Origin of the sequence: Sinorhizobium sp. B11, from assembly GCA_039725955.1 — a bacterium.
In the GTDB taxonomy this organism is placed as follows: Bacteria; Pseudomonadota; Alphaproteobacteria; order Rhizobiales; family Rhizobiaceae; genus Rhizobium.
The window spans coordinates 286,105-341,321 of the sequence record CP091035.1; the positions used below are offsets into that span (position 1 = coordinate 286,105).

Consider the following 55,217-nt stretch of genomic DNA (forward strand, 5'->3'; position numbering starts at 1 on the left):
CGTACTGCGGTATGGAGCGATTTCATCTTCCTCCTATTTTTCCGGAGGAAAGCACGATCCCGGAAAATCGTCTAACAGTCGAATCCGGGGGGCCGAAAGCCCTGAAAGCTGCGCTGACCAGCGCGCTTCACAATGGTCTTATGACGGTCATCAATCTTGGGAACATTGGTGATGTAGCTAGGTTCAACGTCGCATGGGAGCCGACGTTACAGAATTGGTTGAGAAACTTCGTGACGCCCGGAGGGTTTATCCCTTACCGGGGGACGACAGGGCTGCCGAAAAAGCCGCAGCGCTCCTAGAAGCTGCTGTTGCTGGTAACGCGCCGGTGAGCACGGTAGACATCCTTAAAAGCACAGCCGCTGAATTGCTCGACAGGTCTTAGCTCAACTGAGAAGCTCTCGGTATTTCGAAATCTTGTCGAGCGATCCTGTGAACGAGATGAAACAGTGCCTTATCGATATCGGAGCCATCGAGTAGGGATGGATCCTCGGAAACCATCTGAAGCGCACGCTCGGCAAGTCGGGCTGCATCAGCTTCTGACTTGACGTAGCGGCGCGCAAGACTGTTCAGGGTGGAAATGGTTGTCGAGTGGGATTGCGCTAGCATAGTGCACCCGTTCCTGTTCGGTCAGCGGGTGCACGTCAAAACACTGAGCCACCAGCGCCAACGGTTCAAACAACTGATGATGGCCTATGCTACGACCCATCCCCAAAAAAGTCCACCGCAGAGGTGACTGCGAAATCCGCGGACCGGGCAGCTCGACGCGAAAAGATGCCCGCCGAGGCGGGCGAGTTTCCGGGATCAACAAGAGTGGATCACAACGCCTGCTGGGCAATAGAGTCTGGGTTGATAGACTTGCCGGGCGATCCGACCGTTCAACTGTGAAGCAATACAAATATTCCAAGGCGCCGATAGCGCGGCTTTTCATGATCCGCATGTCGGCGTTGTCCGGTCGAAATGGAATTGAAAGGGCAGGGGCGGGGCTTAATGGCATCGAACGACGACATCCTTCACGCGCTGGGCCACGTCAAAGAGGGCGTGAAGCGGATTAGAGAAGATTTCCAGGAGGAGAAGCAAAACGCCCGCGAAAGCAGGGCAGTCATCCAAGCAAGGCTTGACCGCCAAGCCAAGCAGATCAGTCATCTCGATACAACGGTGGCGATGAGCGGCGAGGTTGATGCTCAGATCCGCGAGGAAATCAAACACTAAAGGAAACCGTCGAAAGGAACCATGCCGCGGTCCAGCCAGCCCTTGAAAAGTGGAAGCGGATGAAAACCCTCGGCGTCGGGATCTCCGGTCCCATAGCGTTCGCCGGGCTGACGATCGGAGCTATCGTGCCAATATCGGAGATGGAACGGTGTCTGCCATCCGCCATTGGCTGAAGATAAATTAATCAGTCACTCAACATGCAGGTTGGTGGACCGCGCAAACGAACCCAGGCTTAGGGGCGGTAGCTGCCTCCGGCATTGGCTGAAGTTCAATTAGCATGCCGATTCCCGTGCGGTGGCAAGCCCCGATAATTCAGGGGTTGATGCTCGCGACGATACCAGAGGGTGATCGCCTTGCTCTCCTCGAAGCCGTAGCAGCCCCATTCGGGGCAGCGGGTCCCATCCGGCTCCTAGTGGTTGCAATAATGCTCGACGATCACATTCGCCCCAGGCGCCGATGAACGGCCCGCGTTACTCACGCTGCGTCAAATCGAGTGTAGCTCGAGGCTGATCTGGTGTATGTCGGATCGGTCGGAACCGGCATCAAAGACAGCGAGGCATGGAAGCTTCGCGGCATGATGGAAAGGCAGTGAGATTTAACAAAAGATCAGCGTTTTTCCAGCGTCCTAGGCAGAAAACTCTCGTGGAAGTTGACGCAACGCGTGGTTTTCCGCTTTGGTGATCCATCGCTTCGTTATCGTGACACGTGGCCGGGTGCCGAGATCGGGCTCTGATCATTGGTAGGCTTGCTGCTGATCCTCATGCTGCATCTGCGCTGACGGGGCGTTGCCCACTCTGTCGGATGCCTTCAGCTTGGCCCTCAAAAGCAACAGCAAAATCCCTGCAGCAATAAAAACCTGCAAGGAGAGGTAAACGTACAAGATCCACCACAACATGGCTCTTCCATCCTCACTCGAACAAGTCCGAAACGGGTTCACCAAATAGGTCGGTGCTATCTAGCGACAAGGGGGAGGAGCCGGGAAACGACCCTAGGAAAGGTCGAGAAGAGCTGGCGCCGATTGTGCGTTTGTAGAAAAACGGAGAAGGGTCTCTGAGTTAGGAATAAAGAGCCCTTCTCCCGCCAATAGTGCAGCATCAGCACACGCAAAAATTTTTGTGTCAGATCGCGATTTTTTACTCAGGGCTTGTAAAAATTTTGTGACGGTGAAGCTTTCGGCCAGCGCTAATTGCCGCCTTGAAAGGAGTAGGAGGGCGAGGGGTGACACCCTCCTGCAGTCGGGTATCAACCAATCACGCAGGCGACTACGGGCCATGCATTGCCTGCCTCTTCCGAACTTGCACTTGGGGAAGTGCGCAAATTCACTCGATGTCAAAGGTGTATCATAAATATTATGCAATTTAAAGGAGTTTACTCAGCTTCGTCACCTTTTCCCAATGAAAGAAAACAAGCCCCTTGCTTAAAGAGCGGCCGAAAGTGGTACGCGTCATGTCTGACGGAAAAAGCGGAACACTTAACCACCCGTCTGGTTCTGTTAAGAGAGGCCGAGGGGCCGCTCGCACAAGCGCGGGGATGTTTGCCGTAGCCGGACTGTGGACGGAACTGTCGTGTTCGGGCTTTCGCAATGGAGAGACTCATGAACGTCGATATCAGGGCCGAATCAGCTGGCTCGACAGAGGAGTTAAAGCCCGTCTCAGATGTCCGGGTCAGATCTCTCGATCTACCTTCTGATCCAATCGTGGTGCTTCTGACAGTATTGGTGGCGTTCGCCACGCTGTGCCTCGCCTATCTGGCAGCGGAAATAGTTCTCCCAATCGTATTAGCGCTGGTGCTCAAACTTCTATTCCAGCCAGGCATGCGGGTGCTGGAGAAGCTCCGCGTTCCGCGGAGTCTTGCGGCCCTCGTTCTCATCCTCCTGGTCTTCGGCGCCATCGTCGGCATCGGAGCTGCGATTTCCGGCCCGGCGACCGAGTGGGCTGCTAAATTGCCCGAGGGAATTCCCAGATTGCAGGAGCGACTAAAGTTCCTGAACGAACCCATCGAGGCGTTGCAGACATTTCTGCACAAAATCGACGGCTTTATACAGGACGGTGCGGAAGCGAACGCGGGCTCCGGTTCCACGATTGCTGCGACGCTTTTTGCTGGCACGACCCACTTTGCCGCCAGCTTTTTCGAGACGATCCTGATCCTGTTCTTTCTGCTCGTTTCCGGAAGTACATTTCTGAAACGCGCCGTCGAAATTCTCCCGAACTTCAAGGAAAAAAGGCAGGTCGTTGAGTTGTCCCAGGATGTAGAGAGGAACATATCGGCCTATCTCGTAACTATCACCCTTATGAACGCCGCCGTCGGTTTCGCCACGGGCATAGCCATGTGGCTGACCGGACTTGGTGATCCAATTCTGTGGGGTGTCGCAGCGTTCCTTCTTAATTACGTTCCGATCATGGGCCCGCTCCTCGGTGTGGGGATTTTTCTGCTGGCCGGCCTTTTGGTGACCGATACGCTGTGGCTCGCCCTTCTGCCGGCGGCGCTCTATTTCGGGATCCATGTCGTCGAAGGCGAAATCATCACACCCATGCTGCTTGCCCGGCGCTTCACCCTCAATCCGGTCTTGGTGATCATAGCCCTGATCTTCTGGTTCTGGATGTGGGGGGTGCCAGGGGCCTTCCTCTCAGTACCGATGCTGGCCATAACCAAAATCGTCTGCGATGGAATACGACCGCTTGCTGCCATCGGACACTTTCTCAGCGGTGACGAATAACGGCGCCACAGACCTAGGCCAAGCAGTGGAACAAAGGGTCCCGATGCAATGCGCTCGCCGATCCGGCTGACGTTACTTGCAGCTACATTTCCCTGTGAAGCGTAGCGGGGCTCAGAGAAGAACTGCTCCATCTCACATGCAACGTCTGGTCCGCGGGGTCTTTGTACTGTCTCTGAAACTGCCGGGCGGGCATGGCCGGCGTCCTCAGCAAGCTGGTTCCAACACAAGAAACCCTTGCGCATTGGCAATAAAAGGATGGGAAATCTCTGTCACCTCGATTTGCATCATCTCAAACACGTCCAGTTATTTTTTTATTATATCAGAAGCTTGGAACAAGCCCTCATGGATCGTGTTAGCGAGTATGGATAAAGACCTATTCGACAAGATCGCCGAACCGATCGCACTCGTCGTGGATGACGAACCATTGATACGGATGGATACCGCCGACTTCATTTCAGAAGCTGGATATTACGTCGTAGAGGCGGTTACGGCCGACGAGGCTTTCGCTTTTCTCGAAAAATACAACTCCCTCCAGCTGCTGTTTACCGACGTGCAGACCGGTGGAGATCTTGATGGTTTCGAATTGGCCAGGAAGGTCGCCGAGCGGTGGCCAGATATAGAGGTGATCGTCGCATCGGGAGCAAGGATGCCCAAAGAGGGTGATCTCCCGAGCAATGCAAGTTTTGTTCAAAAGCCGTTTTCTGCCGAGACCCTTCTCGAAGCACTGCAAGAGCACTTTCCACATGGAGCAAGCAAGACCCGAGATAAGAGCTGACACTTGGTGCAGGGCGCGTTAGCCGTTTGAGAGACGTCCACTGGCTGACTGTAAAGGCATCGTGAATATGAACCGGGTCTCTGAGTCGTCCGACGTAACGGAAAGCTTCCCGCCATGTACCCTGGCGATCTCGCTTGCTATGTACAATCCGAGCCCGAGACCCTGTTGGCTGCCTCTGACTTCACCGCGGAAGAACGGCCTAAACAGCGTTGTCTTCACCTGGTCTGAAATTGGTTCGCCAGCGTTGGCGACCCAGAGCTCTAGGCGACCTCCAGTTGTCGTCGCACCGATTTGAATTGGCTTTGCGCTGTCGCCATGCGTAACCGCATTCCCGATCAGGTTCGAAAGAAGTTGGGATATACGGGGATGATCGCAACGGACGTCGCGATCTAGTTCGAAATTGCTCCGAATATCCAGATGCGGATGGACCGATCGGATCTCCTCGACAACATTTTCCAGAACGGGACGTAGCGGCGCCTCCGAAACGACGTCTAACTTCAGTCCGTCGCCGAGGCGCGCTCTGGCGAAATCAAGCACATTGTCGACGAGATCGCGCATACGGATGGCACTCGACTGCATAAGACCAAGAACGTTGCGGTCCTCCAACCTCATCTCTTCCGTGCGACCTAAGCGCCTGATTCCCGCCATCATCGAAGCAATTGGATTTCGCAGATCGTGTCCAAGCACGGCGACGAACTGCTCTCGAACGACAGAGAGCTCGCGCTCCTCGGCAAGCTCGACCTGAGCCTGGACAAGATCGGCATTGTTATCCAGATTACCCGCAATCAGCTTGGCAAAGAGCCGGAACATGCCGATCGTCTCGGGATTGTCGACCTTGTGAGGCGCCGGATCGATGGCACAGAGCGTTCCGAAAAAACTTCCGTCACGACGGATGATCGGAACGGAAATGTAGCTTTTCAGGCCGTAGATCGCAGGCGTGTGATGGTTGCGGTATTGCGGGCTTTCATCGACATCGTCGATGACTACAAGATCATGACTTTGGCGGATCTCGTGGCAAATCGTCGATTCGACCTTGAGTTCGCCGCCAGCCTTCAGCCCGAAATCGACATTGTCGAGTACCGCGCAGGCAAGCCAGCGGCTGTCGGTGACGCGAGCGACGGCCGCAAAGCCCATGTGGGTTGTCTTGCAGATGACTTCGAGGATCGTAGGTACCTCGACCATCTGGCCGATGGCCTGCAGGTCTACCTGGAGATCATCCATGGCATCGCTCCTTCTATGAGCTTTCCTCTTAGAGCTTCGGCGGCGGGAAGTCATTGCAATAAGACATAGGCCGCGTGGAGGATGAGGTGACGATCAAGAAGGACAAAGTGACGTCCGTCGATCCTCCGAATTTGGCGTGAGTGCAACGCCATCTTTTTTCCTCGATCACACCCATCGCGGTGGCGCTGCCAGGCAGCTCTGCCGGCATGCTCTTGTGATGGTCCGACCGATGCTGCATCGGCACAGCCGCATGCCGGTATCCGCCAATGGTGCTAAAGAAGCTTTTGAAGGCCTCAAGGCCGCCGGCTGATCCTGACGGTGAGAAGATGTTCCTATCCGCCAGCGCCGGGAACTTATTTCATCAGGCCTGCACTGCGCAGGGCATTTTCGATTGTCGTTCGGACAAAGTCGCTTGTACCAACGTCATGCGGGGCTATCTGCGCCGGCGCCGAAAGGTTCTTCTTTTGCCGCCGCTCAAATGATGGGGTCAAACCCCAATCACGAGCAATCGTCTGCGTCTATGAAATGCCGATGTCGAGCATGAAAGCCCTGCTCTCGCCGTAGCCGCTCGAAACGTCGAGAGGCGTGCCATGACCCATGCCGGAAATCCTGTACAACTCGATCGCGTCACGCCCCGAACTGTCCTTCCAAATGAGATGTTCATGCCCGGCAGCGACATCAGAAACGGGTTCTGTGACGCCATGCACGCCTTTCCACTGATCAACAATCGCACGTCCGTTCGCGTCGTCGACCGTACGGTCCGATGTGCCATGCCAGACGGACACAGTCGGCCATGGCCCGTTGTGCGTTGAGGCGGACCGGAGGATGCCCTGAAGAGCTAAAGCCGACGGAAGGGCATGTCCGCCCATTCGATCGAAGGCTTGCGGGACTGTCGACGCCGTGCCGTACGGAAGCCCGGCGATGATCGCCCCCGCTGCAAACACTTCCGGATAAGCGGCAAGCAGCGCGTTCGCCATCGCGCCACCGGCCGACAGACCCGTGACGTAGACCCGCTTGGGATCGACGCCGTGATCGGAAACCATGCTTTCGATCATCTCCCGGATCGAGCGCACTTCACCTTGGTCGCGCGCTATATCGGCTTCGACAAACCAGTTGAAGCAGAGGTTTGCGTTGTTCTCCCGTGATTGCTCAGGGAAGAGAACCGCAAATCCAAAGTCATCGGCTAGCTTTGACCAGCCCGAACCCTGATCATACCCTGATGCAGTTTGTGTGCATCCATGTAACACGACGACCAGCGCAGGAGCAGGTTGTCCATCGTCTGGCACCTGGTACCAAGCCGAAAGATTGCCCGGATTTTTCGCGTGAGATTTCAGTTTCTTCAAGGCGCTGCTTGGAGAATCAGGCTGTGGCATCGCGCGGTAGCGCGCCAGGCGTTCGATCGTGTCGGAAATGCTGCGCATAAAGAGATGCTCCGGTTGGCCCGGAATGTCTGATGACGCCCCGTCAGTGTAATGTAATGCTGCACTGCACAATTACAAGCGAGCGCCACAGGGTTCGGAGCTTTCGTTCCGTCGGGGCGCAGGTCTAGCGGTTTCAGCTGCCATCCACACGTACCCAAACGCTCAGGCTGCCGCCATTTGTCGGGAAAGTCGCCTGACCTGCGTCGTCGATGGTGATTGTTCCCCGTGATGGCCAAGAAAATCCATGAAAGTGACGCCGCGGTGCTCGATACCGACGCTCACCACTTTCTCGGCTGGTCCGCCGTTCGACATGATGACGACGCAGCCGGGCGCTTCCGCGCTGCCATGCCGTACGAAACCGACGCACGAGGCATCATCGAACAGATCGGTCTGAGGCCCGTTGGCAAAGCGTGCACGCGCCTCGATCAGTTTTGAGAGGCTGTCGATGACCGGCATGTGGATGTCGGTCTTGCTGTCGTCGTCCTGTTCAACTGTGTATTGGGCGCCGTAGAGATCCGGATAGAAAATGCATGGCACGCCTTGTTCGCGCAAAAGGATCAGCGCGTAGGCGAGGGGTTTGAACCAGGGTTCCACCGCCGCCTCGAGTGCTTGCCCAAGCTGCGTGTCGTGGTTGTCGACAATGGTGACCGCATGTTCGGGCATTGTGGAGACGAGCGATCCGTCAAAAATCGTGCGCATATCGAAGGCCTCACCGGCAAGCGATGCCTCGTGAAAGCGATGATGAAGTGCCACGTCGAAGAGCATCAATTGCTTGTCCACGAGATCGAGATAGTTCTTCAGGACGTCCATATCCGGATGCCAGTATTCGGCGACCACGAACAGGTCCGGGTTGATCTGATCGCGCATGTGGCCGACCCAATCCTTGAAAAACCAGGCGGGGATGTGCTTGACCGCGTCGAGTCGAAAGCCGTCGACAGGCACCTGGTCAGGAAGCCATCGGCCCCAGTGTTTGAGTTCCTCGCTGACTGCTGCGTTTCGGAACTCGACATTCGCACCCATCAGAAAATCGAAGTTGCCAAGTTCGTCATCAACCTCGTCGTTCCACTCGCCGTCGCCATACTCGTTAACGAGGCGGAAAATGCCCTTTTCGTTGGGTTGCTCGATGACATCGACGCCACTGAAACACGTCATGTCCCAGATAAAGTTCGAATACTTGTCCCGGCGCCCAGGGAAGCTAAAGCGAGTGTAGGCGAGCGCATCGAACTCTTCGTCCTCGATCTGAAGCCGGTCCTCTTCGTTCACGCGACGAACATTGACACGCTCTTTCTCGTCGGCGCCCATCTTATGATTGAGGACGACATCATGGATGACACGCATACCGTTGTTCTTGAGGCTATGGCAGGCCCTTTGCAGCGCGGCGCGATCCCCGTACTTCGTGGCGACCGACCCTTTCTGGTCGAACTCACCGATATCGAACAGGTCATAGGTGTCATACCCGACCGAATAGCCGCCCGACGCGCCTTTGTAGGCCGGCGGCAGCCAAACGTCGGTGACGCCCATGGCGGCAAGGCTTTCGGCCTTGTCTTCCACTTCTTTCCAGAGACAGCCGCCATCGGGATAGTACCAGTGGAAGAATTGAAGGAGGGTTCGCGGTGTCATGGATTTGGCTTTCGGGAAGGACATTGAGATGCAAATCATCGATTGGATCGGCGCAGGTGGCCGGCGGCGACGACTGAGGTCTGAGGTGAGGCCGACGACCAAGAATTCTCTCGGTTGAGCGCAGCTGTCCCTAGTCGTATTTCAGGGTAGCCTTCAAATCCTTGAGATCGGCATCCTGTCGAGCTGTCGCCTGTTCGACACCATCTCGATAGGAAGAACTGGTCTCGGCGACAATCTTGTTCAACTCCGTGATCTGGCCCTGCAGCTCATAGGGCATGCAGGCCGATGTTATCATATCCCCGGTAGCTGTCGCCGCCCACGGACGCGCGCTCTTTCCATCTTTCGTTGAAGTGCATTGACGATCCTAATAACCTGAAATTCGGTCATTGGAGCGGTCCTTCCTTTAGCTGTCCGAATTGCCTTGGCCGGTCACCGCAACGCCGGGCAGTGACCGGCCGTAACGCGGCTGCGTCAGATTCAGGCAGCCTTCTCGGCATTCTGATTGACGACCTTCGTCGCAATGGACGTCAGAGCAAGGTCGGTCGCTTGCTCTTCGTCGAGCGTCGTCTGAAGGAGCTTGGCGGCATCCTTCATGCCCAACTCGAGCGCCCAAGTACGCAACGTCCCATAGCGTGACATCTCGTAGTGTTCGACTGCCTGGGCTGCCGCAAGGAGGCCGGCATCGAGGGCTGGTGCGCCGGCATACTCCTCCATGATCTCCGCGCCTTCCTTGACGATGCCCATCATCGCGTCGCAGGTCTTCTGCTCCGGCTTCTTGCCAATGAGCTTGAAGACATCTTCGAGACGGGTAACATGCACCTTGGTTTCGGCGAGATGCTTCGTGAAAGCGTCCTTGAGCTGCTTGCTCTTGGCGGCCTCATGCATCTTCGGAAGGGTCGCAACGATCTTGTGTTCGGCGAAATAGACGTCCTTCAAGGTATCGTGAAACAGGACGTCGAGTGTTTTGGTTTGCTTGGCCATGATTGGCTCCTTGGGTTTGGAATAACTTCTGTGGGATCAGATTTCCGACCGCATTCACGGCTGCCCGGAGACAGCCGTGAATTGTGATCAAGCGGCCGGAGGGCGACGGTAGCGGCTACGTTCCTGTTCGATCTGCTCTGGCCCGTATGGATCGAGCGTGTCGTCGAAACGTGTCCAGCCCTGTGCCTTGTAGGCAGCCCGGCGTTCTGCTGGATCGACCCAGTTCGAACGTTTCAGGATTGCTTCGGCTTCAGGCGCAAGAGCATCATCCACCTTGGCCGTGACCAGGGTACCACCGCGACGCACCCCTTCCGCGTAGAGGTTGGCGTCGTCCTCAGATACGCCCGAGCCTGTTAACGCCCCGATCAGTCCGCCGGCTGCGCCGCCTGCTACTGCACCTGCAACGGCACCAACTGCCGTTGCCGCGAGCCAGCCGGCGGCGACCACGGGACCAACGCCTGGAATGGCCATGATGCCGAGCCCGGTTAAAAGACCGCCGGCGCCACCGACAACGGCACCGAGGCCTGCACCGGATTCTGCGCCGGTCGCGGCACCCGACCCCCTGTCGGAATGGCGATCGTCCGCGTTGTTGGACACGATGCTGATATCGTTCGAGGGAACGCCGGTTGCTTCAAGCGCGCTGACGGCGGAGCTTGCATCGGTATAGTCGTCGAAAAGACCAGTAATGGTTTTCATAAAAGTATCCTTGGAGTTCTTGGAGTTGCGTTACTTCGCGACAACGTTGCCTTGATAGTCGAGGGCGACCATGACGGCCTTGCCGTCCTTCATGCCGGCCGCCATCCAGATCCCGCTGTCGTCCTTCTTGATGTCCTTGAGCTCCGAATAACCGGCCTTCTCGATCCGGTCCTTGGCTTGAGCCTCGGTGAAGCTGCTGGCGCCTGCGACGGGTGCGGCCGGGTTCTTCGTGTCCGGCGTCGCGACCGCCGGGGTTCCGGCATCGGTTGAGGGGGCGGGGGTCGTTTGTGCAATAGCCGTCAGCGCCGAGGCTCCGACGAGCGCCGCGGCCAGGATGATATTTTTCATTGAGGTTCTTCTCTTTCTCTGACCGGGTTCACACGGCCGTGAACAGACAACCGGTTCGGCCGGTTTAAGTTCCGTGGTGGAACTGGGTATCGGTCGGAAAGCGGGAAACAGATAAAGCGCTTGCTAATGCTGTCAAAAGGGTAGCTTGTGAATATTAGCGAGGAGATTGACATGATCGAATTCAAACAGGTCAACGGCAGCGACGAGCGATTAACGGAAATCGCTAAGCAGCTCAAAACACTGGACGCTCAAATGGCATCGCCCAACATTAAGGAAACGAAGCACGCCGAACTCAATGCGCTTCATCGCAAATTGAGCGCCGAACGTGAGACTTTGGCCCCACGATAGTCACGGAAAGTGCGGGTATTCTCGGCGCTGAAACGGGACCCCGTCACGCCGGGGTGATGGCAGCTGCGCGGCTGAAAGCTGTCGCTCCATTGAACGTGCCGAACTTGGGTTTTGGATGGCTACAATTATATGGAGAGTAGCCCCCATCCGTGATCGAGGGGTATAAGAAGTGACCACCGTGAAAATCTTCCAAGACAGCTCAACGCGGTCGTCACGAAATTGAGGAGAAGCCCGCCTGCTGAAACGCGGCCCTGTTCAGCTTTGACACCTTATTATAGTTGCGTCCTGTTTGAGGCGCAACGATGTCTGGTCGTCGTTTGGCCAGATGGCTTGGTGTCAGAGACTTAAGGACCGCCGTTACTCCGAATTCCGATCATCAGGCTGAACTCCCGGACGCACTTTTATCGGGCCTGCGGTCAGCTGTCACGCTTGGAGGTCATCATGCCCATGGACACGTCACTCGTACGCACGACAAATACCATCGTCCATTTCTCCGCGCCATTCGCGCTGCCGGATTTCATTGATAAGATGCAACCGGCTGGCGATTACAAGATTACGCAGGATGAAGAGCCGGTCGAGGGTCTTTCATGGGTTGCCTACCGACGGGTCGCAACCTTCATCCACCTGCCGTCCATCTCGCAGGGCAGCCGATTGCGCAGAATTGTCCGGATCGAACCGGCAGTGCTCGCCGGTTTGCTGGAAACGGCGAATGCGAGGCAGGAGCTACCCTCGTGAATACAATAGAAACCGCCAAAAAGCGCTGGACCATATCTATTTCCTGGATTCGGGATTGCCTTCGGGATGCGATCGCGCCGCGACCGGTTTCTGGCACGATGGGTCTGCGACAGGACAGGTATCGACGAGCTCGAGGCCCTATGTCGGCGAGATGATCGATATCAGGATGGCCGGCGCCGAGATCCTTGCGGACGTGCACTCAGCCGGCAAGGATCTGGATGAGAGAGTGTTCAGGGAGCAAATGGAAATGCTTGGCCAGCTCTATGCGGGATTTCGCCAGGCCCCCGTGATGGTCAAACTCACGCTCACCGGACTCCCCGCATCATAGGCAAGGGCGCTGCGTCAAGACCGACGATCGAAAGGGGCGCAGGAAGTTTGAATTTCTCGGGGACCTATGACTGCTGGAGTGGCTCCTTGATGTCAACAACTGATGTACTCACGAGAACACTACGCGTGTGAAGATTGTACCGGCATTGCTGTTCGTTATCGGCATGGCCACATCGGCCGTCGCCCAGCCCAACCCAGCCTTGACCGTAACAATTCCTTCGACAGGAGCGATCGTTATCACGTGTCAACCCATGACGATTTTACAATATCGACAATATCGCGGGCCTTCTTAAACCAGCGGCCATTGGGACCCGAACACAAGGCTTTAGACATGCTGCTCGCCGATCGAAGAGCCGCAGAGAACGAAGAGGCAGCAGTCAAACCGGGGTGATGGCTGATGCGCTAGAGTACTGGGGACTCGTCAAGGAGCTCCATAGCGCAACAGCCCGCCAGTTCGTCAGCGCGTATTACTGCTTCTTGTCGATGTGGGCAGTCGGTACGTGACATTATGCCACCTTGCCTCAGCTGCGGTTTGTTAAGCCACGTCACGAGCGGTTCGTGACCTGCAGCTTGCAATTTGCGTGTCCAGTTTCAAAAAGAAAACGGAGCGCTCACAGAGTGACATCTTGGCGCCTTCTGCCTCCACGCGTTCGAAAAGTACATTGCACTTGGTTATATGTTGCCACCAAATAACCCGCTGTGCGAGTGACGCCGGAGCGGCAAGGAAGCAATGCGGTTTCAATGCCGGGAGGACGACTACGGTCCACAGGTTCGGAATTTGCGGCAAACGAACTATTCCTCGCACCGTGATGAGTTCAGATAATGAGCCCGCTAAGGGGTGACGAAGCGGACTCCGAAAAAGCTCAGATGCTGGAACAGGTACCAAATGGACCAAACGAGCTAGTACCTTCACATCCGACGTACATTAGCGAATTAAGTCACCTGATCCTTCCCAGTGCTTGCAGGTCCGAATCCAGGAAAAAGCGGCGGGATGAACCGTCACCGAGCGTTCACATTCGATGGTTGCTCGGCAGCAAAAATAGGGCGGGTGAGCACCGCCCTAAACGAAGTCTGGGCCTGGGCGTGCCGACAAGCAACGAACCAAGCTCCTCATGGCATTCCGTACGTTCGAATCATCAATTCGATCGAGTTCCGTAATTTGACGGACATGACCGTCGGCTTGCACGCCTTTACCGTGGCCGAAGGCAATGTCGACGCCCACGAAGAGATCTTCGATTCCAATGTTGAGCACCTTTGCGAGCCGGTAGAGTGTACTCGCGCTTATGCGATTGACACCTGTCTCGTATTTTTGAATCTGCGGAAAACTAATGCCAACGGCTGCGCCCAGAACGGGTTGACTGAAACCTTTGGCTTTGCGGATCCGCAAGAGGTTTTGACCGACAAGTGCATCGATTGAATGCCCGTACGTGTGGCTCAAACTCATGTCTCCTTTATGGGTTTCCTTTTGAAGAAAGTACCGTCCGCCGATACAGCGGGCTGCGGCAGGGCCAAGGAATTGTGCCGAGACGATGTTTCCCGAAAGTCGTGACCGCCCTTTGAGTTTGACGGAGACCCCATGCAAGAACTGGAACCGAGTGTGTTTTGCGATGGGGGCGCGAGCTTTCGGTAATGTGGCAAACTTGGGATAAACGGTGATGCAAACGGAAGTGGGATCGCTGGCACTGGAATTTTTCCCACCTGACCAGGGACTGTTTACCAGCAATAGTTAAGCTTCAGCGCCTCTAAATGTTTCATTGGCGCAAGTTACTTTTGACAGGTCCGATAGGCCGGTAGAAGCACCGGAATGTCAATGAAACCTCTGTAATTTTTCGTTGTGACTTGTAATCGACCCATCGGCGCGCCATATAGTTGTTTGACTGCGGCATTGAAGCGGGCGCTGCTATCGAGGGTTTATCCCTGGCCCCAACAAAGGAGGACGAAATGTCTTCCGAGATCAAGCATTCAAGAAATTGGTATTACGACGAACGGTTGGCGAGAATTTGCGCTGGCCTTAGCTTCTGTGTTGTTGCGTACATCCTTGGCGCAGGATGGATCTGGTCATGATCTTTCGTGGAAGGCCACCGTCGGCTCACGACGTGCTTCGAAGCGTCCTCCAGAAGGGGCGCTATGCGACATCGGACCTTAGAGCGGAAGCCGGATCGGATCATTTACATGAATCAGCCCTGATCCGACGGATAAAGGAAAGCATGATTTCATCGAAAGATTATCCGCTTTCGCCCAGAGCTCAACGACACCGTGATCGAAGCGAGATCGCCTCCTGGGAAAATGAGGGTGGGTCGACTGATGCCAACATGCGGGATTAGCTGTTACTTTTGGACTCGTAGGTAGCCGTTGTGTGTTCCGTAATGACCAAACTACTGGTCCATTACGGAACATACCGGCTGCATTCGCCAAAGACTGACGTCATGCTAGGCGACACTTGGTGAAGTGTAATCGGCAAGCGGAAAACTGTTCCGATCTCGGATCCTCCTGATCTTAGCGGCTAAGGAATCAGGAGCATGCATGGCATTCGAACGAGCTGCCGTCAGAACGAGCTATAAACCATGGGGAAGCCGCGATCTACGGCCGTGGAATTCCGCTTCAAGTAAACAAGCGGCAATTGGCGAACTCCTCTTCGATCGGGCCAAGAGTCAAAGACAGCCGCCGTCACCCGATCCTTCCCTGCTCCTCAAGCTACTTTTCACGAAAGAGGACCTGTCAATCCAGGTTCACCCCAACGACGTCATGGCGCAATGGATGGGCATGCCCAACGGTAAAACGGAGGCGTGGTACGTGCTCGCGGCCGAAGCAGGCGCACATGTCGCGGTCGTCTTGAGCGATCGAGGACAAGGACGCCATTACTGATGGATCGATCGTCGATCGGGTCAAATGGCAAGCGGCCGCATTCGGTGACGACTTTTTCGTTCAGGCCGGAACCATCCACGCAATTGGTGCAGGGCTGACCATCGCCGAAATACAGCAGAGAAGCGACACAACCTTCCGTCTTTTTGACCAAGGACGAACCCAGCAACTTCATGTGAACCAGGCCTTGTCGGCAGCGAACCTCGAACCGGCGAAAGCGCACCCGGTCCCCAGTGTCAAAAACTGCGGCATCCCGATTCATGTGCCGCGACGTCCTATTGTTTCCCGCCTGGTTCCATAATACATATTATGCGATCTACAACTTATAGTTGCGTGTTCCAACATTTCTCGCTCGTACGGCGGATTTTATTTAGTTTAGCAGAAGCGTTTGCCGACCCTGAAGCTTAAGCAGATCAGTCGCTTTTCGGTCGAATGACACGAAGGTCTCCCCGCCAAGCCACGCTCCTTCATGAGCGATGAGGCCATCGGCGAAATCGCCGCCGGCTTCAAGGACAGCCAGACCCGCCTCGACGGCAGGCCTGTCCATCGACACCTTCGCCGTGACCAGAAGATCGCGAATTGTCTGAGCGATATCGTCTTTGGACAGCTTCGCGCCGCGCCGCAAGATCCAGACCAGCTCGCATAGACTTGGCAATGAAACAGCGATTAGTGTGGCTTCCTCAAGAAGCTTTGCAGCTGCCTTGCCCTGCTGCGGGTCGTCCTGCAGAACCGCCCGCGCCAGGACATTTGTATCGGCCGCGATTTTCACGCGTCGTCGCTCCAGCCCTCAGCAGCTATCTCGTTCATTTCCTCGATGGTCAGCGCCTTTGTGGACTTGCCGGCGTGCCGTCCGATAAAACTGCCGATCGTGCCGGTCGCCCGGACAGCGCGGATTCGTAACTCGCCCCCAGGCAGCTTTTCGAATTCGAGCCGCTCTCCGGGTTTCACACCAAGATGGGCAAGGAGGTCGCGCTTAAGGGTAACCTGGCCTTTCATGGAGAGAGCAACTGAAGGCATGAAAGTTCTCCGCACTACACTGGCGACAAAGTAATGTAAATTTTTCTTACTTTCAAGCGATGAATGGAAAGCTCCGCTCCGGTAAAGCTGAGGATGGCGACACATGCCGGCTTCAACCAGGGAGCGGCCGCCTTCGTCGCTCCGGATGGGTTCCTCTCGAATGGCGAGTCAAGCTTGGTGCCTGCCGAGTGAATTTATCTGCAGCGAGATACTGGAAGGCGGAAGGCGGCGGAGCCGCGTTTTTGCGCGGTGTTGGTGGAAAAGTATCTTCACCGATCCGAGTTCAGCACAGATCGTTTGAGCTAGCCTGCCGATCAGAAATCCGCAGAGCTTCACGAACGTAGCCCGTCACTTCGGGAAGTGTTCGACATGGGTCTCTGCTGTGCGCCCGAAATAAACGACGCGGCGGCCCAGGAACGAGACGAGGTATCCCGCGCAGCCGGCGTCCTTCACTTTTTCGCTGAAGGCGACGTAGCTGTAGTCTGCGGGGTTCGCCTGCGCCCACCGCACCAGGCGCTCGATTTCGGTGGGGTCGAAGGCTTCGGTGACGCTCCCTGCGGAGGGCTGCATATCCATCGTCACGTTGTCGCCGTCCGGCAGGTAGTAGGTCTGAATGTTCCGACGATAGTCGACCATGTAGCCAGCGTATCGACGAGACGCGAAACATGGCGTGCTACTACACCTTGTCGATCCAGCCAACGCTGTTCGGCGAGATCGCGGTCATGCGCAGTTGGGGCCGGATCGGCAAGGCCGGCGGTGAGAAGAGTGAACTCTTTTCCAGCGAAGAGCAGGCGATATCACATTTCCTCGATATTGCCCGCAGGAAGCGCAGGAGGGGATATGTTCCCGTCGGGGCGCTTCGGGAGCGTAACTGAGACCGTAAGGGCATCAGGGATAAGCCAGCTTTGGCCGAAAAGTTCCCCCGTAGAACCTTGTCAGCCGCGTGTGCTTCTGAAACGGAAACGGGCGCATTTTCCTGACCCTGCTAGAGAACTGGATGGCACCAGTTCGACTGTTCGCGAGCGGCCCTCTTGGATGGCCTCGCACCACCTCCTGGCGCTCGCAGGAGCGTCCGGCCGGACCGTTTGCGGGTCATGGTGCGGTGAGTTTCAGGAGCCATTGCCATTGCCGTTTACACTTGCTCTTCGCTGCCGATCTTTACTGCGCGCAAGCAGGGGTCGCTCCATGAAGCATCGCCATCCTGTTTAATTCACCATCCTGAACACGCGCCGCGATTGCCATCCGTTTGGGGCGACAGCATCAGACTTTGGTCCCTGTTTTCCTCGATATCCGCTGTCCTATGTCACATGCGCCGAGTTTGAAAATGGGTGAAACATGTTCTGGTGGATCTTCTGTGCGTACTTGTCCCTACAGGGTTTCATTGCATCCGGGATATTGCTATTGTTGCTGAGAGAAAAACTGAAAGCATCCAGGACACCCGCACCGGATACAAGTCAGTTCAGGCCGCAAAATAGCATGCAGCCCCAGGATCAGCGGCAAGCTTAGGAATGATCGCGCGCAAAGCTGCTCGTCTCCGATGCCTCGTTATCACGAGGAGACCGGCGACACTTCGATTGTCGAGCGGATATAGGCTATCGTCACAAGTGCTGACCAAAATAGGCGAGACGCCGAATGACGCGAGGCAGCGACCATTCATAGCGTCAGCCATCCATATTCCAGGCGAATCCTTTGTCGAGGTCCTTAACACTCGCCAGGATGTCAACAATAATGAAATTGATCTCGACCCGGTGCTTGTCTACCAGATCCCTCGAAAAATATCGGCCCATATATTCTTCAATACTTCGGCGCGTTATCGGAATACCTGCAGCCATCAAAGCTGAGGCAGCTCGCAGAACCAACAGATTCGCCTCGATGCCATACATGGTGTCTTCGAAATTTGTTGTTGCAACACCCATGCCGTCCCCCTTTTTTTTGCTTATATCGTGCCAACGCAAACTTGGACCGCTGCACCCGCACGGGAGATGGGGGTTCGTTCAGGGCTCTAAGTGGCGTCCCCGTTCGCCCATCTTGACAGGATGCCAGTTATTTGGAGCTGTTCCTGAGCAAGCTCGTGAACCACCACAGACATTGCCTTGTCAACGTCACGCCCATCGAGGAGCGAAGGATCATCAGAGAGGACCTGGAGCGCGTTCGGCAAGCCGCTCCGTGCCCTGGTCTGTTGCCACATAACGGCGGGCCAATTCTTGAAGTATTGCTTGTGCAGGACGATTTCGAAAGTGAAGCACGATACACCCGTTCATTTTCGGGTCGAGGGTGCACCTACAAACACTTAGCCTTCAGCGCCAACGAGCTCCGTATGCTGATGATGACGACATTTCTACGCGATAGGGCAACTTTTAGGAAGGTCGGACGCATTTGAGTACGCTGGCGCACCGAGCACTTGATTGCTCAATCAGGAGCGATGACCAGCTGCGATGAAGAACACGGCTTATCTCAGCGTAGGTACGCACTCGGAAGAATCAGCTAGTCGTCTCGAAACCGAGCCATCAGATCCATGGGGGCTACGTCGGAGCAGAAACATTCTGAACAGATGCCGAAACCATCCTCGTCGAAGTCGCACGTGCTCTTTCTTTGACGGCAGCAATCGCAGAGGACCGTTCCGCGGTGCGAGAGTCTCGCCGGGGGCATGATCTCGGCAAGAGGACTTTCTTCCAGACGATCGATAGGTTCTGGCATGATGACGTCCCTTAGTTCCTATGGAGCATGAGATAGGAGCGACCGTTGACGCTTTCCAGATCGCGGGCGTGGACACCGGTTTCTTGATCGGCGAGGTCGACGGCTCAACTGAGGAGGGGCCGGTTATAAATCTCGATCAGATGAAATTATACTTGGTCAAGTATTCGCGATTTATGCCGAGACGTTTCCACCTAACGGTTGAGTATCAGCAGGAGCGACGAGCGTCTCTCCTGGTCAGAAGTCAGATCCCCAGCAATGGCTGTATGAGCCGCAACAATCTGCTCTTGAATCGGAGCGGGGCATCGGTGACGGCGAGACAAATGCAGTCTCTCCCAGGGTTGGCTCTCGGCTGATGCGTTAGATTGCCGTCAGCGATCTCTATGTCCCCTCTTCCAAAAGTCGAGATTTCGTCGCTAAAGCTCCCATCGAGGACAAGCGTGAGTTCCAGCCCGCCGTGCGAATGCTCCGGGACCGGCTGACCGGCGGGGATCTTAAGCAATCTAACTGACGTCGTTTTGTCCCCGATCGGAATTATCATTTGCGCGGCACCCCGGCCCAGTGAGCGCCACCTTAAGCCACCTGCAGCGTCGATATAGGTTCTGAGCGGTTCCGGATAGGTAAGATCGGACGAGGAACGCTTTTTCATTCGAACGGCTTTTTCCATGTGTCCTGCCTCGATCTTGTCCTTAACACGACGCCAGCTTTCAGTGACATCGTCTATTTCCGCATTTTCGCGTTCAAGAAAGTACCCCCCCACACTTTCGAGCGTCCGCATTTCTGATCGGCATGCGGGGCATAAGGCGAGATGGGTAGCGACGGCCACACTCCATCCCTCGGCAAGGGTGCCCGCGCAGTATTGCATCAGCATGTCACCATCCAGATGATGTGCGATCATTTGGCTTGTTCCTGAAGCGCTAGGCGTAGTTTCTCGCATGCAAGTCGGATCCTCGATTTCACCGTTCCAATGGGGAGGCTTAGTCTGTCAGCTATCATCGAATGCGTGAGACCGTCGAAGAACGACATCCGCAAAACCTCCATGTGCTTACCGCTCAGGGCAATCATTGCGCGGTTCAATGCTGCCGCGTCCTGCTCTCGCTCGACCTTTGCGTCTGCCGTTTCAAGCTCATCCGGCACGAGAGCTGGATCGCTCGCGTCGAATGCCGGTCGCGCCCCTCTACGAACAGAGTCTATCATCTGGTTTCTTGCGATCGTGTAGATCCACGTCGACGCCTGCGCCTTGGAGGCATCGAAGAGCGCGGCCTTGTGCCAAACGCGCATCATAGTTTCCTGAGCCAATTCCTCGGCCAGAATGCGATCACCCTTCGTCATCCGCATCATGTAAGAACGCACTCGCGGATAAAAATGCCCGTACAGGATTTCGAATGCGCCAACATCACGCGAGTTCGCTATCGCCGACATCAGACCGATCATCTGGTCCGCGCCGAGAGCAAGCCTCTCATCCTCCAAAGTCCTGGCCTTTCGCTCCCTGCCCAGCTTAGGCCGCACGATTGTCTTGGCGCAGTCGGCTCGACGGGATCCAATCCGCAGATTTGTGTTCATGAGAATGTTACGCAGCAAAGGCAAACCAGATCACAAAAAAGCGGCGAACTTTGCCATGGTCGCCGACACATTCGGTTTCCGGCGGTGATTTAGTGTCGCCGACTTCCGCCACAGGGCTGATCTCCTCGGCCCATTCGGTCGAAGCATGAGTCTCTGTTACGGCACGCTGATTGCCGGGGCAAACAACTCGTGCTGAAGGGCGCCGTTACGCTGCGCAAGCCGGATGAAGAGGAAGCAACAGACAAGAAACTCGCGCCGCTCGTCGAGAGGCCGCGGACGCCAGTAGCAACGCTAAAAGCGCCTGATACCAAGGGGCTTTCAGGCGATGGCCGGCCTGTTCACGCACAACTAAAGTAGTGGTCAGTCATATGATCGGCCGGTAGTGCCGACAACTGCCACAGAACATGGATTGCAAATCAATCTGAAGTTTGAAAAACCTCCCGGATGAGGGGATAGCAATGCCTGTCAAACGTTCGCGAGCCCCGAAGCCTTCGAGACCAGCTTGTTGCAAACGCCTCTGCCCTTCCACACGAAGCTTCGAAACTTGGTCGGCACCAGTATCAGGCGCGGCCGCGCCATAAAGTCCACCCTCAATCACCTTGAACCAACCCACGCCCTTTTTTTCTAACCGTAGCAACTCATGGGCTTCGCGATCCGCTTCAAGACCGCTGCGTCAGGCGCTTAGAAAATGCCGGATGTGTGACACAGCGGCGACAGTGACGAGGACCCGCGCGGGCACCAGGTACGTCTATCAGGTCCAATATGTGCAACAGCAGATCACGCGCCTGGAACAAGCTCGGCCGACGGCGATTTCTCTAGTCGAGCAAGCAAAAAAGGAAGACCGTTATGCGCAGGTTCATCGCAGCTATCTCGATCATTCTCACCGCCTCCGGGGCCGTTCCCGCGTTCGCCCAGACGTTCGGCGACATGGACTCCAGTGGCCGCTTCGGTGGCATGCCGCCAGGCACCGACCGGTACCGGCAGGATTATGATCAGGGTGGGATCTCAATCCCGATCGACCCAGTCGAAACAGGTAGCGTCACTGTCGTGCAACCCCCAAAGGCAGAATGCCCGCAGCAGGGAACGCGAGAGTGGCGTGGACGGAGTGCCAATGGCACGTTGAGGGAGGAATGCCGATAAGCAAGTTTCAGCGTTCTCTGGTCAGCAAAGCGCAAGGCTAGACTTCGATCAAACCTCAGGCGGTACGCCCCCGCGCGCGGCAGGCCCGGCTTATGGTCGGTTTAAGAACACCGAAGGCTCGTTGTTCTGCCGACCGGGAAGACGCTCCGTCGGTGATTGTGGCCTTCTCTTGCAGCTTCTTCCTGACCGCGCAAACCTGGGATTCTCCGTGCGACCGATCACGCCGCGGGGGCGGAACAATCAAGAAGCTGTTCCATTACGCCCCCCATAAACTGTGGAGCTTTGTATGACCGTGGCGACGACATCCGAGCGCAAGCGCCCTCTGCGCGGCCAGCCCTATTCCCTGGAAGAATTCGAGCAAAAATATGATCTCGACCGAGAGAGCGCCAAAGCCATATTTGAGCGGTTCGGCCCCTCGTCGATCGAACTCGACCTTTTGATGGCGGCGAAGAAACGCACGCCTTCCATTCATGCGATAACGGAAGACCTCCGCTCCTGACTTACGGCGTTGACGGACGGTGGGTCTTATCTGAACATACAGTTCACCGGCGTAGGTCCTGACCCCCAAATGGATAAGGATTAGGGTGATTCAACCTGATCGAAAGTCGGCTAACCTCCCCTCCGTGGAACCTCAAGGGCAAGGCGCTATGCTGATCGAGATTTTCAGGCAGGGGGCAGATGCGCCCGAAATCTTCGACGTGCTGGTCAGTGAAGAAGGGCAGATGTCCTATGTAACGGACCGGCCGAGGAAAGCACATCTTCGCATCGTCGTGCACACGCCGCAAAAGCACATCAATACCAATGCGGCAAGCGGCCTCTTTCGCATCATTCATTCCTATGGAGAATGCACAGTGCGCTTCATCGGTTTCGAATAATCTCCGTCGTCCGGCTGCCAACAATATGGCAGCGCCGTGGCCGAGGAGACTGTTGGAGGAGCCGCCGGTCGGCGACCGATCAAGGCGCACCGCCACGGCCGATGGATGAGTTCGTCACCCCTCCTCAAGGTTCGACCTGTCTTGGCGGCCGCCTATCTCGAGGGCGAAGATCGACGCTTAAGAAGGGCGGCCCTGATAAGCTCGTTCTTGGTGGGTTTTGGGGGCGCAGAGTCTGGCGTTTTCTCGACTGCAAGCCCGTTCTGTTTCATCTCGAGAAAGCGGCGTTGCGCTTCTAGGCGATCAGCCTCGGACACTGCTTCAACGACGGCGCCTTCCAGATCGTGTCGCATCGCGTCGGGCTGGGCGCTTGCAAAATAGTAGCGCTTAAGCCGGACATAGACTGCGGTTGCCCGTCTCAGCTTCGTCACCCCAACCTCTGGCCTTAGTAGAGGCCGGATGTCCTCGAAGATACCCCGCGCAAAGGGTCGAATGGGATCACCAGCCTTCTGCGGCAAAACGTTGATCGGTCGAACGAGAAGCGCGTTGATCGCCGCCGCTTTATCGACATCACGCTGCGTAGCGGCAATCGGGCTACAGCTTTCGGTCCAGCGCCGTGTCATTGGTTCCCCCGTCATTTAGGTCCTCGCTCGCTTGTCACAGGAATTTAACGAACCGATGAAAATTGGCACGCTCGTATTCTGGAGACAGCTTTTTTTCTTCATGGAGCGCCCACCGTACGCCAGCGGACAAATGCTGGCTCGCGACCCGAATCGTGGTCTCCTCTCGACAGAGGTCGAACCATCATCTCGGCCTCTCTCACACCCTGGATCGCTTTTGGCCGATCAATAAATGAGGACCGATAAAATGATTGGGTTGGAACCCGGCGCCTATTACTGGGCTGTCGCCAGACAACCGGAGGCGCGACCAGTTGTCGTTCAGGTTTCGACCGTCTTTGGCGAGGATCGCGAATATTGGACGCTGGCATTGGTCGGATCAGACCAACACAAGATGCCCGAGGAATTTTCGATCCTTGCGCGCATAGAGGAATGTCAGGCCACAAGGTCCCGGTCCACTGCGAAAGCGGCCGCGCCTTGAAGAGGATCGAACGCGGTAAGCCTGCTCGACAGGTGGATCGGCCTCGTCCCAGCAATAGATCTCGGAGCGAAGATATGCAGCTGCTCTTCGAGCCTCGCTTCTGCAAGATCGACCACCAGGCCTTCGGCTTCTGTCATTGCCACCGGCTAAACGGTAGCCGCGTGCCTTGAGCTGATCCTTGAACTGTTCGCTAGCTCGCAGCCGAGACTTCGCGAAAGGCATGCCCTTGAGTCAGCTAGGCCATTTTGACGAGTATTAGCCTTCAGATCAGCGTTCTTGACGCATGGCGTGAGCCAGTGGCAGGCGGTGCTACCAACTGGTCACGCGCAGCCATAGTTCACGTGCACGTTTACCAGTTCGCGACATTTCGAAGCGTGGTTTCGTCCGGCCTGAGCAGCTTCAGGCTGAAACCTGTGACGCAACAGTCAGACCGTACTGCCTCAGCATTTGATCTGAAAATTGCGGTTTTGCAAAGAAATAGCCCTGCCCTGTTTTACATCCGAGCTGACGAAGCACATCAAGCTCATTCTTTCCTTCAATTCCTTCGGCGATGATATCCAGACCCAAGCCATGCGCCATCGACATGATCGCCTTGACGATTTCCATGACGCCAGCCTCACCTGTCATTCTACGCACAAAGGACTGATCGATCTTCAGCTTGTCGAGCGGCAGGTCGGCGAGATAGCGCATGGAGGAATAGCCGGTTCCGAAATCGTCAAGCGCGATCCGCACACCGGTCTGCCGGATGGCGGTCATCTTCGTCCTGGAGCGCCCGCCGTCGCCAATAAAGGCTGACTCCGTCAGTTCCACACAGAGGCGCGATGCCGGTAGACCGCTCGATGTCAGTGCCGCCTCGATCTCCGCGGCCATGTCTGATCGTTCGAATTGGATCGATGAGGCGTTGACCGAAATAATTCCGGTCGGCCATCGCGCCGCCTCTGCACAAGCTTCCATCAGAACCCAGCGGCCGATATCGCAGATCAGACCAGACGATTCGGCAATGGGGATGAATTCGACGGGCGATATCGCTCCAAGTTCTGGATGCTGCCACCGAAGCAGCGCTTCTGCCCCGACGAACTCTCCGCTTGCCAGGTCGACCTGCGATTGGAAGAGCAAGAAAAAACTCTTGTTTCCTCAGCGCATCGCGCATCTCGATCTCCAACCGGCGTGAACGCAGCTGTCGCAAGGCGGTTGCCGGATCAAATTCGGACCAGCGACCGGCTGCTTGCTTCGTTGCGTGCAGCGCGGATTCTGCTGCATGCAAAGCCGCCACCGGATCGTCGGCGATCGATCGGGCCAGCCCGAGCCGGACCGCAACCGTCAGGGACAAGGCGCCAAGTACGATCGCTTCTTCGAACAGGCCGAGAACGCATTCGACCTGCGCGGCCGGTGTCTCCGTTCCTGCAAGAAAAACGGCAAAGAGATCGCCATCGATCCGCGCCAGCGGAGCCTCCCGGAAGGTTGACGCAAGCCTGGAAGCAACTGCGTTTAGAAGGGCATCACCAACATCGCGCCCAAGGGTTGCGCAGATCGTCGAGAAGCGTTCGACGTCAATGACCGCAATAGTTCCGTCAGCACCTGTCAGGCGCGCCAGAAATTCGCGACGGTTCAGGAGCCCCGTCAGCTCGTCGCGCTCAGCGAGCCTCTTCAGATTATCTTCGTAGCGCTTCCTGGCGGTGATCTCGCGAATGATTGCGCATCCGGCAAAGGACGATGCTGGCTTCGCAGGAGACACGTCGAGGGGAGAAACGGTTATCGAAGCCTCGAAAAATGCGTCTCCATCGCCCGCTTGTCGGCGAAATTCGACGCCCACGGATTGGACCTTGTCTGGCTCTTTGTCGCGCCGCAGAAGCAAATCTCCAAGCGCGGCGGCCGTGACCGGATCGAGGCTGTCAGGAAGAAACGCGTGTTTCTCTATGCCGAGGCTTGACTTCGCAGATTGGTTGATTTCCACAACCCTAAGCGCGCTGTCGAAAGCGATAACGCCGTCCGAACTGCCGACAATGATGGACCGCATCAGCCATCGGGCATTCCTGCTTTCGCTGCTTGCCAGCAGGGCAAGCATCTGGCTGAGGTCGACCCGCTCGTTGAGGGCCAGCACCCAAGCCAGCCCGACAAGTACCCAGCACTCTGCCGTCCCCACGAGCAACCCGGCATCGGCCTGGAGGCGGAAGGCCACCACTTCGGTTAAAACGAGCACGATACCGGCGAGGCCTGTGATGACGATCATGGACGTAAAACGCGTCTTCAAGATAACGACGATCAAAACCGCCGCGAGCAGAAGCTCCAAAGGCATTGCGTCAGGATGCGTCAGGATCCGGTTCTGCAGCAGCGTTTCGGCAGCGAGAACATGAATGAGCGGACCGGGAAGCGTCCCGTAAACCGGTACGGAGAAAAAATCCTTGAGTTCGGCGGCAGAAGCGCCAACGATGACGGCTCGCCCTTTGAGCTGCGCTGCCGCGACCCTGCCATTCAGGACGTCCGAAAGAGAGTAGCTCGGAATGGTATCAGGTGCGATCGAATAATCGATCGGCAGGGTTCCGGACGTTTCTGAGCGACCCGCCAAAGCGACAGCGCCTGATGAAGTCGGACTGCCGTCCAGCTCCCCGCCGAGGTCGAACCTACGGACCGAGCCATCGGCATCAAGGTAAACGTTGGCGAGTACGGGCCACGCGGCCTGAAGGAAATCGGGGATCGGCTCGGAGAAAGTCGTCTGCGCTGAGCCCGCTGCGAGCTGCTGGCGGAACACCGGCAATAGGACCCCGCCCGCATTGGAGACCGCCAATGCGAGGGCCTGATCCTCCTCCCCGTCCGAGGGGGTGGAGAAGTCGATGTCCAAGAAGATGTCTTTCGCCTCAGCAGCGGCCAAGTTGTCGAGCAGCCTTGCATAGGTGCTTCGCGGCCAAGGCCAGATGCCGACTGCGTCCAGACTGCGCTTATCGATAGCAATGAAGACGATCTTTCCGCTCGCGTGACGCGGTGCCCAGCGAAAACGCTCGGCAATGACATTGTCATTGATCTGTTTAAGCGGCGTGATGCTGGGAGCGGCCACCGGCAGGGCCAGCATCATAAGAACGACGGCGGCCCGCAAGACCGACGTACCGGAGATAGGCAAGACGTTTGGCCACCGCACGCACGCGACCGCTCTCACTTGTTCTTGCCCTGCCCGTTTCCGTTGACGTTGTTTCCCTTTCCACTGTTGCCGCCGCCCTGGCCGTGCCCATTGTTGCCGCTGCCGTTATTGCCGCTCGCTCCCTTGCCGCCGTTGGCTTGGCCGCCGCTATTGCCGTTGCCGGAGTTGCCGCCGCTGCCGCCGCTATGTCCGTTGCCATGGCCGGAATTGCCGCTGCCATTGCCATGACCGCTGCCATTGCCGCCGCTATTGCTTTTGCCGCCTCCATTCCCGCTGCCGGAACTGCGGCCCTCATTTCCGCTGCCACGACTATCACCTTTACCCTTGCCATTGCTGGCGGAGGCCTCGGACGTCGCATCCGCGCTGGACACGCTGCTCTTTGCCTCCTTTGCCGCCTTACCGGAGAGCTTTGCAGCTCCGACAGCTGGGACAGGGGCGACAGACGGTGCAACCGAAGTCACTGACGGAGCGGAAGCCTGACCCGCTACCGTCATACCGCGTGCTCTGTCGACTGTGGCACTCTGGCGAGGCCCGACGTTCGATCGCTGGCCGCTGGCAAAAGACGTGACCTGCACAAGCCCTCGATCCACGGATACCGAAGCCTTCGTCTTGCCAACGCTGACATGGAATATTGTTCCCTTTACCAAGGCCGCAAGAAAGGGGGTTTGCACCGTGGTATGAGGCTGGCTGCGCTTTTCAATCTCCAGATCCAGCGCGCCAACCTGCTGGACGATCTGTGTCTTTCTGGAGAAGAAGCCTGAGGTCGTGGTGATCGAAGCCATCGTGCCCGGTTGGAAACCTATGCTTTCAACGCCACGGACGAGCTGCGCGCGGCCCCGAGGCCCCGTCAATATCCACGCCGCGTTGGGAACGGCGTCGCCAGCATGCAGATCGACCCAGGTCGCGCGGTCGAGCGTGTACCTCACTTGGCCCGAAGTTTTGGCGACACGCCAATCCTCGTCCGCCGCGATCGCTGCAACAGGCACAAAAAAAACGAGGATCAAGAAACGAAGGATTGCCAGCATGTTGCTCCCCATGAATTTAGGGGAAATAGACCATGGCGGTATTGACGAAAGATTATGAAGTATTGCGGGATTTCGCCGTTTCCATGTTCTGTACGGTAGCGGACAAGATGCTCAAGAAATCTTTATTTAAATCTTGGATTTGATCGCGACTGCCGCGAGGCAGCCGCATCGCTCAAGGCTTTCGCGATCGCGCTCGGATCCGGCGATTTCGTCACGACGGATATGCGAAGGTCGGTTGGAATCAGTTCCGGATTACCGGTTAGGAAGACCACACCAATACCGTAGCGGCTCACTAGCTCCTGCGCAATTTGTGGACCCGACAAGCCGTCGGCGAGGCGGACATCAACGACCGCGATATCCGCATCACCCGCCATCTGAATGGCCTCGGCTGCGTTTTTCGCAAGTCCAATCACGTCGAACCCGAGCTTAAGCGCAACGTCCTCGATCACAGCGGCAATTTCGAGCTCATCCTCGACGATCAGCACGCGCATCCTAGACACCTCGCTTTGATCTTGAAAACGCAGAACGGATCCGAGGGTTCTGCGGAAGACTGATCTTATCGTCATCATTGCCGGGCAATCGACGAAATCGTGTGCGCCGTGCCATGCAACGGGGGTTCCCCTTTGCTACAAAAAGGCACAACAGTGATACTGGTCATGCCCATGACGGTGTTTCCCGGTTCGTTTCCTCTAAATGCTGCTAAGGCCTGTCGCCTGACACCTGGTGCTTTCTGTGCGATCGAAGAGGGATTGGGCAACGCGAGACGATCCCGCCAGTGCATTCGGTTGGAGGTAGCGTGTTGACGCGCCTCGCCCAGCGCCCAATAAAGGCCCAATCCAGTATCGTGAACAGCGCCCCCACCGTTGTCGCAATCTCGACTGCCCATAGAAAACGGATGCCGGGTGTCTGCGACACGCGGTGAGTCCCCGCAAAGCGGACGGAACCAGTTAAGGTGTCTGCCGTTTTTCAGGCAAGGAGCAGAAAATGCTGTTTTTCTTCAATATTCGATCAAAAGACATCGAGGATGTTGACCAAGATGGCATGGACCTACCCTCGCTCGAGGCCGCACGATCGGAAGCGCGCCGCTCGGCCAGAGAAATGGTAGCCGAAATGATACTGCAGGAAGAACACATTGACGGCATGCGCTTCGAGATCACGGACGAAGCCGGTAGGCTCGTCGCTACGATCCGGTTCCGGGACGTCATCCGACTATCGGGATAATTTCTAGCCCAACGCGCCTGCGCCCGCCGGGCTAGGGCGAGCCACTTCCGCCGGCTGGGCCCATCGGCGTGTCGGAGCCGAAAGTCTCGTCTCGAGCTTCTCCATCGTTGCCCCTCCGCTGACTTTCAGTGGGTCCAGATGGGGCTGGGCGCAACGCCATTGACACGGATGAGCGGCCGATCCTCTTTCGCTTTGTCTTCATCGGATCGGCTGGCCTCAGGGGTTTCAGAAGTTCATCTGAGGCGCGTAAAAGCAACGCACCACATCTTCATTGGGAAAGAGGCAGAGGTGATAGAAGCCATCCACAGCATGTCGGCGCCCACAGCTGGCGGCCTCTTCGCGCCAGTTAAGATTCGCAATTTGCCGCGTGGACTGCCCGGTGCCAGTGAGGCAATTGCACATGTCCGCGCGAAGAAGAGCGTGCCAGGGATGAGCGTGCTGACGCGCGAACCGGAAAATCGCGCTTCAGCAGCCTGCCGCAGCCTATCGAGCGGCATCCTTGTTTTTCAGAGCATTGATCTCCTCGCCGAGGCGGTCCTTTGCGGCATCATGAACGTCAGCCGTCAGCGACACAGCTTTGTCGACCACATCCGAAGCAACCTCTTTGCCCCTGTCCACGGCTTGATCGATCTGGGTCGCAGCTTTCGCCTTGATTGCGTCTGCGGCCTCGCCGAGAACCTCATCCTCCTGCTGTGAATGTGGGAGCGCCGCTCCGATTGCGGCACCGACCGCAAATGCCAGAGCGCCACCAACAAGAGGCTGATCGCGGAAGTGGGAGAGGATGGCATCGTTCAACCGGCCCGATTGCTCGCGCAGTGCCGTTCCCGTGGATGTCGCAGTACTCGAAATCGATCCCGCGGCGTCGCCAATCGACTGCGCGGCGCCGCCAACGGCGTCCTTGACGGTGCTCCACGTATCGGATGCCCAGCCGAGAGAGGCATCGAGCATCGAGCCGGCTTCATCGCGAATGGCAGACACTCGTTCGCCAGCGGCATCGGAAAAACCGCGATAGGCCTTTCCGGTCGAATCGAGAAAGTCGCCGGCGCGCCGGCCTGTTTCATCCGTCAATGCCTTGAACCGCTGTCCGGCCTCGTCGGTAAAATGGCTGTAGCGTACCCCGCCAATCTCCTCCGGCGGCCCCACTCGCCTGATCGTTCCGCGGGCGGGATAGAGAGGCAGGTTCTGTCTGTCGACGGCTGCTGGGGTCGGTTGCGATGCCGATCCCTGCTTGGCCACCAGCCAGGCCAGGCTGACGCCCATCAAGGCGACAGGCAAGGGATTGGCCTTAACCGCTTTTCCAAGATTGGTGATGTAGTCGGCGCCGCCACTACCCTTTGCATAGGCGATCACCTCGTCAACAAGCTGTCCGGGCGACATGCGCTCCTGAATCGCGTCGATACGGGCTTCGATCCGTTGGCGATCGGTGTCGATCTCGCGTTGCAGATCGGCCGAAGATTTGTCGGAAGAATGCGCCATTACACTTTCTCCTTAACGATTTCGGCATCGCGACGAAGCGATGCCGTGGTGCGGTCGAGCGTGAGCTCCGTGCCTCGCAAGGCGGCGATGCCCCTGGAGATGAGAAGCCAGGCGACTGCACCGATAACCAAGCCGACGATGACGGCTGCAAGCGCGTTGGCGCTCACCTCACTAATACCGTACCGCGAAAGCACGACTGCCAGCCCGCTTACCAGCGCGCTGAGAAGCACGCCGACGGCACCAATAGCCAGAACGAGACCGATCATCAGGAACTCGACGCCACTCAGGGCCTTCTTGACCTTCTCGGAGACCTCGGTCTTTGCCAGATCGATTTCCTTTCGCAGCAGTCCCGTGACATCGGAGAGAAGACCGCCAATCAATTCTGATAGCGGCGTATTCTCATTTGCCTTAGCCATTGTTGCTTCCTCCTGATTGACCGGATGCAGTCGGCGTCCTCGACCGTTTCGCCGAGGCGGTTAGAAACCGGCTTGCGACGAGACCGACCAAGGCTGCAGCGCCTAGAAAGGCGACCGGTTCTCTTCGACCGAAATCTTCCGCCATGCCGGCGATCTCGCCGAGATCCCGTCCTTCCATGTCGGTGGCGATTGCCTGAATGTCGCGACCGATACGCTTGGCAAAATGCCCGACATCGCGTTGATCGCCGCTTTCCAACTCGTTGCCAACTTTCTCGAGCGCACTTGCGATGCCTCCGACCTGCCGTGCTGCAAAGTTCTTCTGATCGACGACCGTCTCCTCGACTTTGCCCATAACGGTCGCCTTGCTTTCTGAGACAGCGTCCCTCGCCTGGTTCAGATCTTCAGATACTTTCTGTTTCAGATCGTTGAGCGTCGGCGCCGGCTGTGTGGAGCCTGGCGCATCAGGGCCTCCCGTGGTGCTACGGGTTGTTGGATGATCCTGCGGAGATTTGACATCTTCCGGCATGGTCTTGCTCCCTTTTGTCTGCTGTTTGGATGTCTACCAACCTCGATCGGACAGGATTGTTCCGGCTTTTCCCGTTTGCGCGGGACCGGTGACGAATGTTGTGCCGCCGTGCGTCGACCGATCCAGGGAATGCTGAAGAGACCATCTAGCGGCTCCAGAACCTCAAAGGTCTCGACTTGGTGGCAAAATCCTTGTCGGCGGGGACCTGCCACGCTGTGCGATTTTGTCCAAAACCGATCTCGAGAGGCATTCACCTCCCCGCCACAGTTCGCCACACCACATTGTGTGGAAACCTTTTGCGCGCGCCAGCGCTTAGCACCCGTGCCTCGGCCGCGATGGCATTCCTCAGCGGCCACAAAGCAGCAGATCAATGAGGAACCCCTTATGAGTAAGACCGACTGGCCGAAAGAACCGCTGACGAATGAGATACTGCAGCAACTGGACCGCATCCTCGAAGATTGGTGTACTGAACATGATTGCGGTACGTCGAGTGATCGTGGACAGGCAGCAGCGAGGGCATTAACTGGTTTGAGTTCGGCGTTCGCGATAACGCCGAACTGTCCAAGCTTTTGCGAGAGGAGAGGCTGTAGCCAACGATAAAGCCAAGCTCAGGGGCTCGCTCTGCTTCACCTACCCGCCTTGGCCATTCGCTGCACTTCGCGTCGCAATCACGGCAAAAGCCATCCCGCAGAGAACTGCTCTCGCGTCTAGACCAGCCCGAGTGCTTCCCGCTCCGCTGCACGCAGAGAACGGCTTTCGCGATCTGCGCAGTCCGAACGCCGCTTTCCGAAGCGCACGGCCGGAGGTGGCCAATCCCTTATGACCCGGCCACCATGCAAACGCCCGGGCGGAACCTCGTTCTCCGGGGCCACTGGAAATAGCGGTCAGCAGCGGCGGCCGGCGACCTTCAAGCAGCGGAGTGCAGGCTGCCACGTTCCGAATTCGCCACCTTGGAGCACCTGCTGTCCCGCGATCAGTTTATCATGAAACTCCCCGTCAACGAACCTTCTCGGTCCCGCTCGGTGTTGTCACCATTGTCGGGCCGCCGCCATTTCCCGTGGGGGTGGGGTCGCGGTCGCTGGCCTGCGGTGGCCTGGCTGCGCCGACTGCTGGGTTGTCGTCAAAGGCGTTGGGGCCACTCGGCTGGGAATTGATAGGATCAGGTTTTGTCGAGGCGGTTGCCTGTGGATCCTTATCTATGCTTTCGCCCCAGAACTCCGAGACGCTCCAAGCTACAGCCGCAAGGGCAAGGGCGCTCACGAGCACGACGAGAACCGGACGGCCTCGATGACCCTGTCTTACCTGTGTTGCACTTTCGGTAATCTGCTCTGCGTCTTTCTGTCGTTCGCCCGAATCCATCACGTGGTCTCCTTGCTTGATGACCTCCTTCAACCCCCGTCGCTCCTGCATGTTCCCCGCTCAACCGCATCGACCTTCATGCGACAGGTCGGGAACTTCTTGCCCGCCCCCATGTTGGCGACGGGTCCCATTGATTGAGAGCACCATGAAGATCTTATTCGCTTCGACACTGATCATCATCTCGGCTATCCCGGTAATGGCTGCCGACGAGGCAGCGACCGAGCAAGCCGCCGATTTCGCCACGAAGGCTGCGCTTTCGAACCAGTTCGACATCGAAGCTGCCAAGATCGAGATCGCCAAAGGCAAGGCCACCGACGCCAGGCAGTTCGCTCAGGACATGCTGGTGGATCATGGCAAAGCCGGGCCATTGTTAGCCGAGGCAGCTAAAAAGGACGGCATTGCGCTACCGTCGGAACTCGATAGCGAACATCGCCAGAAAATCGAAGCTCTGCAAAGTGCCGATCCGGAGAACCTGGATCAGGCCTATCTGTCGACACAGGTCACGGCCCACCAGCAGGCGGTAGAACTCTTCGATCGCTTCTCAAAAGACGGGCCGGATGGCGAGCTCAAGAAAACCGCGAGCAAGATCTTGCCAGACCTTCACATGCATCTGACGCGCGTTGAGGCTATTGCCTCGAAATAGTCAACGCGCCCCGAACGAGGGATCGAGAAGCCTTCGTATCGCCGGAGGCGGACTAAAAAGCGGATGATCGGGCTTCGGGTCCGCGCCGGTCGAGAAAACTGCCAGCGACCTTTCCATAAGATGCCCTTTGTCATAAGATGTGATCATCACCAGCAAACTTATCGTTGGCGCTGATGACTGAGTGTTCATACGTGCACCCGCTGACCGAACAGGATGGGGTGCCTCGTGCTTGCTGAACATTTACCCTCTGCATTCCAGACCTTGCATCAGCATGCGAGACGCTACGCGAAGACGGAGGCTGATGCTGCTCGTCTTGCAGAGCGTGCGCTACAAACACTTGCAAACGATCCGACCCTTCTGGATGACCCCGATTTCGAGAAAGTATTGTTTGCTCTCGTTCAACGAATTGCCCAGCAACGTGAATGATTTCGCATGTCACCGGGCGCACGCACGTCGGTTGATGGCAGGGCAGATGGTGACTTCGAGGATCAGCCGCATCGACACGCTGGTTCACGCGCCGATGATCTGATGCCAGACGGTGACAGCTTAACCAGCCGTTCACAGACGTTCGCGTATTTCTCGGTTCGCAAAGCTCGCAACTTTGCAGGAGTCGATGAAAAAGGATCGTGCCGGCAGCGCGATCCTTTTTCGTAAATTACCTGTTCAAATAACTCGTCCCATGGATCTCTCTCCCCCTCCCGCTTTCGCAGATCTGGCCGGCATTGCAGAGATCCACTGCCAAGACGAGGAGAATGCAGCTCGATCCGCCCGTGTCGCTTCCGAGCTTATTTCAGAGAACCCCGCGTTGATCATAGGCGATGACATCATGCTTTCCATCGAGGAATTTATCAGCTACCTCGCACAAGAGAAGAAGCGTTCAGAGCTTGCGACCTGGCGCGCCTCTCGCCCGGCAAAAAATCCCTCGTGATTCTTTGATTTTGGAGTGCTTGGGGCAGGGTTAAGCCTGATGGGCAACTTGTCCGGCGGGGTTCGCCCGAACGATAGTCTCGCGCCGGCTCTACCTTAGGACCAGTCGACGCCACACCCAACGGTCGCTGGTGGGCGGGGCCGGCGCTTCGATAATCAGGCGGTACGCATGGCGTTAACCTAGCCAAAACTTTTCATCCGAGAGTGCTGGAAAAGCTTCGCTCGTTCCATAAATCTCTTCTGCTGAAGAGCCCTCAGTTGGAGAGCAGCTGTTCGCCTGACCCTGATACGCTGCTCTTCTGAAAACCCGCCGCAAACCCCGGCGGGTTTTCTTTTCTCGCTATGCCGCCAGCTGCCAGGCTGTCCGTGGACGCGCGATCGTCCGAATAATTGGCGCCCCGATCTTCGCAACTCCGGTCGATTGCAGAGGTGTCGCAGGAGCAGATTGTCGAGAGGGGACGCCCTTGAGAGGACTATGCGCCCGTTCTCGTAGAAGCCCGCATGGCCATTCTTCGCCGTCTGCCCGGCAGTATGGGTTTGAGCCGCATCGAACCCATGAAGCTGTGGCAAGGGGCATCACGTCACAGCAACGGCACCATATTCTTCGCGGCCTTTTGCAAGGTGCTAGGCAGCAAGGTTCCAAAAGCAATGGAAGTCATCGGCTTTTTGCTGATGCGTCGACCGTAGCGACGCTCTCGGCCATTCTAGCCTAGCCGATGTTCCGAGCGGGCCGGTGCGATGACCAGTGGTAGATCTCTTGATCGGCAAAGCCAGCTGCAATTAGCTCAGGAGCGCAATACTTCGTGTAGCTAGTGAAGCTGGTGTGGCCGCGGTCGCCGTACTGCATTGAAATCTGCCCGGATCGAGCTGCCTTCGAGGTCAATAACAGGCTGCCTGAGATTCAGCTCAACTTGCTCTTTTTGCTTCTGAACTGGTAGTGCAGAATCCCGTAATGATCATTGGCATCGACATCATGCTTTTGCTTGAGGAATTCGTTGATAGATTACAGATGAAGCCACTCCCTAAAAGACGGCTGGAACATTTTTGTTGCTTCCCGGTTAAAAGGTCGGATCGTGCGGCAAGTCACCCAGGCTCTGCGTCCCAGCAGCGTCGCGCGATCCGCTCCCTGTTGTTCCCCCAAAAACTAGCCCGCTTCGGCGGGCGCCTTTTCGCTCACGGTTCGCGTTTGCAAGATATGCCAGTGGTGCTTTCCTCTCAAAAGAGCACAGCGATGAAATTGCTCTGGGCGGGAGCGCAGCCGGGTTGGCTTGTTACTTCCGTCACGAGAACGAGTTTATGCGGCGCTTTGTGACAACGACGTCTTAATAGAGAGGGTGATGATCAGGGGACCGAAAATCGCGCAGATTTTAGGGAACTTTTACTGATGGGTTGCGTTGAGGGCGCGGGAATCAGTGCGCTGTTTCTCGCTTTTCCAGTACGCACTCGACTTGCCCCGCCTCGCGGGGCTTTTTCTCGTAGATGACCAAATCAATGGATCAATATGCCAATTAATGATTATGATAGAGCGTTGTTCAACCGTGTTTGGGCGGCCGGCGTCAAAGCAATCAAAGAAAACCGGATTTCTGCACTTATTCAGGTTGCACTGGAGACGCCAACGTTAGACGAATATCAAAATGCTTTCGGCCAGCGTATGACCGATATGATCAAGGTTGTGCAACTCGGGATCTCGCGGCTCCAGGCCAACGGTCAGATTGGGGAGAAATTCGTTGCCAACCTCCCGCGATCAACGGTTCGCGCCAGCTCGCGATGATGAGGCGATGGCGATAGACATCGTCACTGACGAACAAAATAACGGTTCCTCATCAGCCTGGGGAAAAACTCGCATTTTTTCAGTCGATGCACCCTGATATTGCGATCGCGGGGCCGTTTCCCGATTCAGGTTGCGCATGCACGGGGGTCGCGATGGACCGTTGCCACGAAGTCCCGAGGTTCAGCTGTTTTTTCACCGCCAGGTCCATAGTGGCGGCACGAAGGTGGCGGTCGAAGGCAGGGCGTCATCTGGCTGCTCAGGGAAGACGCCTGAGACTGCCGGCGATCCTTTCCAAAGACGGAAGTTCAATCGTCAGGCGCAGTCCGTCTGGGCTCCATTGCCGTCTAATCTTGCCCCCGAGCTGGTTTTCGATGACAGCGGCAAGTAAAATATTGCCAAACCCTCGCCCCAACCTCGTCGACGGTACCGGTCGTCCTTCTTCCTTCCAAACCAGCGAAATGCCCTCGCCCACGCAGTTCCAACTAACCCGGAGCGCGCCCCTTTCGAGAGCCAGCGATCCATGAACGGCTGCATTGACCGCCAATTCGTGAATAGCAAGCCCGAGCGGCTGGACGGATGCCGCTGCCACCATCACAGCGGGGCCAAGGACTTCGATCTTTTCCGCGCCGAAGACTTCGGTCTGCGTACGTACGATATCGGCGAGCGGCACCCTTTTCCAACCATTGTCGGCCAGAAGCATGTGAATGCGCGAAAGCGCTTGTATCCGTCGCTGCACGGCCGTGGAATAGACCTTCACATCGTCGGCCTTCGATAGCCGGACGATGCTGTCGACGATGGCTAGAACGTTTTTCGTGCGGTGATCGATCTCCAGCAGGAGGCGGCGTTCGGCTTCTTCGAAAGCCTGCACGCGCCGATAATTTGTGACGTCAACCTGGGACGCGAAGACGAAGGCCAGTTGCCCTTGCTCGTCGCGAAGCGGGCTCAGGTGGAGCTCATTCCAGAAGGGCGTCCCATCCTTTTTGTAGTTGAGAATTTCGACGGTGGCCTCTCTCTCGGCCGTGATCGCATCGCGAATTGCGGCAACTGCCGCGCGCGCAGTTCCTTCCCCCTGGAGGAACCGACAGTTTCGTCCCAGAACCTCCTCCGAAGCATAGCCCGTAAGCTCCAGGAATGCGTCATTAGCGAGAACGAGCGGAAAATCGTCCTGTATGGCGTCTGCAACCACCATCGGCACGCGCGCGCGCCTGAAGGCGAACGCCGACAGTGCCAGCCTGTCGGTGAAGCCCTGTCGGGACGGGGCGGCGGGAAGGTCGCCGCTGATGTGGGACGAATGCGGATCGGACACGCTCACCTCTAGATTTTCTTCAACAGCAAACGTGCCGTCTCGAAAATGGTTTCGGTAGGGGGGCAGGTTGGCACCGGCATCGGGCGACGCCGTCGAATCCGAGAAACCGGAGCGGGCTTGCCTCTCATCAGAGCGAGAGCGGAACCGAGGCGGGCCAGCCGAGTTGTTAATTGCAAAGGAGAACCGACGATGTCGAACAACCCAATCCCCGATTCAGCCAAGTTGCCGCCCAAGTCCCTGATCGAGGACAGTCAGGACGATGAGCTGCCCGAAACCAACGTCGATGATCATCGCGCGCCGCCCGTCAACATGGGCAACAGCCGGCAGAGCAATGACGGCGTCACGCAAGCCGATCCTCAAACGGGCCGCGCCAACGCCAAGGGTCGCATGCCGGCGCCGCAGTTCTCGAACCGAAAGTGACGCCATGGACGACAAGGACCGTTTTTCCGAGCCCGCAGAATTGCAAGCGGACGACACCGGCTCCCGCCGACGGCAAGCGCATTGGCCAAGCCGATGCGCATCGTTCCAAACGCAGCAGCCCCGGGCTTCGCGCTCCGCCGCAGCCGGCCGCATCGGATTAAGGGATCTGGTGGTCGTCTGATTAATCGTCTGAGTAAGCAGATAGCGGACATAAGCCTGTCATGCCCGGAACATCAAGATCAATCAGTATCTTCGCCTTCGATTTGAACGAGTACGGTCAACCCGTTCAGGCCTGGGAAACGGTCAGCGACGGCTCCGAGATTGATGCCATCAAAGAGGCCAAGTCAGTTGCCCGCGCTTATGCGGGGGTCCTCGTCGCGCGCCGCGACGGTATTCCAGCCATCGGCCAGGAAGGAGATCCCGTTATCATCTACCGCACGGGCAAGACGAACGGCTTCGACTGAGGGATGAATAAGGGGCGCGGGCTTTTGCGTGGGACCGCCGCAGACAAGACCCCGGCAACGCCGGAAGCTTTCTCGCCGCCTTCAACGACATCAGCCCGGGGCAACGCCAAATTGCGCGCCATGCCGATGACCATGGGCTCCGCCATGGCAATGTCGGCGGTCGAAGATCTCCCCGATCCTATCCCTCCGTTGCAAGAGAACGTGAAACCTGCCGTCCGCTATGTGTAGGTTCATGGGGCGCGAGCCTCGCGTCGCTTGGCATCAGGCAGCTCGACGCAGCCACTCCTTCAAGCACTCGTGTCAACTCCCTAAGATCAATCCGGCCCCGGCTCGCAACTTTCGTCATTGAGTGAAGGAAGGAACGAAATCACATCTCGTCTGTCACGCTCGGGCAGCGATGCAATGCGCTCGCGCCAGAAAGTCGCGGCCTGTGAAGGGTCGCCATCCCAGTCTCGTGTCGAGGCGAGATTGTCGTCCATGACCGCGATGCGGCGGCCGCCAAGACGCCGATATTCATCGGCAAGCGCTTTCGATTCATTTTCCATTTCATCCTCATGTCAGCATGAGATCGGTGGATTTCAAAAACGATAAAACCCGCCGATGACACGGCGGGTTCTTTTGGTCGACTAGCTCGGCCAGATCAGGCTCGGTCAACGACGTTTTTGACAGCGTCCTTGGCTTTGCCCTTGGCCTGCTGGGCATCGCCTTTTGCTTCCTGCGCCAAGCCTTTGGCCTGCATATCCTCGTCGTTTAAAGCGTCGCCCACGCCCTGGCGGACCTTGCCGGCCACTTCGTTTGCCTTGCCGCCTACCTTGTCAGCTGTGCTGCCCATGTCGAAATCTCCATTGATAACTTGCAACACGGTCGAAACGGCCAATTCCGCAAATCGTTCCTGAGCGATCGCGCCGCGATAAACCGGCGCGCTGGACTGAAGCCCAAGCATGCCAGGAGCAGGTATGGTTGAACCATCGGCCCGTTGTTCACCCTTTTGCCAGACCTCGGTTGCAATCAAGCAAGCGTGATGCGCCTCGACATTCGGCTGGCGACTTCTATCTCATCGGGTCCACTTGGAGGAGTTGCATGCGGGTTCTGATAGTTGAAGACGAGTCCATCATTGCGCTGGAGCTCGAACGCATCGTGGCCGATGCGGGATACCGTCCGATCGGCCCGGTTTCCACGGTCGAACAGGCGCTTGCACAAGCGCCGAGAGCGCATGTGGCGCTGGTCGATCTTGGCCTTGCGGACGGATCGAGCGGCGCCTCGCTTGCTCGTCGTCTGATCGATCGATTTCATATGAAGGTCGTTTTCGTAACCGCAAGTCCAACCGAGGTCGGCAACGGGTTGGCCGGATCGGTGGCGGTCATTGCCAAACCCTTTACGGACGAAAGCATCCGGGCGGGCCTTGCGATGGCTGCGCGTCAAGCCGATCCCGCTCATTGAACCTGCACCGTCCGGAACAATCTTTGTTTCAGCGTGTTTTCTTGCTGGCGCGGCAGCCATGCTCTCCAGCAAGGGTTTGACCGCTCTCCAGCGGTCGCCGCGTCCACTCTACATGCCAGCCTCCCCGGGTTGCACCCAAGACCGGGGATGTCCTGGGAGTTTGTCTTAATAGCCTGTCATTTCCAGGTACCCTCTGCCCGATCGTGAGCCCTTCACGGTGATCGGACCTTCCCAATAGGGAGTCGACGTCGCCATCCACGACTGGTCGTTAAGTGGTTCAGTCAGGACATCGAGGCCTTTTTCGGCGACACGAACGCGCCAGGCAACCGGTACCTGCCGGCCTTGGACAAAGGCCTGGCGTATCGGATCCAATCTGATCGCGCCTGCCGGCAGCGGTTCAGGTTGGCCGTCGGGCGAAATCCACGTCGCGGACATGAAGCCTGCTTTCCCGTCGCGCAAACGGAAGGCCATGACCTTCTCGCCGCTGTCGAGGTGCAGCGAAAACCAGTCCCAGCCTGTTTGGTTGGCGGAAAGCGGCTGCGATGACCATTCCCTGTCCAGCCAGGCTTTGCCCGTCACGTTGATCTTGGAGCCCGCAATCGTAATGTCGCCATCGACATCGAAGAAAGGCTGTGAGTAATAGTAGCTTGCCTGACCTTCACCAGATTTGACCGAATATCCGTGATCGCCCTGGAGGACCAGGGCCTTTTCCGTCTTAAGGCCTAAGCTGAAGCTGAAGCCGTATCCGGCCGCGCTCAGCGAAAGTGTGCTCAGCAAATCGGCGTCGGGCGCTGACTTGGTGTCTTTCATCTGCCAATCGTCGATCCATGCTCGAAATGGTGCGGGCGTCACACCCGCCTGTCCGACACCACCACGGGCAAATTTTTCGGCAACGAATTGGCCCTTGTTCGCGGTCACCGCGGCATGGCCGATCCAGACTTGCGGGTCAGCAAAGCCTTCCCGCTCGACCGGGGCGAGCGCCGAGCGAAACAGGGTCCATTGCGCGCCATACTGTTTCCCATCCTCGCCCTGCAGATTGGCTGTCACGTACCACCATTCGATCCGGTAGTCCGGATGCGGGCCATGGTCGGCTGGAAAGCTTAGCTGGTGGCCACGCTGAGGGACCGAAAAGCCGCGAGCGTCGGATCCAAGACCTGCAAATCCCTGCGGCCACGCGGCCGGCGGCGGCCATCCCGCCCCCAATACGACAAGAAGAATGGCATAGCTTCTAGCGTTCATTGGTGAATATCCTCAACAGGTCGGCCGGATCGATCAAGGCCAGCCGACGCACGGGCACCACGACGGAGACCAGCGCGGCAAACAGCGCAGTGGCGCCGAGCCAGGCCCAGTCGAGCGGAAAGACTGACATGGGAAGCCGCCAGCCAAAGGCTTGGACGTTAACGATTGCAAGCAAAACCCACGCCAGCGCAAGACCGACCGGAATGGCAGCGACGAAGGTCGTCAGCCAAAGCGCAAGCGTTCTGAGAATTTCATATCGGGCGAGATCGCGCCGACGCAAACCAAGCGCCCATACCGGCGCCAGCTGCGGCAGCCGAATGGCGGAGAGCGTCAATAGGCTTGAGAACATCGCAAAGCCTGCCACGGCAAGTGTCAGTACGTTTAGCGCGCCGGTCACCTTGAAGGTCTGTTCGAAAATTGCTCTCGACTGCTGCTTGAGGGTTGCCTGGTCAACGACCGCGTCGGGTGGCAGGCCGAATTCATCGACAAGCTGGCGCTTCAGATTGACCGCCCTGTCAGGCGGCACGCGGATCCCGTAGCGAAGTTTCGCCACCTGCGGATAATGATCGACCAGAGCATCTAGACCGACGATTACCTGCCCTTTCGGATTGCCGTAGTCGGAATAGATCCCGACGACGGGGACATGCCATCCGCCGGGCAAGGCAAGGGTCTGTCCGATCGCCGCCATTCCGCGCCGCCACATCTGTTCATTGACGATCGCGCCCTGCCCGCCTGCAACCTTATCCCAGGTGTCACTGGCCGCGGCGATGAGCGGCCAGTGGTCCCTGTAAGTTGGATCGTCCGCGACGCCGAAAATCTGCATCTCCTCGCCCGCAACCATTCCCTCGACGCTCCAGATCGGCAACACGGCGGTGGATCGGGACGCTAGCCACTCGCGCAGCCGCCTGGCTTCATCCTCGTTGCCGGCTGTCACGTAGAGTTCGGCGGCAAGCCTTTCGTCCAGCCACCCGATGAAGGTGAGCCGAAAGCTAGCGACCATCGTGCCGACGCCGATATTGGCGGAGAGAGCCAGAAGCAGCGCCATCAAGGCAAGCGACAATCCGGGTAGTTGCTGGCGCGTATCTGCCCAAAACCACTCACTGAGCGCACCGCGCGCTTGTGCCTGCGCGAAAGCGAGCGCAAGGGCCAGAAGCGGGGGAAAAATGAGAGCCGCAGCGAGAAGCAGGCAGCCGAGGACGGCAAATCCGCTTAGCAATCCCGAGCCCGTCCATGCAAGAAGGAATGCCGAGGTCAGAAGAATAGCCGCGGCCCCAGCCTGGTACATCTGTCCGGTCGAGGAAGCGCGCGCCCAGGCTCGCGGTCGGGCGGCAGCCAGGACGGGGAGCCTCCAGACACGCCACAGGCTCTGGGCCGACGAGATGGCGGTGCCTCCCAGCGCGATCGCCATTCCGGCAAGCCACCATTCCGGGCGCAGCGAAAGCGAGCCAGTGACCGAGGCGCCGTAAAGACCTCGCAGTGTCGCGGCTACGCCCGGCATCAAGGCAGAGGCGATGAAGTAGCCGAAGACGACACCGATCAGGCCAGATACCAACGCGAAAGCTGCGAGCTCGAGCAAGAGCATGACGGTCAGCGCGCGAAGCGAAATGCCAAGCGAGCGCAGCGTGCGAAATGTTCCCCGCCTCTCTTCGAAGGCCAGGCCCGTTGCCGAATAGACGATAAATAGCCCGACGGTGAAGGACAGGAAACCGAAGGCTGTCAGGTTCAGATGAAAGCTGTCGGTCAGCCGCGCCACATCTGCCTGTTCTCTCTGGCGAATGCTGAGATCGGGAGCGAGTGCGGCAAGCGGCGCCAGATCGGGTTTTTGATCGGGCGCGATCACCAGGCGGCTGATGGCGCCTCGCGCACGAAGCAATGTGTCGGCTGCCGAGATATCCAGAAAAGCCGCTCCCTCCGGAACCTGATCTGCGATCTTGACCATCATTTCGGTCTCGCCCCGCAGCCTCTCGGCGGTGGCTGGCGAGACGACCAGCCGCTCGCCTGACAAAAATGCGGACAGATCGGGTTTGCCGACGATCGAGGACGCCAAGCCGGTCTGCGGCATCGTCAGGGTATCGATGCCGATAAGCCGCAGGCGCACCTTGCCGAGCGTCGCCATTCCCTCGATGACCGGCGACACGTCCCAGCCTGCCTGTCGCAGTCGGCCATAGGTGGCAATGGAAATTCCGTCACCTCTCGTCGAAACGAGCTGCGACAGCCCATCCTGCTCCAGCATCGCGGCAGCGCGGGCATAACTTGCGCGGGCCTCGGCGTTGATTGCCTGAACGCCCGACCAGAGCGCGGTCGCCAATGCGATGCCCAAGATGAGGGTTAGAAACTGGATCGGTCTGCGTCGCCAATGCGACAGAAGCGCCAGGATGCCCCAGAGCATCATGATACGATCCTTCCACCGCGCAGAACGACCTTCCGGTCGAGGCGATCGGCCAGCCTCGTCGAGTGCGTGACGAAGAGCAGCGCCAAGCCGGCGGATCGAGCCAGCGCCAGCATCAGCTCGAGAACACGATCGCCGGTTTCTTCATCGAGATTGCCGGTCGGTTCGTCCGCCAGGATCAGGGGCGGCCTAGCGGCAAGCGTCCGGCCGATGGCGACGCGCTGCTGCTGGCCTCCAGACAGTTGTTCGGGGTAACGCGCCATGAAGTCTTGGAGCCCCAGTGCGGAAATGAGCTGCTCCTCCCAGGCACGATCATGGCGGCCGGCGAGTCTGGCGTGGAAGGAAATATTGGCCGATACGCTGAGCGACGGAATGAGGTTGAACTGCTGAAACACGAGGCCGACCCCGGTTCGACGGTAGTTCGCCCTGTCAGCATCGCCGAAGACGCCGATATCTTCGCCGTTCATGGTGATAAGACCGGCATCGGGCCGGTCGAGTCCGCCGGCAAGGTGCAGAAGCGTGCTCTTGCCGCTGCCAGACTCCCCGGTCAGCGCGACCGCCTCTCCGGCTGCAACGTCAAGGTCGATCCCCTTGAGGATATCGACCCGCCCTTCGGCGGTCGGGTAGGACTTTGTGACGCCCTTCAGCGTTAGGATCATTCTGGTCTTCTGCATTCGAGGACAGACAGCAAGCGTCCTAGCGCCTCTGGGTGCAAACGCAAGCGCCCGACGGTTCGAGGAGCGCTTGCGCATTCGTCATTTCGGCAGCCCGATGGAGGTTGGGCCGTTCATATCATCGAGGCGAGCCAGCTCAGCTGAGCGGCGGTATAGCCTGGTGTCGCTGGCCATGCTCCCATCGGTTCGCCTGTTGTCCGCTTCGGGTTGCTGCCCTCCCCTGTCCGCTCGAACCGCGCGCAGGCCTGTTTGTTCCGCGGCGCATCTTTAACCTCTGCCAAGTCCCGCACGGGCCGATTCATCCACCTGATGTCGTCGCTCAGCGAGGTGACCGCCTCCATCATCGCTGCAAGCGCAGACAGCAATGCCATATCGCCGTTACCGCGCTCGACGACAAGGAGGGAGCGAGCGGGTAATCGCCGCCAAGCGGTTTGCGCGAATGCATCAACGTCCACAGTGATCCTCAAAAGCCGTCAACCCTCACCGGCACACGTCAATTTCATTCTGATCAACTCCAGCCCGCCAGTGCGTGTCCGATTGGAAGTCGCGTCCGCCTTATCGGTGTGGCTTGCATCGCCACATCGAAATCCTGATCCGTCGGGAACATGTGCTGCCATCGCTTGTTGGACGGCAACCGGAGGCTCCAATGCAAGAAATAATGCAAGTGTAGCATACATCCCTGGTTGACCACCTTTCTGCCAATCGGACCGAAGCGGTCCTCGCGACACAGTTTCCGTTGAACGAGTTGACCCTTATCACGGATGCCGATCATGTCGTCGAGTTGCTTGGATTGTTGCGGGACGATCCCCAGTGCCGCTTCATCAGCCTCCTCGACATTTGCGGCGTCGACTGGCCGGCTGCGGCCAGACCAGCAGGAAGCGAAAAGATGAGATGCTTTTTATATCGTGCGCCGATATTTTTCTGCCCGCGCGGAACAGTTCGATGGCTGGCCGGTTAGGACAGGTCGAGATGGGGCATGTGCGGCATCGCCCATGAGTAACGCGGCATGAGACCGCCCCTTGAAACGGGCCGAAGGTGGCGATGACGGCGGCGATCTGCCACGGGCAGGCTCTGTTTGCCCGTGAACGAGAAAGCAGCGCGCGGTGGCGCAAACGCCACCTGCGGGAGTGAGACATAAATGCGCCGGAACGGCAACAGAGGGAGAGAAAGTCATGTCGGTACGCCAGGACGATGAACCGCTTTTGGGACCGCACGACCGAACGGCCGGAGGATGGGGCTCGGCACGCGCGCTTACTGAAATTCTGGTGCGCGAACATGTCGTAACCTCCGGCATGTCGCTGCTGTCGCACCACAACAAGCCTGACGGCTACATGTGCGCAAGCTGCGCCTGGGCAAAGCCCGCCAAGCCGCGCGCATTGGAATTTTGCGAAAGCGGCGCCAAGGCCACCGCCTGGGAGGCGACGAGCAGGCGCGCCGATCAAAAATTCTTCGCCTCGACCACTCTTCATGAGCTCGAGGCCTGGAGCGACTATGATCTGGAAGAGCGCGGCCGGCTGACGCAGCCGATGCGCTGGAACGCCGAGACCGATCGCTATGAGCCCATTGCCTGGGAGGCGGCCTTCGTCGAAATCGGTGCCGAGCTTCAGGCGCTTTTGCCTGACGAAGTGGACTTCTATACGTCCGGGCGAGCCTCGCTGGAGACGGCCTACATGTACCAGCTGCTGGCAAGGCTTTACGGCACCAACAACCTGCCCGATTCCTCCAACATGTGCCACGAAAGCACGTCCGTCGGCCTGCCGACGAGCATCGGAGCAACCGTCGGGACCGCGGATCTCACCGATTTCCAGAATTGCGACTGTATCTTCTATATCGCCCAGAACGTCGCCACATCGTCGCCGAGAATGCTGCATGACCTGCAGGAGGCGGTCGAAAGGGGCGTGAAGATCGTCACCTTCAACCCGCTGCCAGAACCGGGGCTGGAAAATTTCATCAACCCGCAGGACCCGGCGCAGATGTTGACCGGGCACAAGACGCCGATTTCCTCTCACTACTATCAGCTGCGCAATGGCGGGGACGTCGCCGCGCTTTTCGGCGTCTGCAAGGCTCTCGTCGAGGCCGATGACGCATTGAAGCAATCGAAGACAAGCCGGATCAGCGGCACAGACGCTATTCCCAAGGATCCGGACAATGCCGCCGACGTCGCCTTCGCCGCCTCGATGGCCGCCGCCGACAAGAAGCATGTTCTCGATCATGTTTTCATCGACGACCACACGGCGGGCTTTGAGGAATTCGCCCAAGCCTGTCGACGTCACGACTGGAGCGCGCTCGAACATGTGTCCGGCCTCAGCCAGGCCCAGATGCGGGAAGCCGCAGAGATCTATGCCAATGCCAAGGCCGTCCTCATCATCTACGGCATGGGCCTGACCCAGCAGGTCATGGGGGTCGAGAATGTGCAGATGGTTGCCAATCTCGCGCTTCTTCGCGGCAATATCGGCAAGCCTGGCGCCAATATCTGTGCTGTGCGCGGCCATTCCAACGTGCAGGGCCAACGCACTGTGGGGATCACCGAAAAACCAGGGCTCGTGCCGCTCGACAAGCTGTCACAGCTCTATCAGTTCGAGCCGCCACGTTCGGAGGGGCGATCGACGATCGACACCTGCAAGGCGATCATCGAGGGCAAGGCACGTGCCTTTATCGGCCTTGGCGGCAACTTCCTGCGCGCCGTCCCCGATACCGAAGCCGTCGAAGCGGCCTGGAGAAAGCTTCGCCTGACCGTTCAGATCGCCACCAAGCTCAATCGCAGCCATGTGATCCACGGCGAGGTCGCCTATCTCCTGCCCTGTCTTGGGCGTACCGAGGTGGATGAACAGCAGTCCGGGCCGCAAGCCGTGTCGACGGAAAGCTCCACGGCCCACTTTCACGGTTCACGTGGTCGTGCCAGGCCGGCAAGTCCAGACCTCCTGTCCGAGCCCGCAATCATTGCGGGCATCGCCAAGGCAAGCCTGCGCAGGGGCAACGTCGACTGGGATGGCTGGGTCGGCGACTACTCGCGCATTCGCGACGCCATCGAGCAGACCTATCCGGAAACCTTCAAGGACTTCAATCTGAAGATGTTCCAGCCGGGCGGCATCACACGATCGGTTCCGGCGCGCGAACGTAAATGGACGACGCCGAACGGCAAGGCAAACTTCATCACACCGCAGCGGCTTTTTCCGGAGCTTGAGCTGACGCCAGGCAGTGAGGAGACGTTCAATCTACTGACATTGCGATCGAACGACCAGTTCAACACGACGATTTACGGCTTTATCGACCGCTACAGGGGCATCAAGGGCACGCGGCGCGTGGTCTTCGTCAACGAAGCCGACATGCGGCGTCTCGGCTTTGCCGCCGGCGACCTCGTCGACCTGACGACTGCCGTCGATGGAAAGCGGCTGCGCCGCGTCGAGGGCTTTTCCCTGGTTCCCTATCAGATCCCGTCCGGTTCCTGCGCTGCCTATTATCCGGAGGCCAATCCGCTGTTTCCGCTGGACCATCACGATCCCAAGGCCAAGACCCCGTCCTATAAGCTGTTGCCAGTTCGGATGACCGCTTCGGCGGGACAACGCCAGACGAGATGAGCAATGCCAATGGTTACTCGGCGCTGGCTGCTGTTGACATTCTGCCTTCTCGGCGCGGCTTGTGCCGGCGCGATGCTCGGCTGGATGCGGCAACCACGTCAGTATCGGGCGCCGCCCCCTGTCTCTGCATCCTTGAATGATGTCCGGCTAATGGCAAATGGTATTGGCGGCACGCCCCCCGATGTCTATTTTGCAATCGGAATGCCCTATGAGAACACTGCCTATGATCTCAGCCAGGGCAAGCGGCTTTATACCTGGTTCGGCTGCCCGGCCTGCCACGGCGACGGCCGCGGGCTCAGCGGACCGTCCTTTCTCGACGGATGGTGGTCCTACGGACCAGAGATCGAAACACTGGTAGCGTCCATACGCGATGGTCGCCCGCATGGCATGCCGGCGTTCGCAAATCGCATGACCATCGACGAGATCTGGCAGCTTGCCGGTTATCTCAGAACGGTTGGAGCATATCAGGCAAAATATACCGCGCCGGCCCGCAACGACGAGAAGAACAGCAGGCCGGCCGAAAACAGGGCGCCCGCGGCGGGTTTGTTCCAAGAGGGACCAGTCGGCATGCGGCGACTGGATCGTCGACAATGAAACAGGCAGCGATCGTATCGTGTGTCCTTCTTGCGGGGTTGCTGTCAGGATGCACCGGAGCGCAGTCGGCGCTCGATCCAAGGGGGCCGGCGGCCACCGACCTCCTCCACATCATCCTCGTCTTCGTCTTTGTCTGCACGAGCGTCTTTTTCCTCGTCATGGGGGCGCTGGTCTGGTCGCTTCTGCGCAAGCCAAGCCGGGAGGACAGCGAGGGCGCGCAGGAGCGGCAGATCTCGGTGGTCGTGACGGTGGCCATCCTTTCGACCGCGGCAATTATCGTCCTGCTGACGGTGGTAAGCTTCACGTCCGACCGGTTCCCGGAATATAAAGAGGCATCCTCCGCTGCCATCCTCGTGCGTGGCGAGCAATGGTGGTGGCGTTTCGACTATGACGGCGACGATAGTTCGCTGGGATTTCAGACGGCAAACGAACTGCACATTCCCGTCGGCCAGGATGTGCGCCTGCGCTTGCAGGCCACCGACGTCATCCACTCCTTCTGGGTTCCGTCGCTTGCCGGCAAGCAGGACCTTGTGCCCGGCCGCGACAATACGATTACGCTCCATGCTGAAAGGTCTGGCATCTACCGGGGCCAATGCGCCGAATTCTGCGGCCTCCAGCACGCCCACATGGCGCTCGAAGTTGTCGCGCAGGAACCGGAGGCTTATCGTCAATGGCTTGACAGCCAGCGCCGGAGCGCTGTCGTGTCGGAGGACGCCGCCATCGTTGCCGGGCGCGACGTCTTCATGCGCAAGCCGTGCGCCGCCTGCCATACGATCCGTGGTACCGAGGCAAAGGGCACATCGGGTCCCGATCTGACCCATGTCGCCTCCAGGCGCATGCTTGCGGCCGGCGTGTTGCAAAATAGCGCCGGCTCGCTTGCCGCCTGGATTGCCGACCCGCAGACGATCAAGCCCGGCAACAACATGCCGCTGGTCCCCATGACGAGCGAGGAACTTCGACAGGTGACGGCTTTCCTGGAGACATTGCGATGAACAGCTCATCCACCGCGCAGGTTCTGGATGTCGAGGTCGAGCGGGAAGAGCTGGAACCGCGCCTTCGCCGGACATGGCAGTCAGGAAAAGGCATCTGGGGCGCGCTGACAACCGTCGATCACAAGATCATCGCGCGGCGTTACATCGTCACCGCCTTCGTTTTTCTGGCGCTTGGCGGCGTCCTGGCCCTGATCATGCGCGTGCAGCTCGCCTTTCCGGAAGCACGCTTTCTCAGCGCCGACCGCTATAATCAGATCTTCACGACGCACGGCTCGAACATGATGTTCCTGTTTGCGGTGCCGGTCATGGAAGCGATGGGTGTCTACCTGGTGCCACTCATGGTGGGCACGCGCAACATCGCCTTTCCACGCCTCAACGCATTCTCCTACTGGATCTTCCTCGCCGGCGGTCTCGTTCTCTGGATCGCCGTGGCGCTCGACGCGGCCCCCGATGTCGGCTGGTTCGCTTATGTGCCACTATCGGGTCCTGAATATGGCGCCGGAAAACGCGCCGACATCTGGGCTCAGATGATCACCTTCACCGAACTGTCGGCCCTTGCCGTTGCCGTCGAGATCGTCGTGACCGTGTTCAAGCAGCGGGCGCCAGGCATGTCCCTCGATCGCATTCCGGTCTTTGTCTGGTCGATGCTGGTAACATCCTTCCTGGTAATCATCGCGATGCCGGCGATCATGTTCGCCAGTTCCTCGCTTATCCTCGACCGGCTGGTCGGCACGCATTTCTACAATCCGGCCGAGAGGGGGGACGTGCTTTTGTGGCAGCACCTCTTCTGGTTTTTCGGCCACCCCGAAGTCTACATCATCTTCCTGCCGGCCGTCGGCATGGTCTCGGCGATGATCTCGCCGTTTTCGCAGCGCCCTGTCTTTGGATATCTGGCACTTGTCATGGCGCTGATCGCAACAGGCCTCCTGTCTTTCGGCCTTTGGGTGCATCACATGTTCGTGGCCGGGCTGCCGCCCTCGGGAAGCAGCTTCTTTACCGCTTCGAGCATGGCTATCGCCATCCCGGCCGGCACCCAGATCTTCTGCTTCCTCGCGACCTTGTGGAGCGGCAGACCGATCTTCAAGACGCCGATGCTGTTCGTCATCGGCTTTCTCATCACCTTCGTGATGGGTGGGATGACCGGAGTGATGGTCGCATCCGTGCCGCTCGACACGCAGGTCCACGACACCTACTTCGTCGTAGCGCATTTTCACTACGTCCTCGTTGGGGGCGCTGTGTTTCCTCTGGTGGGTGCCATTTATTACTGGTTTCCCAAGATGACAGGCCGGATGATGAGCGAAAAGCTTGGGCGCATCGTCTTTGGCCTGATTTTCGCGGGCTTTCACCTGACTTTTTTTCCGATGCATATTCTTGGCCTCGCGGGCATGCCGCGCAGGGTCTATACCTATCCGCCGGAACTTCCCTGGTCCGGCATGAACCTCTTTGTCAGCGTCAGCGCATTCGTTCTGGCTGCTGGTTTCGGCCTGTTCTTCATCGATGCCATCCGCAGTCTGCGCAGCGGAAAGGTCGCCGGCCCCAATCCCTGGAATTGCGCTTCGCTCGAATGGGCGACTGCCTCACCGCCGCCGCCCTATAACTTCGCCCGCATTCCTGTCGTGCAGTCACGCGACCCCCTCTGGCGGGCGTCATCGGAACTGCCGGTCGCCACCGGTCTGCGGGTCGACCGACGCGAACTCGTCGTCAGCAGCGTTGTTGCAGCCGAACCTGAAGCGCGCGAATCCTCACCGGCAGATTCGATCTGGCCGCTCGTGGCGGCGCTCGCAACGACCGTCATGCTGATCGGTTCGATGTTCAGCGCCTGGGCGGTGGTCTGGGGCGCTGTTCCGATCGCAATCGCCCTGACCTGCTGGTTTTGGCCGAAGCGAACGCCGGAGGATGAATCATGAAGGAGAAAGTCGTTCTCGATCTGTCGCATCTTCCCCTGCATGCGACCGGCACGGCCAGCTTGACCTTTTGGGGTACGAGCGCCTTCATGCTGATCGAGGGCAGCGGTTTTGCGCTGGCGATCGCCGTCTATCTCTACCTCATGGCCAACGCGCCGTCCTGGCCGTTGAACGCGCCGCCGCCGGACCTGTTGCCTGGGACCATTCTCACGGTTCTGCTTCTGGCAAGCCTTGTTCCGAACCTGCTTGTCACGCGCTGGGCCGGACAGCGCGACCTTCGCAAGGTCAGGATCGGGCTCGTGATCATGTCGATCTTCGGCATCGTGCCCCTCGTGCCGCGCATCTTCGAGTTCCCAGCCATTAACATACGCTGGGACGACAATGCCTACGGGTCGATCCTGTGGGTCATGCTCGGCCTGCACACGACCCATATCCTGACCGATCTCGCCGATACGCTGGTTTTGACCTGCTTGATGTTTTCGCGCCACGGCGACAACCTGCGCCGCTACGGGGACGTGGAGGATAACGCCCTCTACTGGAACTTCGTGGTTGCGACCTGGCTGCCGCTCTACGGCTGCATCTACTGGATCCCGAGGCTATGAAAAGGTGTCCGGTCATCTTGGCCTTGACGGTCCCGTTCATCATGCTGATCCCGGCAACGGCGTTTGCCCATGACGGTCATCCCCATCCGGCCCTGTCCTTGACGCTCGATCCGTGGATCGTCACACCGCTCGTGATCATCGCACTGCTCTATGGTCAGGGGCAGCGCAAACTCGGCCACCGCAGCCGCCGCGGCCAGCGCAGGCTTGCTCGCAGCTCGTTGAGCTTCTGGTCGGGCTGGAGCGTGCTGACATTCGCCCTCGTATCGCCGCTGCACGAGCTTGGCGAGAAGCTTTTCAGCATGCACATGATCGAACACGAGCTCATCATGGCTCTCGCCGCCCCCTTGATGGTGCTTTCGCGTCCACTCGCCCTCATCCTCTGGGGACTGCCGCGGGTGGCCCGAGCATTATGCGCAAAGGTTGTCGGATCGACGCCGTTGCGTTCAACCTGGTCACGGCTTACAGGCGGTACGCTCGCCACCTTTTTGCACGGCATGGCGATATGGGCCTGGCACGCGCCACCGGTTTTCGACGCAGCGGTCACAAACATTGCTCTTCACCGGCTGCAGCATATGAGCTTCTTCCTGAGCGCCTTGATATTCTGGTGGGCGGTTCTTTGGACGGCCAACAGGGGGATGGCCGTGTGGCATCTCTTTGTCACCATGATGCACATGAGCCTGCTTGGAGCGCTGATCACGCTGGCGCCGGATGTGCGCTATCAGTTTGAGACGCGCGACGCGTCGGCATGGGGCATGACCCCGCTCGAGGACCAGCAGATCGCCGGCCTGATCATGTGGGTGCCAGCTGGCATCGTCTATGCTGGCGCAGCCCTGGCGCTGACGGCCCTCTGGATCCACAATTCCGCCAAAGGAGGCCCCGATGGAACCCAAGCAGCCCACCATTGACCTGTGGCTGGGCCTATTCGTGCCGGCCGCCCTTACCCTCGTTTTCCTTGGCGCCATGGTCGGTATCAACAGCTTCCAGAAACGCTCGCAACAGGTGGCGTCGGCGATCGCAATGACAGGAGGAGATCCGCGGCGGGCCCCGGCCCTCTTCCGTCAATATGGCTGCAGCGGATGCCATACGATTCCGGGCGTTGCCGGCGCGGATGGCAAGGTCGGCGGGTCATTAAGCGGACTATCCGAACGGGTCTATATAGCCGGCGTTCTCAACAACACACCCGACAACCTCGTTGGCTGGATTGTCACGCCGCCGGCTTACTCTCCGAGAACAGCCATGCCTGTCACTGGTATCACGCCGGCCGAGGCCCGTGATATTGCCGCCTATCTCTACGCCCACTGAAGGCGGCCTTTCACGGTTTCGGCGTATCCTTGGGCGGCAGCGACTTCAGGTAGCTCGCAATGGCGAGGCGGTCGTCTTGCGACAACTCGGCGGTATTTTCGACCACGTCAGCCATCGACCATCCGATTTGGCCATGATCGGGCGTCTTTCCGCTCTTGAGCATTTCGGCAAAGTCTTGGACAGACCAGGATGCCAGCCGCTGCGGCGTAATGTTGGGGATGAAACCGACACCGTCGACATTCGCTCCGCCGGCAAAGCGCGTCGACGGCTTGACGGCTCCGAAGGCATTATGGGTGCAATGGCATTCGGCGCAATGACCAAGGACCTCCACCAGATATCTGCCACGATCGCTGACCGGCTGGCCGGCGCGAGCGTCTTCGACATGGCGCGGCCTGAAAAACAACAGTTTCCAGAAACCGACGAAGCGCCTGATGCGAAAAGGCAGCGCCAGCTCATGCGGTTTCGAGCGATCCGGCACCGGCTCCAGGCTCTGCAGGAAGGCGTAGAGATCTCTGACGTCCTCGAGCGTCATGCCGGTATAACTTGAATAGGGAAAGGCAGGATAATAATGCGCCTTGTCTGGCGAGACGCCCGACAGAAGTGCATTGGCGAGATCCGTCACCGACCAGGAGCCGATCCCGGCTTGCCGGTCAGGGGAAATGTTGGGCACCCGAAAGATGCCATAGGGTGAGGCCAAAGCAAAGCCGCCACCCAGGCGCAACCGGTCCGGTTGGCCGGGGGAAGCGTGGCAGGAGGCGCAGCCGCCGGCAAAAAAAACAATCCTGCCACGCTCGACATTGCCTTGGACGAGATCCGGCGGCGGACGCTCAAAGGCCAGACGCGGCGCCGTCAGCTGCCAGGTTGCGGCGCATGCAACGACTGCGATAAGCGCGCAGATCAAAAGAAGCCAGCACCGCAGCCTTACCAAGCGTCTTGGCAGGTCTCGACGGCTACCTTCCTGCGATCCGACATAGGCCACAGCTGCGCGCCCTCCTCCTGCTGCGTCTCAAACCGGCGCAGATGGAAAATGTTCCGGGCTGATCCCTTTGAAAAACCGCCGGAACGACGGTACGCCAATGCCGACAGGAGCCGATCATCATCAGGGGGAAGTGCAGGCCACACAAAAAACCGCGTCGATGCTGCTGTCCGCATCTGCGCCGCCTCGCGTCGGCCGCTCCGGTTTTCGGGGTTATGGTGGTCTTTCTGATTGTCCTCGGCTCGATCTGGATCATGGATCATCTGACGCAGAACATGATGCCGATGGTAAAGATGATGCAGATGCAACCATAGAAGATCTGGCCCGAAGGTTTGCATTCCGTGATCACGGCACGGCCGGGCAACAGAGATCGGCAGACAGGATGGAAGAGTACCCGCGCCTTTTTGCTATGGTCCTTGCCGCGGCGCTGGCCATCAACGCCCTGCTGCTGATCACGCAGGTCCCGTTTTAGCCAAAGAACAAAACGACTGGCGCCACCACGGTTTGCGCGGCACTTGATGTCGGTCCGAAGACAATCGATAGGGCCGCTGCCCCAGAACGTATGGGGGACGCATCGAACTGGCACTGTCGCCGACAAAAGCCGGCCGCCGGTAAATGTCGAGCGGGCCCTTGCGCGAAAGGAACATTGGGGGAGCCCGTCTGTTTGGCCTGTGCAACCTATGAGGAGATCGACATGTCAGAAGAAATCCGGCGCCCGAAGCCCCCTTATCCGGAACAGCAGCAACAGCCGCCGGGCAGCACGGCAAAGATGCAGCCTGTCCCCGATCACGGTGAACAGTCCTACAAAGGCAGCGGCAAGCTTGAGGGCAAGGTCGCGCTGATCACCGGCGCCGATTCCGGTATCGGAAAAGCCGTGGCGATCGCGTTCGCGCGCGAGGGAGCAGATATCATCATTTCCTACCTCAACGAGGAGGAGGACGCCCGTGACACGGCCAGGTGGGTCGAGCAAGCGGGACGCAGGCCGGTTCTCGCGCCCGGAGACATCAAGTCGGAAGACCATTGCAAGGCCTTGATCGAACAGGCGGTCGCCGGACTAGGGAGGATCGACATCCTTGTCAACAACGCTGCCTTCCAGCGCACCTACGCGGACATCGGCGACATTTCTGCCGCCGAATGGGACGAAACCTTCCGCACCAACGTCTATGCCCCCTTCTTCCTGTCGAAGGCAGCGGTTCC

The 55,217-nt window shown here is 58.3% G+C and carries 55 protein-coding genes and 5 pseudogenes (1 of these 60 running past the window's edge); 31 read left to right on the top strand and 29 right to left on the bottom strand.

The window, feature by feature from the left end; translation table 11 throughout:
* Positions 1 to 987 precede the first annotated feature (987 nt).
* Positions 988 to 1,393, top strand: a pseudogene (locus tag LVY75_34490) (DUF1515 domain-containing protein).
* 549 nt (positions 1,394 to 1,942) lie between these two features.
* On the opposite strand, the gene LVY75_34495 reads toward LVY75_34490, so the two are convergent.
* Positions 1,943 to 2,104, bottom strand: coding sequence for a hypothetical protein (locus tag LVY75_34495; protein ID XAZ25911.1), 162 nt, complete (start codon positions 2,102 to 2,104; stop codon positions 1,943 to 1,945).
* 699 nt (positions 2,105 to 2,803) lie between these two features.
* On the opposite strand from LVY75_34495, the gene LVY75_34500 reads away from it, so the two are divergent.
* The gene (locus LVY75_34500) at positions 2,804 to 3,925 is read left to right on the top strand and encodes an AI-2E family transporter (protein ID XAZ25912.1); all 1,122 of its coding nucleotides are present in this window, start codon (positions 2,804 to 2,806) and stop codon (positions 3,923 to 3,925) included.
* A gap of 136 nt (positions 3,926 to 4,061) precedes the next feature.
* Positions 4,062 to 4,700 carry a response regulator gene (locus tag LVY75_34505; protein ID XAZ25913.1) on the top strand — a complete coding sequence of 213 codons (639 nt, stop codon included), beginning with the start codon at positions 4,062 to 4,064 and terminating at the stop codon, positions 4,698 to 4,700.
* Between the two features lie 18 nt (positions 4,701 to 4,718).
* Here the strand turns inward: LVY75_34505 and LVY75_34510 are convergent, their stop codons facing one another.
* The 7 genes and pseudogenes from LVY75_34510 to LVY75_34540 form a co-directional block, all read right to left on the bottom strand.
* Positions 4,719 to 5,921 carry a GAF domain-containing sensor histidine kinase gene (locus LVY75_34510; GenBank protein ID XAZ25914.1) on the bottom strand — a complete coding sequence of 401 codons (1,203 nt, stop codon included), beginning with the start codon at positions 5,919 to 5,921 and terminating at the stop codon, positions 4,719 to 4,721.
* Positions 5,922 to 6,274: 353 nt separating this feature from the next.
* Positions 6,275 to 7,342, bottom strand: a pseudogene (locus LVY75_34515) (PHB depolymerase family esterase).
* Between the two features lie 133 nt (positions 7,343 to 7,475).
* A pseudogene (amyA, locus tag LVY75_34520) lies at positions 7,476 to 8,962 on the bottom strand (alpha-amylase).
* 130 nt (positions 8,963 to 9,092) lie between these two features.
* On the bottom strand, positions 9,093 to 9,239 hold the full coding sequence (locus LVY75_34525) for a hypothetical protein (protein ID XAZ25915.1): 147 nt from the start codon (positions 9,237 to 9,239) through the stop codon (positions 9,093 to 9,095).
* A 200-nt stretch (positions 9,240 to 9,439) separates the two neighbouring features.
* Complete coding sequence (locus tag LVY75_34530) at positions 9,440 to 9,943, bottom strand: DUF892 family protein (GenBank protein ID XAZ25916.1); 504 nt, start codon at positions 9,941 to 9,943, stop codon at positions 9,440 to 9,442.
* An 87-nt stretch (positions 9,944 to 10,030) separates the two neighbouring features.
* Positions 10,031 to 10,639 carry a hypothetical protein gene (locus tag LVY75_34535; protein ID XAZ25917.1) on the bottom strand — a complete coding sequence of 203 codons (609 nt, stop codon included), beginning with the start codon at positions 10,637 to 10,639 and terminating at the stop codon, positions 10,031 to 10,033.
* A 30-nt stretch (positions 10,640 to 10,669) separates the two neighbouring features.
* A complete protein-coding gene (locus LVY75_34540; GenBank protein ID XAZ25918.1) occupies positions 10,670 to 10,987 on the bottom strand; it encodes a PepSY domain-containing protein in 318 nt (105 codons plus the stop codon).
* A 171-nt stretch (positions 10,988 to 11,158) separates the two neighbouring features.
* Between LVY75_34540 and LVY75_34545 the strand changes: the two genes are divergently transcribed.
* The 5 genes from LVY75_34545 (at position 11,159) to LVY75_34565 (ending at position 15,262) form a co-directional block, all read left to right on the top strand.
* On the top strand, positions 11,159 to 11,335 hold the full coding sequence (locus LVY75_34545; protein ID XAZ25919.1) for a hypothetical protein: 177 nt from the start codon (positions 11,159 to 11,161) through the stop codon (positions 11,333 to 11,335).
* A 441-nt stretch (positions 11,336 to 11,776) separates the two neighbouring features.
* Positions 11,777 to 12,070 (top strand): hypothetical protein, encoded by a 294-nt coding sequence (locus LVY75_34550; GenBank protein XAZ25920.1) that lies wholly within the window; start codon positions 11,777 to 11,779, stop codon positions 12,068 to 12,070.
* 151 nt (positions 12,071 to 12,221) lie between these two features.
* The gene (locus LVY75_34555) at positions 12,222 to 12,398 is read left to right on the top strand and encodes a hypothetical protein (GenBank protein XAZ25921.1); all 177 of its coding nucleotides are present in this window, start codon (positions 12,222 to 12,224) and stop codon (positions 12,396 to 12,398) included.
* Between the two features lie 990 nt (positions 12,399 to 13,388).
* Entirely contained in the window at positions 13,389 to 13,814 is a 426-nt protein-coding gene (locus LVY75_34560) for a hypothetical protein (protein ID XAZ25922.1), read from the top strand.
* Between the two features lie 1,106 nt (positions 13,815 to 14,920).
* Positions 14,921 to 15,262: a hypothetical protein gene (locus LVY75_34565; protein XAZ25923.1), complete on the top strand. Its 342-nt coding sequence runs from the start codon at positions 14,921 to 14,923 to the stop codon at positions 15,260 to 15,262.
* Positions 15,263 to 15,629: 367 nt separating this feature from the next.
* Here LVY75_34565 and LVY75_34570 read toward each other — a convergent pair whose 3' ends face one another.
* The 3 genes from LVY75_34570 to LVY75_34580 all read right to left on the bottom strand — a co-directional run bounded on the left by LVY75_34570 (position 15,630) and on the right by LVY75_34580 (position 16,912).
* Positions 15,630 to 16,028 carry a type II toxin-antitoxin system VapC family toxin gene (locus LVY75_34570; GenBank protein XAZ25924.1) on the bottom strand — a complete coding sequence of 133 codons (399 nt, stop codon included), beginning with the start codon at positions 16,026 to 16,028 and terminating at the stop codon, positions 15,630 to 15,632.
* On the bottom strand, positions 16,025 to 16,276 hold the full coding sequence (locus LVY75_34575) for an AbrB/MazE/SpoVT family DNA-binding domain-containing protein (GenBank protein ID XAZ25925.1): 252 nt from the start codon (positions 16,274 to 16,276) through the stop codon (positions 16,025 to 16,027). The genes LVY75_34570 and LVY75_34575 overlap by 4 nt, the downstream gene beginning before the upstream one ends.
* 348 nt (positions 16,277 to 16,624) lie before the next feature.
* Positions 16,625 to 16,912 carry a DUF1398 domain-containing protein gene (locus tag LVY75_34580; GenBank protein XAZ25926.1) on the bottom strand — a complete coding sequence of 96 codons (288 nt, stop codon included), beginning with the start codon at positions 16,910 to 16,912 and terminating at the stop codon, positions 16,625 to 16,627.
* Positions 16,913 to 16,941: 29 nt separating this feature from the next.
* Here LVY75_34580 and LVY75_34585 point away from each other — a divergent pair, with 29 nt between their 5' ends.
* Entirely contained in the window at positions 16,942 to 17,151 is a 210-nt protein-coding gene (locus tag LVY75_34585) for a WGR domain-containing protein (protein ID XAZ25927.1), read from the top strand.
* 786 nt (positions 17,152 to 17,937) lie between these two features.
* Here LVY75_34585 and LVY75_34590 read toward each other — a convergent pair.
* The 3 genes from LVY75_34590 to LVY75_34600 form a co-directional block, all read right to left on the bottom strand.
* The gene (locus tag LVY75_34590) at positions 17,938 to 18,192 is read right to left on the bottom strand and encodes a hypothetical protein (GenBank protein ID XAZ25928.1); all 255 of its coding nucleotides are present in this window, start codon (positions 18,190 to 18,192) and stop codon (positions 17,938 to 17,940) included.
* A 1,022-nt stretch (positions 18,193 to 19,214) separates the two neighbouring features.
* Complete coding sequence (locus LVY75_34595) at positions 19,215 to 19,868, bottom strand: ChrR family anti-sigma-E factor (protein XAZ25929.1); 654 nt, start codon at positions 19,866 to 19,868, stop codon at positions 19,215 to 19,217.
* On the bottom strand, positions 19,865 to 20,404 hold the full coding sequence (locus LVY75_34600; GenBank protein XAZ25930.1) for a sigma-70 family RNA polymerase sigma factor: 540 nt from the start codon (positions 20,402 to 20,404) through the stop codon (positions 19,865 to 19,867). The genes LVY75_34595 and LVY75_34600 overlap by 4 nt, the downstream gene beginning before the upstream one ends.
* A 1,555-nt stretch (positions 20,405 to 21,959) precedes the next feature.
* On the opposite strand from LVY75_34600, the gene LVY75_34605 reads away from it, so the two are divergent.
* Both LVY75_34605 and LVY75_34610 read left to right on the top strand, forming a co-directional pair.
* The gene (locus tag LVY75_34605) at positions 21,960 to 22,172 is read left to right on the top strand and encodes a hypothetical protein (GenBank protein XAZ25931.1); all 213 of its coding nucleotides are present in this window, start codon (positions 21,960 to 21,962) and stop codon (positions 22,170 to 22,172) included.
* A 148-nt stretch (positions 22,173 to 22,320) separates the two neighbouring features.
* Positions 22,321 to 22,548, top strand: a complete 228-nt coding sequence (locus LVY75_34610) for a hypothetical protein (GenBank protein ID XAZ25932.1) — start codon at positions 22,321 to 22,323, stop codon at positions 22,546 to 22,548.
* Positions 22,549 to 22,700: 152 nt separating this feature from the next.
* On the opposite strand, the gene LVY75_34615 is transcribed toward LVY75_34610, so the two are convergent.
* Entirely contained in the window at positions 22,701 to 23,168 is a 468-nt protein-coding gene (locus tag LVY75_34615) for a ProQ/FinO family protein (protein XAZ25933.1), read from the bottom strand.
* Positions 23,169 to 23,412: 244 nt separating this feature from the next.
* On the opposite strand from LVY75_34615, the gene LVY75_34620 reads away from it, so the two are divergent.
* Positions 23,413 to 23,643 (top strand): hypothetical protein, encoded by a 231-nt coding sequence (locus LVY75_34620; GenBank protein ID XAZ25934.1) that lies wholly within the window; start codon positions 23,413 to 23,415, stop codon positions 23,641 to 23,643.
* A 399-nt stretch (positions 23,644 to 24,042) separates the two neighbouring features.
* Here the strand turns inward: LVY75_34620 and LVY75_34625 are convergent.
* From LVY75_34625 to LVY75_34635, 3 genes and pseudogenes are all read right to left on the bottom strand, one after another.
* Positions 24,043 to 26,710: pseudogene (locus LVY75_34625) on the bottom strand (EAL domain-containing protein).
* An 80-nt stretch (positions 26,711 to 26,790) separates the two neighbouring features.
* Positions 26,791 to 27,801, bottom strand: a complete 1,011-nt coding sequence (locus LVY75_34630; protein ID XAZ25935.1) for a FecR domain-containing protein — start codon at positions 27,799 to 27,801, stop codon at positions 26,791 to 26,793.
* Positions 27,802 to 27,923: 122 nt separating this feature from the next.
* Positions 27,924 to 28,292 carry a response regulator gene (locus LVY75_34635; protein ID XAZ25936.1) on the bottom strand — a complete coding sequence of 123 codons (369 nt, stop codon included), beginning with the start codon at positions 28,290 to 28,292 and terminating at the stop codon, positions 27,924 to 27,926.
* A 493-nt stretch (positions 28,293 to 28,785) separates the two neighbouring features.
* Between LVY75_34635 and LVY75_34640 the strand changes: the two genes are divergently transcribed.
* The gene (locus LVY75_34640) at positions 28,786 to 29,022 is read left to right on the top strand and encodes a hypothetical protein (protein XAZ25937.1); all 237 of its coding nucleotides are present in this window, start codon (positions 28,786 to 28,788) and stop codon (positions 29,020 to 29,022) included.
* A gap of 483 nt (positions 29,023 to 29,505) precedes the next feature.
* Here LVY75_34640 and LVY75_34645 read toward each other — a convergent pair whose 3' ends face one another.
* The 4 genes from LVY75_34645 to LVY75_34660 all read right to left on the bottom strand — a co-directional run bounded on the left by LVY75_34645 (position 29,506) and on the right by LVY75_34660 (position 32,799).
* The gene (locus LVY75_34645) at positions 29,506 to 30,498 is read right to left on the bottom strand and encodes a DUF3618 domain-containing protein (GenBank protein ID XAZ25938.1); all 993 of its coding nucleotides are present in this window, start codon (positions 30,496 to 30,498) and stop codon (positions 29,506 to 29,508) included.
* Positions 30,498 to 30,914 (bottom strand): phage holin family protein, encoded by a 417-nt coding sequence (locus LVY75_34650; GenBank protein ID XAZ25939.1) that lies wholly within the window; start codon positions 30,912 to 30,914, stop codon positions 30,498 to 30,500. The genes LVY75_34645 and LVY75_34650 overlap by 1 nt, the downstream gene beginning before the upstream one ends.
* The gene (locus LVY75_34655; protein ID XAZ25940.1) at positions 30,907 to 31,266 is read right to left on the bottom strand and encodes a nutrient deprivation-induced protein; all 360 of its coding nucleotides are present in this window, start codon (positions 31,264 to 31,266) and stop codon (positions 30,907 to 30,909) included. Before LVY75_34655 ends, LVY75_34650 begins: the two co-directional genes overlap by 8 nt.
* Positions 31,267 to 32,436: 1,170 nt before the next feature.
* On the bottom strand, positions 32,437 to 32,799 hold the full coding sequence (locus LVY75_34660; GenBank protein ID XAZ26379.1) for a hypothetical protein: 363 nt from the start codon (positions 32,797 to 32,799) through the stop codon (positions 32,437 to 32,439).
* Positions 32,800 to 32,944: 145 nt separating this feature from the next.
* On the opposite strand from LVY75_34660, the gene LVY75_34665 reads away from it, so the two are divergent.
* The 6 genes from LVY75_34665 to LVY75_34690 all read left to right on the top strand — a co-directional run bounded on the left by LVY75_34665 (position 32,945) and on the right by LVY75_34690 (position 36,140).
* Positions 32,945 to 33,442 carry a DUF4142 domain-containing protein gene (locus LVY75_34665; protein ID XAZ25941.1) on the top strand — a complete coding sequence of 166 codons (498 nt, stop codon included), beginning with the start codon at positions 32,945 to 32,947 and terminating at the stop codon, positions 33,440 to 33,442.
* Between the two features lie 225 nt (positions 33,443 to 33,667).
* Positions 33,668 to 33,868 (top strand): hypothetical protein, encoded by a 201-nt coding sequence (locus LVY75_34670; protein ID XAZ25942.1) that lies wholly within the window; start codon positions 33,668 to 33,670, stop codon positions 33,866 to 33,868.
* Between the two features lie 187 nt (positions 33,869 to 34,055).
* Positions 34,056 to 34,370 (top strand): hypothetical protein, encoded by a 315-nt coding sequence (locus LVY75_34675; protein ID XAZ25943.1) that lies wholly within the window; start codon positions 34,056 to 34,058, stop codon positions 34,368 to 34,370.
* Between the two features lie 500 nt (positions 34,371 to 34,870).
* Positions 34,871 to 35,056, top strand: a complete 186-nt coding sequence (locus LVY75_34680) for a hypothetical protein (protein XAZ25944.1) — start codon at positions 34,871 to 34,873, stop codon at positions 35,054 to 35,056.
* Between the two features lie 265 nt (positions 35,057 to 35,321).
* On the top strand, positions 35,322 to 35,681 hold the full coding sequence (locus tag LVY75_34685; GenBank protein XAZ25945.1) for a hypothetical protein: 360 nt from the start codon (positions 35,322 to 35,324) through the stop codon (positions 35,679 to 35,681).
* Positions 35,682 to 35,897: 216 nt separating this feature from the next.
* The gene (locus LVY75_34690) at positions 35,898 to 36,140 is read left to right on the top strand and encodes a hypothetical protein (protein XAZ25946.1); all 243 of its coding nucleotides are present in this window, start codon (positions 35,898 to 35,900) and stop codon (positions 36,138 to 36,140) included.
* 256 nt (positions 36,141 to 36,396) lie between these two features.
* Here LVY75_34690 and LVY75_34695 read toward each other — a convergent pair whose 3' ends face one another.
* Positions 36,397 to 37,446: a PAS domain-containing protein gene (locus tag LVY75_34695; protein XAZ26380.1), complete on the bottom strand. Its 1,050-nt coding sequence runs from the start codon at positions 37,444 to 37,446 to the stop codon at positions 36,397 to 36,399.
* A gap of 189 nt (positions 37,447 to 37,635) precedes the next feature.
* On the opposite strand from LVY75_34695, the gene LVY75_34700 reads away from it, so the two are divergent.
* Both LVY75_34700 and LVY75_34705 read left to right on the top strand, forming a co-directional pair.
* Positions 37,636 to 37,866, top strand: a complete 231-nt coding sequence (locus tag LVY75_34700) for a hypothetical protein (GenBank protein XAZ25947.1) — start codon at positions 37,636 to 37,638, stop codon at positions 37,864 to 37,866.
* A 221-nt stretch (positions 37,867 to 38,087) separates the two neighbouring features.
* Positions 38,088 to 38,330, top strand: a complete 243-nt coding sequence (locus LVY75_34705; GenBank protein XAZ25948.1) for a hypothetical protein — start codon at positions 38,088 to 38,090, stop codon at positions 38,328 to 38,330.
* A gap of 314 nt (positions 38,331 to 38,644) precedes the next feature.
* Here LVY75_34705 and LVY75_34710 read toward each other — a convergent pair whose 3' ends face one another.
* Both LVY75_34710 and LVY75_34715 read right to left on the bottom strand, forming a co-directional pair.
* Entirely contained in the window at positions 38,645 to 38,875 is a 231-nt protein-coding gene (locus LVY75_34710; protein ID XAZ25949.1) for a hypothetical protein, read from the bottom strand.
* A gap of 95 nt (positions 38,876 to 38,970) precedes the next feature.
* Entirely contained in the window at positions 38,971 to 39,162 is a 192-nt protein-coding gene (locus LVY75_34715) for a CsbD family protein (GenBank protein ID XAZ26381.1), read from the bottom strand.
* Between the two features lie 248 nt (positions 39,163 to 39,410).
* On the opposite strand from LVY75_34715, the gene LVY75_34720 reads away from it, so the two are divergent.
* A complete protein-coding gene (locus LVY75_34720; GenBank protein ID XAZ25950.1) occupies positions 39,411 to 39,770 on the top strand; it encodes a response regulator in 360 nt (119 codons plus the stop codon).
* 165 nt (positions 39,771 to 39,935) lie between these two features.
* Here the strand turns inward: LVY75_34720 and LVY75_34725 are convergent, their stop codons facing one another.
* Genes LVY75_34725 through LVY75_34735 form a run of 3 tightly spaced genes read right to left on the bottom strand, consistent with a single transcriptional unit; the run spans position 39,936 to position 44,057 of the window.
* Positions 39,936 to 41,009 carry an iron ABC transporter permease gene (locus LVY75_34725; GenBank protein ID XAZ25951.1) on the bottom strand — a complete coding sequence of 358 codons (1,074 nt, stop codon included), beginning with the start codon at positions 41,007 to 41,009 and terminating at the stop codon, positions 39,936 to 39,938.
* Complete coding sequence (locus LVY75_34730; GenBank protein XAZ25952.1) at positions 40,999 to 43,401, bottom strand: ABC transporter permease; 2,403 nt, start codon at positions 43,399 to 43,401, stop codon at positions 40,999 to 41,001. Before LVY75_34730 ends, LVY75_34725 begins: the two co-directional genes overlap by 11 nt.
* Entirely contained in the window at positions 43,398 to 44,057 is a 660-nt protein-coding gene (locus LVY75_34735; GenBank protein XAZ25953.1) for an ABC transporter ATP-binding protein, read from the bottom strand. The genes LVY75_34730 and LVY75_34735 overlap by 4 nt, the downstream gene beginning before the upstream one ends.
* Positions 44,058 to 45,244: 1,187 nt before the next feature.
* Between LVY75_34735 and LVY75_34740 the strand changes: the two genes are divergently transcribed.
* Genes LVY75_34740 through LVY75_34770 form a run of 7 tightly spaced genes read left to right on the top strand, consistent with a single transcriptional unit; the run spans position 45,245 to position 53,044 of the window.
* On the top strand, positions 45,245 to 47,650 hold the full coding sequence (locus LVY75_34740; GenBank protein XAZ25954.1) for an FdhF/YdeP family oxidoreductase: 2,406 nt from the start codon (positions 45,245 to 45,247) through the stop codon (positions 47,648 to 47,650).
* Between the two features lie 9 nt (positions 47,651 to 47,659).
* Complete coding sequence (locus LVY75_34745) at positions 47,660 to 48,244, top strand: cytochrome c (protein XAZ26382.1); 585 nt, start codon at positions 47,660 to 47,662, stop codon at positions 48,242 to 48,244.
* Positions 48,241 to 49,236, top strand: a complete 996-nt coding sequence (gene coxB, locus LVY75_34750; GenBank protein ID XAZ25955.1) for a cytochrome c oxidase subunit II — start codon at positions 48,241 to 48,243, stop codon at positions 49,234 to 49,236. The genes LVY75_34745 and coxB overlap by 4 nt, the downstream gene beginning before the upstream one ends.
* The gene (gene ctaD, locus LVY75_34755) at positions 49,233 to 51,143 is read left to right on the top strand and encodes a cytochrome c oxidase subunit I (protein XAZ25956.1); all 1,911 of its coding nucleotides are present in this window, start codon (positions 49,233 to 49,235) and stop codon (positions 51,141 to 51,143) included. Before coxB ends, ctaD begins: the two co-directional genes overlap by 4 nt.
* Positions 51,140 to 51,742: a cytochrome c oxidase subunit 3 gene (locus tag LVY75_34760; protein ID XAZ25957.1), complete on the top strand. Its 603-nt coding sequence runs from the start codon at positions 51,140 to 51,142 to the stop codon at positions 51,740 to 51,742. The genes ctaD and LVY75_34760 overlap by 4 nt, the downstream gene beginning before the upstream one ends.
* A 14-nt stretch (positions 51,743 to 51,756) precedes the next feature.
* Positions 51,757 to 52,647 (top strand): cytochrome c oxidase assembly protein, encoded by an 891-nt coding sequence (locus tag LVY75_34765; protein ID XAZ26383.1) that lies wholly within the window; start codon positions 51,757 to 51,759, stop codon positions 52,645 to 52,647.
* A 55-nt stretch (positions 52,648 to 52,702) separates the two neighbouring features.
* The gene (locus LVY75_34770) at positions 52,703 to 53,044 is read left to right on the top strand and encodes a c-type cytochrome (GenBank protein ID XAZ26384.1); all 342 of its coding nucleotides are present in this window, start codon (positions 52,703 to 52,705) and stop codon (positions 53,042 to 53,044) included.
* Positions 53,045 to 53,054: 10 nt separating this feature from the next.
* On the opposite strand, the gene LVY75_34775 is transcribed toward LVY75_34770, so the two are convergent.
* Positions 53,055 to 53,897, bottom strand: coding sequence for a cytochrome c (locus LVY75_34775; GenBank protein XAZ26385.1), 843 nt, complete (start codon positions 53,895 to 53,897; stop codon positions 53,055 to 53,057).
* Positions 53,898 to 54,226: 329 nt separating this feature from the next.
* Between LVY75_34775 and LVY75_34780 the strand changes: the two are divergent.
* Together LVY75_34780 and LVY75_34785 are read left to right on the top strand one after the other, a co-directional pair.
* Positions 54,227 to 54,334, top strand: a pseudogene (locus LVY75_34780) (cytochrome o ubiquinol oxidase subunit IV).
* Between the two features lie 380 nt (positions 54,335 to 54,714).
* A protein-coding gene (locus LVY75_34785) for an SDR family oxidoreductase (GenBank protein ID XAZ25958.1) crosses the window boundary here: on the top strand, positions 54,715 to 55,217 show its 5' portion. 364 nt of this gene lie beyond the right edge of the window; the window shows 503 of its 867 coding nt (coding positions 1-503); the start codon lies at positions 54,715 to 54,717; its stop codon lies beyond the right edge, outside the window.

What these genes read in the sequence shown, in the direction of transcription:
- LVY75_34600 (XAZ25930.1), bottom strand. Translation starts at nt 20,404, where the DNA reads ATGATCGGTCTGATGTCGGCGATAGCGAACTCGCGTGATGTTGGCGCA.
- LVY75_34495 (XAZ25911.1), bottom strand. Translation starts at nt 2,104, where the DNA reads ATGTTGTGGTGGATCTTGTACGTTTACCTCTCCTTGCAGGTTTTTATT.
- LVY75_34645 (XAZ25938.1), bottom strand. Translation starts at nt 30,498, where the DNA reads ATGGCGCATTCTTCCGACAAATCTTCGGCCGATCTGCAACGCGAGATC.
- LVY75_34715 (XAZ26381.1), bottom strand. Translation starts at nt 39,162, where the DNA reads ATGGGCAGCACAGCTGACAAGGTAGGCGGCAAGGCAAACGAAGTGGCC.
- LVY75_34700 (XAZ25947.1), top strand. Translation starts at nt 37,636, where the DNA reads ATGTCGAACAACCCAATCCCCGATTCAGCCAAGTTGCCGCCCAAGTCC.
- LVY75_34540 (XAZ25918.1), bottom strand. Translation starts at nt 10,987, where the DNA reads ATGAAAAATATCATCCTGGCCGCGGCGCTCGTCGGAGCCTCGGCGCTG.
- LVY75_34590 (XAZ25928.1), bottom strand. Translation starts at nt 18,192, where the DNA reads ATGGGTGTTGCAACAACAAATTTCGAAGACACCATGTATGGCATCGAG.
- LVY75_34665 (XAZ25941.1), top strand. Translation starts at nt 32,945, where the DNA reads ATGAAGATCTTATTCGCTTCGACACTGATCATCATCTCGGCTATCCCG.
- LVY75_34725 (XAZ25951.1), bottom strand. Translation starts at nt 41,009, where the DNA reads ATGAACGCTAGAAGCTATGCCATTCTTCTTGTCGTATTGGGGGCGGGA.
- LVY75_34760 (XAZ25957.1), top strand. Translation starts at nt 51,140, where the DNA reads ATGAAGGAGAAAGTCGTTCTCGATCTGTCGCATCTTCCCCTGCATGCG.
- LVY75_34730 (XAZ25952.1), bottom strand. Translation starts at nt 43,401, where the DNA reads ATGATGCTCTGGGGCATCCTGGCGCTTCTGTCGCATTGGCGACGCAGA.
- LVY75_34530 (XAZ25916.1), bottom strand. Translation starts at nt 9,943, where the DNA reads ATGGCCAAGCAAACCAAAACACTCGACGTCCTGTTTCACGATACCTTG.
- LVY75_34525 (XAZ25915.1), bottom strand. Translation starts at nt 9,239, where the DNA reads ATGCCCTATGAGCTGCAGGGCCAGATCACGGAGTTGAACAAGATTGTC.
- ctaD (XAZ25956.1), top strand. Translation starts at nt 49,233, where the DNA reads ATGAACAGCTCATCCACCGCGCAGGTTCTGGATGTCGAGGTCGAGCGG.
- LVY75_34560 (XAZ25922.1), top strand. Translation starts at nt 13,389, where the DNA reads ATGAACCGTCACCGAGCGTTCACATTCGATGGTTGCTCGGCAGCAAAA.
- LVY75_34735 (XAZ25953.1), bottom strand. Translation starts at nt 44,057, where the DNA reads ATGATCCTAACGCTGAAGGGCGTCACAAAGTCCTACCCGACCGCCGAA.
- LVY75_34675 (XAZ25943.1), top strand. Translation starts at nt 34,056, where the DNA reads ATGAAAAAGGATCGTGCCGGCAGCGCGATCCTTTTTCGTAAATTACCT.
- LVY75_34640 (XAZ25937.1), top strand. Translation starts at nt 28,786, where the DNA reads ATGCTGTTTTTCTTCAATATTCGATCAAAAGACATCGAGGATGTTGAC.
- LVY75_34655 (XAZ25940.1), bottom strand. Translation starts at nt 31,266, where the DNA reads ATGGGCAAAGTCGAGGAGACGGTCGTCGATCAGAAGAACTTTGCAGCA.
- LVY75_34650 (XAZ25939.1), bottom strand. Translation starts at nt 30,914, where the DNA reads ATGGCTAAGGCAAATGAGAATACGCCGCTATCAGAATTGATTGGCGGT.
- LVY75_34575 (XAZ25925.1), bottom strand. Translation starts at nt 16,276, where the DNA reads ATGCCTTCAGTTGCTCTCTCCATGAAAGGCCAGGTTACCCTTAAGCGC.
- coxB (XAZ25955.1), top strand. Translation starts at nt 48,241, where the DNA reads ATGAAACAGGCAGCGATCGTATCGTGTGTCCTTCTTGCGGGGTTGCTG.
- LVY75_34505 (XAZ25913.1), top strand. Translation starts at nt 4,062, where the DNA reads ATGCAACGTCTGGTCCGCGGGGTCTTTGTACTGTCTCTGAAACTGCCG.
- LVY75_34595 (XAZ25929.1), bottom strand. Translation starts at nt 19,868, where the DNA reads ATGATCGCACATCATCTGGATGGTGACATGCTGATGCAATACTGCGCG.
- LVY75_34545 (XAZ25919.1), top strand. Translation starts at nt 11,159, where the DNA reads ATGATCGAATTCAAACAGGTCAACGGCAGCGACGAGCGATTAACGGAA.
- LVY75_34565 (XAZ25923.1), top strand. Translation starts at nt 14,921, where the DNA reads ATGGCATTCGAACGAGCTGCCGTCAGAACGAGCTATAAACCATGGGGA.
- LVY75_34770 (XAZ26384.1), top strand. Translation starts at nt 52,703, where the DNA reads ATGGTCGGTATCAACAGCTTCCAGAAACGCTCGCAACAGGTGGCGTCG.
- LVY75_34685 (XAZ25945.1), top strand. Translation starts at nt 35,322, where the DNA reads ATGATCATTGGCATCGACATCATGCTTTTGCTTGAGGAATTCGTTGAT.
- LVY75_34580 (XAZ25926.1), bottom strand. Translation starts at nt 16,912, where the DNA reads ATGGTCGACTATCGTCGGAACATTCAGACCTACTACCTGCCGGACGGC.
- LVY75_34710 (XAZ25949.1), bottom strand. Translation starts at nt 38,875, where the DNA reads ATGGAAAATGAATCGAAAGCGCTTGCCGATGAATATCGGCGTCTTGGC.
- LVY75_34660 (XAZ26379.1), bottom strand. Translation starts at nt 32,799, where the DNA reads ATGGATTCGGGCGAACGACAGAAAGACGCAGAGCAGATTACCGAAAGT.
- LVY75_34550 (XAZ25920.1), top strand. Translation starts at nt 11,777, where the DNA reads ATGCCCATGGACACGTCACTCGTACGCACGACAAATACCATCGTCCAT.
- LVY75_34680 (XAZ25944.1), top strand. Translation starts at nt 34,871, where the DNA reads ATGGCCATTCTTCGCCGTCTGCCCGGCAGTATGGGTTTGAGCCGCATC.
- LVY75_34610 (XAZ25932.1), top strand. Translation starts at nt 22,321, where the DNA reads ATGCTGATCGAGATTTTCAGGCAGGGGGCAGATGCGCCCGAAATCTTC.
- LVY75_34500 (XAZ25912.1), top strand. Translation starts at nt 2,804, where the DNA reads ATGAACGTCGATATCAGGGCCGAATCAGCTGGCTCGACAGAGGAGTTA.
- LVY75_34620 (XAZ25934.1), top strand. Translation starts at nt 23,413, where the DNA reads ATGATTGGGTTGGAACCCGGCGCCTATTACTGGGCTGTCGCCAGACAA.
- LVY75_34615 (XAZ25933.1), bottom strand. Translation starts at nt 23,168, where the DNA reads ATGACACGGCGCTGGACCGAAAGCTGTAGCCCGATTGCCGCTACGCAG.
- LVY75_34535 (XAZ25917.1), bottom strand. Translation starts at nt 10,639, where the DNA reads ATGAAAACCATTACTGGTCTTTTCGACGACTATACCGATGCAAGCTCC.
- LVY75_34555 (XAZ25921.1), top strand. Translation starts at nt 12,222, where the DNA reads ATGATCGATATCAGGATGGCCGGCGCCGAGATCCTTGCGGACGTGCAC.
- LVY75_34630 (XAZ25935.1), bottom strand. Translation starts at nt 27,801, where the DNA reads ATGCTGGCAATCCTTCGTTTCTTGATCCTCGTTTTTTTTGTGCCTGTT.
- LVY75_34510 (XAZ25914.1), bottom strand. Translation starts at nt 5,921, where the DNA reads ATGGATGATCTCCAGGTAGACCTGCAGGCCATCGGCCAGATGGTCGAG.
- LVY75_34740 (XAZ25954.1), top strand. Translation starts at nt 45,245, where the DNA reads ATGTCGGTACGCCAGGACGATGAACCGCTTTTGGGACCGCACGACCGA.
- LVY75_34605 (XAZ25931.1), top strand. Translation starts at nt 21,960, where the DNA reads ATGACCGTGGCGACGACATCCGAGCGCAAGCGCCCTCTGCGCGGCCAG.
- LVY75_34720 (XAZ25950.1), top strand. Translation starts at nt 39,411, where the DNA reads ATGCGGGTTCTGATAGTTGAAGACGAGTCCATCATTGCGCTGGAGCTC.
- LVY75_34705 (XAZ25948.1), top strand. Translation starts at nt 38,088, where the DNA reads ATGCCCGGAACATCAAGATCAATCAGTATCTTCGCCTTCGATTTGAAC.
- LVY75_34745 (XAZ26382.1), top strand. Translation starts at nt 47,660, where the DNA reads ATGGTTACTCGGCGCTGGCTGCTGTTGACATTCTGCCTTCTCGGCGCG.
- LVY75_34635 (XAZ25936.1), bottom strand. Translation starts at nt 28,292, where the DNA reads ATGCGCGTGCTGATCGTCGAGGATGAGCTCGAAATTGCCGCTGTGATC.
- LVY75_34585 (XAZ25927.1), top strand. Translation starts at nt 16,942, where the DNA reads ATGGCGTGCTACTACACCTTGTCGATCCAGCCAACGCTGTTCGGCGAG.